The organism is Tritonibacter aquimaris (assembly GCF_009617595.1).
In the GTDB taxonomy this organism is placed as follows: domain Bacteria; phylum Pseudomonadota; class Alphaproteobacteria; order Rhodobacterales; family Rhodobacteraceae; genus Epibacterium; species Epibacterium aquimaris.
The window spans coordinates 282,906-337,922 of record NZ_WIXK01000003.1; the positions used below are offsets into that span (position 1 = coordinate 282,906).

The 55,017-nt window shown below is 58.3% G+C and carries 60 protein-coding genes and 1 tRNA gene (2 of these 61 running past the window's edge); 26 read left to right on the forward strand and 35 right to left on the reverse strand.

Features of this window, described 5'->3' with window-relative positions:
- On the reverse strand, window positions 1-641 hold the 5' portion of the coding sequence (ppk2, locus tag GG681_RS07355) for a polyphosphate kinase 2 (RefSeq protein WP_153546625.1). 277 nt of this gene lie to the left of the window's left edge; only the first 641 of its 918 coding nucleotides appear in the window; the start codon lies at window positions 639-641; its stop codon lies off the left edge, out of view.
- A 188-nt stretch (window positions 642-829) separates the two neighbouring features.
- On the reverse strand, window positions 830-1,288 hold the full coding sequence (locus GG681_RS07360) for an Lrp/AsnC family transcriptional regulator (protein WP_153546627.1): 459 nt from the start codon (window positions 1,286-1,288) through the stop codon (window positions 830-832).
- Window positions 1,289-1,438: 150 nt separating this feature from the next.
- Between GG681_RS07360 and ald the strand changes: the two genes are divergently transcribed.
- Together ald and GG681_RS07370 are read left to right on the forward strand one after the other, a co-directional pair.
- The gene (gene ald / locus GG681_RS07365) at window positions 1,439-2,554 is read left to right on the forward strand and encodes an alanine dehydrogenase (RefSeq protein ID WP_153546629.1); all 1,116 of its coding nucleotides are present in this window, start codon (window positions 1,439-1,441) and stop codon (window positions 2,552-2,554) included.
- A gap of 197 nt (window positions 2,555-2,751) precedes the next feature.
- A complete protein-coding gene (locus GG681_RS07370; RefSeq protein WP_153546631.1) occupies window positions 2,752-3,552 on the forward strand; it encodes a mechanosensitive ion channel family protein in 801 nt (266 codons plus the stop codon).
- Window positions 3,553-3,627: 75 nt separating this feature from the next.
- Here GG681_RS07370 and GG681_RS07375 read toward each other — a convergent pair whose 3' ends face one another.
- From GG681_RS07375 to GG681_RS07390, 4 genes are all read right to left on the reverse strand, one after another.
- Window positions 3,628-4,563, reverse strand: a complete 936-nt coding sequence (locus tag GG681_RS07375) for a diguanylate cyclase (RefSeq protein WP_328593303.1) — start codon at window positions 4,561-4,563, stop codon at window positions 3,628-3,630.
- Window positions 4,564-4,766: 203 nt separating this feature from the next.
- Window positions 4,767-5,315, reverse strand: coding sequence for a GNAT family N-acetyltransferase (locus tag GG681_RS07380; protein ID WP_153546633.1), 549 nt, complete (start codon window positions 5,313-5,315; stop codon window positions 4,767-4,769).
- Between the two features lie 10 nt (window positions 5,316-5,325).
- Window positions 5,326-5,769, reverse strand: a complete 444-nt coding sequence (locus GG681_RS07385) for a YtoQ family protein (RefSeq protein WP_153547030.1) — start codon at window positions 5,767-5,769, stop codon at window positions 5,326-5,328.
- Window positions 5,770-5,824: 55 nt separating this feature from the next.
- A complete protein-coding gene (locus GG681_RS07390; RefSeq protein WP_153546635.1) occupies window positions 5,825-6,463 on the reverse strand; it encodes a class I SAM-dependent methyltransferase in 639 nt (212 codons plus the stop codon).
- An 85-nt stretch (window positions 6,464-6,548) separates the two neighbouring features.
- Between GG681_RS07390 and GG681_RS07395 the strand changes: the two genes are divergently transcribed.
- A complete protein-coding gene (locus GG681_RS07395) occupies window positions 6,549-7,424 on the forward strand; it encodes a LysR family transcriptional regulator (RefSeq protein WP_153546637.1) in 876 nt (291 codons plus the stop codon).
- Between the two features lie 96 nt (window positions 7,425-7,520).
- Here the strand turns inward: GG681_RS07395 and pheT are convergent, their stop codons facing one another.
- The 5 genes from pheT to pheS all read right to left on the reverse strand — a co-directional run bounded on the left by pheT (window position 7,521) and on the right by pheS (window position 14,205).
- Window positions 7,521-9,917: a phenylalanine--tRNA ligase subunit beta gene (pheT, locus tag GG681_RS07400; protein WP_153546639.1), complete on the reverse strand. Its 2,397-nt coding sequence runs from the start codon at window positions 9,915-9,917 to the stop codon at window positions 7,521-7,523.
- Window positions 9,918-10,006: 89 nt separating this feature from the next.
- On the reverse strand, window positions 10,007-10,846 hold the full coding sequence (locus GG681_RS07405) for an alpha/beta hydrolase family esterase (protein WP_153546641.1): 840 nt from the start codon (window positions 10,844-10,846) through the stop codon (window positions 10,007-10,009).
- A gap of 108 nt (window positions 10,847-10,954) precedes the next feature.
- Window positions 10,955-12,436, reverse strand: a complete 1,482-nt coding sequence (locus tag GG681_RS07410; RefSeq protein WP_153546644.1) for an inorganic phosphate transporter — start codon at window positions 12,434-12,436, stop codon at window positions 10,955-10,957.
- 394 nt (window positions 12,437-12,830) lie between these two features.
- Window positions 12,831-13,127, reverse strand: a complete 297-nt coding sequence (locus GG681_RS07415; RefSeq protein WP_153546645.1) for a hypothetical protein — start codon at window positions 13,125-13,127, stop codon at window positions 12,831-12,833.
- 1 nt (window position 13,128) lies between these two features.
- Window positions 13,129-14,205 (reverse strand): phenylalanine--tRNA ligase subunit alpha, encoded by a 1,077-nt coding sequence (gene pheS / locus GG681_RS07420; protein WP_153546647.1) that lies wholly within the window; start codon window positions 14,203-14,205, stop codon window positions 13,129-13,131.
- Window positions 14,206-14,408: 203 nt separating this feature from the next.
- Here pheS and GG681_RS07425 point away from each other — a divergent pair, with 203 nt between their 5' ends.
- Together GG681_RS07425 and GG681_RS07430 are read left to right on the forward strand one after the other, a co-directional pair.
- On the forward strand, window positions 14,409-15,530 hold the full coding sequence (locus GG681_RS07425) for an adenylate/guanylate cyclase domain-containing protein (protein WP_153546650.1): 1,122 nt from the start codon (window positions 14,409-14,411) through the stop codon (window positions 15,528-15,530).
- A gap of 135 nt (window positions 15,531-15,665) precedes the next feature.
- Window positions 15,666-16,847, forward strand: a complete 1,182-nt coding sequence (locus GG681_RS07430) for an NnrS family protein (protein ID WP_153546652.1) — start codon at window positions 15,666-15,668, stop codon at window positions 16,845-16,847.
- A gap of 30 nt (window positions 16,848-16,877) precedes the next feature.
- Here GG681_RS07430 and GG681_RS07435 read toward each other — a convergent pair whose 3' ends face one another.
- The 3 genes from GG681_RS07435 to rpmI all read right to left on the reverse strand — a co-directional run bounded on the left by GG681_RS07435 (window position 16,878) and on the right by rpmI (window position 18,820).
- Window positions 16,878-17,948 carry a Hint domain-containing protein gene (locus GG681_RS07435; RefSeq protein ID WP_153546654.1) on the reverse strand — a complete coding sequence of 357 codons (1,071 nt, stop codon included), beginning with the start codon at window positions 17,946-17,948 and terminating at the stop codon, window positions 16,878-16,880.
- 290 nt (window positions 17,949-18,238) lie between these two features.
- The gene (gene rplT / locus GG681_RS07440; protein ID WP_153546656.1) at window positions 18,239-18,604 is read right to left on the reverse strand and encodes a 50S ribosomal protein L20; all 366 of its coding nucleotides are present in this window, start codon (window positions 18,602-18,604) and stop codon (window positions 18,239-18,241) included.
- 15 nt (window positions 18,605-18,619) lie between these two features.
- Window positions 18,620-18,820, reverse strand: a complete 201-nt coding sequence (gene rpmI / locus GG681_RS07445) for a 50S ribosomal protein L35 (RefSeq protein ID WP_153546658.1) — start codon at window positions 18,818-18,820, stop codon at window positions 18,620-18,622.
- 354 nt (window positions 18,821-19,174) lie between these two features.
- On the opposite strand from rpmI, the gene GG681_RS07450 reads away from it, so the two are divergent.
- Window positions 19,175-19,771, forward strand: a complete 597-nt coding sequence (locus GG681_RS07450; RefSeq protein WP_153546660.1) for a VPLPA-CTERM sorting domain-containing protein — start codon at window positions 19,175-19,177, stop codon at window positions 19,769-19,771.
- Between the two features lie 93 nt (window positions 19,772-19,864).
- Here GG681_RS07450 and GG681_RS07455 read toward each other — a convergent pair whose 3' ends face one another.
- Both GG681_RS07455 and pyk read right to left on the reverse strand, forming a co-directional pair.
- Complete coding sequence (locus GG681_RS07455) at window positions 19,865-20,086, reverse strand: hypothetical protein (protein ID WP_153546662.1); 222 nt, start codon at window positions 20,084-20,086, stop codon at window positions 19,865-19,867.
- A gap of 190 nt (window positions 20,087-20,276) precedes the next feature.
- On the reverse strand, window positions 20,277-21,722 hold the full coding sequence (gene pyk / locus GG681_RS07460) for a pyruvate kinase (RefSeq protein WP_153546664.1): 1,446 nt from the start codon (window positions 21,720-21,722) through the stop codon (window positions 20,277-20,279).
- Window positions 21,723-21,932: 210 nt separating this feature from the next.
- Here pyk and GG681_RS07465 point away from each other — a divergent pair, with 210 nt between their 5' ends.
- The 3 genes from GG681_RS07465 to GG681_RS07475 all read left to right on the forward strand — a co-directional run bounded on the left by GG681_RS07465 (window position 21,933) and on the right by GG681_RS07475 (window position 23,456).
- Window positions 21,933-22,685: an N-formylglutamate amidohydrolase gene (locus GG681_RS07465; protein WP_153546666.1), complete on the forward strand. Its 753-nt coding sequence runs from the start codon at window positions 21,933-21,935 to the stop codon at window positions 22,683-22,685.
- A 114-nt stretch (window positions 22,686-22,799) separates the two neighbouring features.
- Entirely contained in the window at window positions 22,800-23,039 is a 240-nt protein-coding gene (locus GG681_RS07470; protein ID WP_153546668.1) for a DUF6868 family protein, read from the forward strand.
- Between the two features lie 102 nt (window positions 23,040-23,141).
- Complete coding sequence (locus GG681_RS07475) at window positions 23,142-23,456, forward strand: DUF1244 domain-containing protein (protein WP_328593312.1); 315 nt, start codon at window positions 23,142-23,144, stop codon at window positions 23,454-23,456.
- On the opposite strand, the gene GG681_RS07480 is transcribed toward GG681_RS07475, so the two are convergent.
- Window positions 23,457-24,419, reverse strand: coding sequence for a LysR family transcriptional regulator (locus GG681_RS07480; protein ID WP_194287155.1), 963 nt, complete (start codon window positions 24,417-24,419; stop codon window positions 23,457-23,459).
- An 86-nt stretch (window positions 24,420-24,505) separates the two neighbouring features.
- Between GG681_RS07480 and GG681_RS07485 the strand changes: the two genes are divergently transcribed.
- A complete protein-coding gene (locus GG681_RS07485; RefSeq protein WP_153546674.1) occupies window positions 24,506-24,685 on the forward strand; it encodes a hypothetical protein in 180 nt (59 codons plus the stop codon).
- Between the two features lie 118 nt (window positions 24,686-24,803).
- Here GG681_RS07485 and GG681_RS07490 read toward each other — a convergent pair whose 3' ends face one another.
- The 3 genes from GG681_RS07490 to dgcN all read right to left on the reverse strand — a co-directional run bounded on the left by GG681_RS07490 (window position 24,804) and on the right by dgcN (window position 27,928).
- Complete coding sequence (locus GG681_RS07490) at window positions 24,804-25,664, reverse strand: D-amino-acid transaminase (RefSeq protein WP_153546676.1); 861 nt, start codon at window positions 25,662-25,664, stop codon at window positions 24,804-24,806.
- A gap of 171 nt (window positions 25,665-25,835) precedes the next feature.
- On the reverse strand, window positions 25,836-26,801 hold the full coding sequence (dgcA, locus tag GG681_RS07495) for an N-acetyl-D-Glu racemase DgcA (RefSeq protein WP_153546678.1): 966 nt from the start codon (window positions 26,799-26,801) through the stop codon (window positions 25,836-25,838).
- A gap of 125 nt (window positions 26,802-26,926) precedes the next feature.
- The gene (gene dgcN, locus GG681_RS07500; RefSeq protein WP_153546680.1) at window positions 26,927-27,928 is read right to left on the reverse strand and encodes an N-acetyltransferase DgcN; all 1,002 of its coding nucleotides are present in this window, start codon (window positions 27,926-27,928) and stop codon (window positions 26,927-26,929) included.
- Between the two features lie 323 nt (window positions 27,929-28,251).
- On the opposite strand from dgcN, the gene GG681_RS07505 reads away from it, so the two are divergent.
- Window positions 28,252-29,214, forward strand: coding sequence for an L-malyl-CoA/beta-methylmalyl-CoA lyase (locus GG681_RS07505; protein WP_153546682.1), 963 nt, complete (start codon window positions 28,252-28,254; stop codon window positions 29,212-29,214).
- Between the two features lie 577 nt (window positions 29,215-29,791).
- Here the strand turns inward: GG681_RS07505 and GG681_RS07510 are convergent.
- On the reverse strand, window positions 29,792-30,244 hold the full coding sequence (locus tag GG681_RS07510; protein WP_153546684.1) for an Lrp/AsnC family transcriptional regulator: 453 nt from the start codon (window positions 30,242-30,244) through the stop codon (window positions 29,792-29,794).
- Between the two features lie 72 nt (window positions 30,245-30,316).
- Here GG681_RS07510 and GG681_RS07515 point away from each other — a divergent pair, with 72 nt between their 5' ends.
- Window positions 30,317-30,910 carry a LysE family translocator gene (locus GG681_RS07515; RefSeq protein WP_153546686.1) on the forward strand — a complete coding sequence of 198 codons (594 nt, stop codon included), beginning with the start codon at window positions 30,317-30,319 and terminating at the stop codon, window positions 30,908-30,910.
- 34 nt (window positions 30,911-30,944) lie between these two features.
- Here the strand turns inward: GG681_RS07515 and GG681_RS07520 are convergent, their stop codons facing one another.
- The gene (locus tag GG681_RS07520; protein ID WP_194287156.1) at window positions 30,945-31,415 is read right to left on the reverse strand and encodes a DUF2262 domain-containing protein; all 471 of its coding nucleotides are present in this window, start codon (window positions 31,413-31,415) and stop codon (window positions 30,945-30,947) included.
- Between the two features lie 253 nt (window positions 31,416-31,668).
- Here GG681_RS07520 and GG681_RS07525 point away from each other — a divergent pair, with 253 nt between their 5' ends.
- Window positions 31,669-31,887, forward strand: a complete 219-nt coding sequence (locus GG681_RS07525) for a DUF6500 family protein (protein ID WP_153546690.1) — start codon at window positions 31,669-31,671, stop codon at window positions 31,885-31,887.
- Between the two features lie 206 nt (window positions 31,888-32,093).
- Here the strand turns inward: GG681_RS07525 and GG681_RS07530 are convergent, their stop codons facing one another.
- Window positions 32,094-32,462, reverse strand: coding sequence for an ArsR/SmtB family transcription factor (locus tag GG681_RS07530; protein ID WP_214645135.1), 369 nt, complete (start codon window positions 32,460-32,462; stop codon window positions 32,094-32,096).
- A 104-nt stretch (window positions 32,463-32,566) separates the two neighbouring features.
- On the opposite strand from GG681_RS07530, the gene GG681_RS07535 reads away from it, so the two are divergent.
- Window positions 32,567-33,091 (forward strand): DUF6428 family protein, encoded by a 525-nt coding sequence (locus tag GG681_RS07535; RefSeq protein WP_153546692.1) that lies wholly within the window; start codon window positions 32,567-32,569, stop codon window positions 33,089-33,091.
- A gap of 60 nt (window positions 33,092-33,151) precedes the next feature.
- Here the strand turns inward: GG681_RS07535 and GG681_RS07540 are convergent, their stop codons facing one another.
- On the reverse strand, window positions 33,152-34,063 hold the full coding sequence (locus GG681_RS07540) for an AraC family transcriptional regulator (RefSeq protein WP_153546694.1): 912 nt from the start codon (window positions 34,061-34,063) through the stop codon (window positions 33,152-33,154).
- Between the two features lie 432 nt (window positions 34,064-34,495).
- On the opposite strand from GG681_RS07540, the gene GG681_RS07545 reads away from it, so the two are divergent.
- Entirely contained in the window at window positions 34,496-35,458 is a 963-nt protein-coding gene (locus tag GG681_RS07545; RefSeq protein WP_153546696.1) for an acetyl-CoA carboxylase carboxyltransferase subunit alpha, read from the forward strand.
- Between the two features lie 130 nt (window positions 35,459-35,588).
- Here GG681_RS07545 and GG681_RS07550 read toward each other — a convergent pair whose 3' ends face one another.
- The gene (locus GG681_RS07550; RefSeq protein WP_214645136.1) at window positions 35,589-36,413 is read right to left on the reverse strand and encodes a sulfotransferase; all 825 of its coding nucleotides are present in this window, start codon (window positions 36,411-36,413) and stop codon (window positions 35,589-35,591) included.
- Window positions 36,414-36,487: 74 nt separating this feature from the next.
- A complete protein-coding gene (locus tag GG681_RS07555) occupies window positions 36,488-37,462 on the reverse strand; it encodes a VPLPA-CTERM sorting domain-containing protein (protein WP_153546701.1) in 975 nt (324 codons plus the stop codon).
- Between the two features lie 250 nt (window positions 37,463-37,712).
- On the opposite strand from GG681_RS07555, the gene GG681_RS07560 reads away from it, so the two are divergent.
- Together GG681_RS07560 and GG681_RS07565 are read left to right on the forward strand one after the other, a co-directional pair.
- Complete coding sequence (locus GG681_RS07560) at window positions 37,713-38,315, forward strand: rhodanese-like domain-containing protein (RefSeq protein WP_153546703.1); 603 nt, start codon at window positions 37,713-37,715, stop codon at window positions 38,313-38,315.
- 226 nt (window positions 38,316-38,541) lie between these two features.
- Window positions 38,542-40,197, forward strand: coding sequence for a sulfatase-like hydrolase/transferase (locus GG681_RS07565; protein ID WP_153546705.1), 1,656 nt, complete (start codon window positions 38,542-38,544; stop codon window positions 40,195-40,197).
- Here the strand turns inward: GG681_RS07565 and GG681_RS07570 are convergent.
- Both GG681_RS07570 and GG681_RS07575 read right to left on the reverse strand, forming a co-directional pair.
- Window positions 40,175-40,948, reverse strand: a complete 774-nt coding sequence (locus GG681_RS07570; protein WP_153546708.1) for an SDR family NAD(P)-dependent oxidoreductase — start codon at window positions 40,946-40,948, stop codon at window positions 40,175-40,177. The two genes, GG681_RS07565 and GG681_RS07570, sit on opposite strands and share 23 nt — an antisense overlap.
- Before the next feature lie 72 nt (window positions 40,949-41,020).
- Window positions 41,021-41,674, reverse strand: a complete 654-nt coding sequence (locus GG681_RS07575; RefSeq protein ID WP_153546710.1) for a GntR family transcriptional regulator — start codon at window positions 41,672-41,674, stop codon at window positions 41,021-41,023.
- 130 nt (window positions 41,675-41,804) lie between these two features.
- Between GG681_RS07575 and GG681_RS07580 the strand changes: the two genes are divergently transcribed.
- Window positions 41,805-42,437 carry a glutathione S-transferase gene (locus GG681_RS07580; protein WP_153546712.1) on the forward strand — a complete coding sequence of 211 codons (633 nt, stop codon included), beginning with the start codon at window positions 41,805-41,807 and terminating at the stop codon, window positions 42,435-42,437.
- 13 nt (window positions 42,438-42,450) lie between these two features.
- On the opposite strand, the gene GG681_RS07585 is transcribed toward GG681_RS07580, so the two are convergent.
- Entirely contained in the window at window positions 42,451-43,134 is a 684-nt protein-coding gene (locus tag GG681_RS07585; RefSeq protein ID WP_153546715.1) for a M48 family metallopeptidase, read from the reverse strand.
- A gap of 113 nt (window positions 43,135-43,247) precedes the next feature.
- Here GG681_RS07585 and GG681_RS07590 point away from each other — a divergent pair, with 113 nt between their 5' ends.
- Together GG681_RS07590 and GG681_RS07595 are read left to right on the forward strand one after the other, a co-directional pair.
- On the forward strand, window positions 43,248-43,574 hold the full coding sequence (locus tag GG681_RS07590) for a TIGR02300 family protein (RefSeq protein ID WP_153546718.1): 327 nt from the start codon (window positions 43,248-43,250) through the stop codon (window positions 43,572-43,574).
- A gap of 232 nt (window positions 43,575-43,806) precedes the next feature.
- A tRNA-Ala gene (locus GG681_RS07595) sits at window positions 43,807-43,882 on the forward strand.
- A gap of 307 nt (window positions 43,883-44,189) precedes the next feature.
- Here GG681_RS07595 and GG681_RS07600 read toward each other — a convergent pair.
- From GG681_RS07600 to GG681_RS07610, 3 genes are read right to left on the reverse strand one after another with little or no spacing between them, the layout of a single operon-like run.
- A complete protein-coding gene (locus GG681_RS07600) occupies window positions 44,190-45,278 on the reverse strand; it encodes a saccharopine dehydrogenase family protein (protein WP_153546720.1) in 1,089 nt (362 codons plus the stop codon).
- A complete protein-coding gene (locus tag GG681_RS07605) occupies window positions 45,275-45,976 on the reverse strand; it encodes a DUF4166 domain-containing protein (RefSeq protein WP_153546722.1) in 702 nt (233 codons plus the stop codon). Before GG681_RS07605 ends, GG681_RS07600 begins: the two co-directional genes overlap by 4 nt.
- Window positions 45,977-46,017: 41 nt before the next feature.
- Window positions 46,018-46,581, reverse strand: coding sequence for a GbsR/MarR family transcriptional regulator (locus tag GG681_RS07610; protein WP_153546723.1), 564 nt, complete (start codon window positions 46,579-46,581; stop codon window positions 46,018-46,020).
- Between the two features lie 847 nt (window positions 46,582-47,428).
- Between GG681_RS07610 and GG681_RS07615 the strand changes: the two genes are divergently transcribed.
- From GG681_RS07615 to GG681_RS07640, 6 genes are all read left to right on the forward strand, one after another.
- On the forward strand, window positions 47,429-47,785 hold the full coding sequence (locus tag GG681_RS07615) for a hypothetical protein (RefSeq protein ID WP_153546725.1): 357 nt from the start codon (window positions 47,429-47,431) through the stop codon (window positions 47,783-47,785).
- Between the two features lie 41 nt (window positions 47,786-47,826).
- Window positions 47,827-49,371 (forward strand): ABC transporter substrate-binding protein, encoded by a 1,545-nt coding sequence (locus GG681_RS07620; RefSeq protein WP_153546727.1) that lies wholly within the window; start codon window positions 47,827-47,829, stop codon window positions 49,369-49,371.
- A gap of 60 nt (window positions 49,372-49,431) precedes the next feature.
- Window positions 49,432-50,370 (forward strand): ABC transporter permease, encoded by a 939-nt coding sequence (locus GG681_RS07625; RefSeq protein WP_153546729.1) that lies wholly within the window; start codon window positions 49,432-49,434, stop codon window positions 50,368-50,370.
- 100 nt (window positions 50,371-50,470) lie between these two features.
- Window positions 50,471-51,244 carry an ABC transporter permease gene (locus GG681_RS07630; RefSeq protein ID WP_194287157.1) on the forward strand — a complete coding sequence of 258 codons (774 nt, stop codon included), beginning with the start codon at window positions 50,471-50,473 and terminating at the stop codon, window positions 51,242-51,244.
- The gene (locus GG681_RS07635) at window positions 51,238-52,005 is read left to right on the forward strand and encodes an ATP-binding cassette domain-containing protein (protein ID WP_153546733.1); all 768 of its coding nucleotides are present in this window, start codon (window positions 51,238-51,240) and stop codon (window positions 52,003-52,005) included. Before GG681_RS07630 ends, GG681_RS07635 begins: the two co-directional genes overlap by 7 nt.
- Window positions 51,999-52,721, forward strand: coding sequence for an ABC transporter ATP-binding protein (locus tag GG681_RS07640; RefSeq protein WP_153546734.1), 723 nt, complete (start codon window positions 51,999-52,001; stop codon window positions 52,719-52,721). The genes GG681_RS07635 and GG681_RS07640 overlap by 7 nt, the downstream gene beginning before the upstream one ends.
- Window positions 52,722-53,015: 294 nt before the next feature.
- Here GG681_RS07640 and GG681_RS07645 read toward each other — a convergent pair whose 3' ends face one another.
- From GG681_RS07645 to ectA, 3 genes are all read right to left on the reverse strand, one after another.
- Entirely contained in the window at window positions 53,016-53,420 is a 405-nt protein-coding gene (locus tag GG681_RS07645) for an ectoine synthase (RefSeq protein ID WP_153546736.1), read from the reverse strand.
- Window positions 53,421-53,424: 4 nt separating this feature from the next.
- Entirely contained in the window at window positions 53,425-54,711 is a 1,287-nt protein-coding gene (ectB, locus tag GG681_RS07650) for a diaminobutyrate--2-oxoglutarate transaminase (RefSeq protein ID WP_153546738.1), read from the reverse strand.
- Between the two features lie 66 nt (window positions 54,712-54,777).
- Window positions 54,778-55,017, reverse strand: partial view of a diaminobutyrate acetyltransferase gene (ectA, locus tag GG681_RS07655; protein ID WP_153546740.1) — the 3' end only. Its footprint extends 291 nt past the window's final position; the window shows 240 of its 531 coding nt (coding positions 292-531); its start codon lies off the right edge, out of view; it ends in the stop codon at window positions 54,778-54,780.

Below are 55,017 nucleotides of genomic sequence, written 5' to 3' on the forward strand. Positions count from 1 at the left end.
AGTTTCCACTGTTTCATCGGGTCGTGGATCCGCATCAGGAATCGCAGCTGCTGCTCTTCATCGGTGATCGAGAACCAGTATTTCAACACAATGATACCCGAACGGGTCAGCATCCGTTCAAATTCGGGAACATCCTGAAAAAACTGCTCAACCTGATCGTCTGAGGCAAACCCCATCACCCGTTCCACACCGGCGCGGTTGTACCACGAACGGTCAAACAGCACGATTTCACCCGCCGCTGGCAGATGCGGCACGTAGCGCTGGAAATACCATTGGCTCTGCTCGCGGCGGCTTGGTGCTGGCAGGGCCACAACACGGGCAACCCGCGGATTAAGCCGCTGGGTGATGCGCTTGATCACGCCCCCTTTGCCCGCACTGTCGCGGCCTTCAAACAGGATGCAGACCTTGGCGCCGGTATGGGTCACCCAATCCTGCACTTTGATCAGCTCAGCCTGCAGCCGCAGCAGGTTCTGGAAATAGACCTTGCGATCCAACATCTCAGGGTGCTGCGCCTTATAGACCTTGCGCAGCTCCATCGACAGCATCGGCTCGGCGAACTCGATTTCAAAATCCTCATCCAGCGTGTCCTGAAGCTCCGCTTCAAGCCAATCCATGGTGTTGTCATCGATATCGCCGGTCATGGGGATCTCCTTCATAGAATTCATGAACCACATGAGGCCTAACGGCCGCGTATGATCCTTTCATGTCAATTGAGCGCAAAACCACCGCAATCTTACGGTTCTGGTTGGACCATAGAATTAATCATCTTGCGCCCAAAACCACAAGTTGTATGACCCGGTTTTTTTCAGGGCAAAGTATCGCAGCCTGCTTAAACCGGCAGCGCGGTTGTCTTAAAAACAGTACGCAGCGCAAAAGAGCTCTGCATCTGAGCCACCCCCGGCAGGCGCGCCAGGTGCTGGCGGTGAATACGGGCAAAATCCTCGGTGTTTTCTGCCACCACCTTTAGGATGTAATCCGCGGTGCCCGCCATCAGGTGACACTCCAAAACATCCGGGATCAAGGCCACCGCCCGCTCAAAGGCGTCCAGCACCTCATCCGCCTGCCCCGATAGGGTGATCTCTACAAATACCGTGGTCGGCACCTGCATCTTGCGCGCATCCAGCAGGGCAACATAGCCGCGAATAAAGCCTTCGCTTTCCAAACGTTGCACCCGGCGGTGGCAGGCCGAGGGCGACAGGTTCACCGCCTCAGACAGATCCGCGTTTGAGATTCGACCCTGCTCCTGCAAAACCTTCAGAATCCGGCGATCTGTTTCATCGATAACCATAGTGCGGTGATACCTCCTGCTTTTTGGCACTTTATTCGAATAATCTTCGAAAGGCTAAAAATAAATCTGATCAAAAAAGCAGCACATTTTGTCGCAGCCACGCGACCATTGAGAGGTTGGGATAGAAAATGAGCCTCTAGGAGAGCCAAAATGAAAATCGGATGCCCTACCGAAATCAAACCACAGGAATTCCGGGTTGGGATGACCCCGGATGCCGCCCGCGAAGCCGTTAACCACGGCCATGAGGTGCTGATCCAGCAAGGCGCAGGCCTTGGTGCTGGCTTCACCGATGCGGATTATATTGCCGCGGGTGCCGCCATTATCGACACCGCCGCAGAGATCTTTGCCACAGCAGAGATGATCGTAAAGGTGAAAGAGCCCCAAGCGGTTGAACGCAAGATGCTGCGCGAAGGCCAGCTCTTGTTCACCTACCTGCACCTCGCCCCCGATCCCGATCAGACCCATGATCTGCTCAATTCCGGTTGTACCGCGATCGCCTATGAAACCGTGACCGATGCCAATGGCGGCCTGCCGCTTCTGGCACCGATGTCCGAAGTTGCGGGCCGTCTGGCACCGCAGGTGGGCGCCTGGACCCTGCAAAAGGCCAATGGCGGCCGCGGTGTTCTGATGGGCGGCGTGCCCGGCGTGGCTCCGGCCAAGGTTGTGGTCATCGGCGGTGGTGTTGTTGGCACCCACGCGGCAAAAATCGCCGCTGGCATGGGCGCGGATGTCACCGTGCTGGATCGCTCGCTGACCCGTCTGAAATATCTCGATGACGTCTTTGGTGGCACCTTCAAGAACCGCTATTCCACCGCCGGTGCCACCGCAGAGCTGGTGCGCGAGGCCGATATGGTGATTGGTGCGGTGCTCATTCCGGGTGCGGCTGCACCGAAACTGGTATCGCGCGCGGACCTCTCTGAAATGAAACCGGGTGCGGCGCTGGTGGATGTGGCCATCGATCAGGGCGGCTGCTTTGAAACGTCGCGCGCCACCACCCATGCCGAGCCGATCTACGAGGTCGACGGCATCATGCATTACTGCGTGGCCAATATGCCGGGCGCGGTTGCGCGCACATCTACCCAGGCTCTGGGCAATGCAACCCTACCCTTCCTGCTCAACCTGGCCAACAAAGGCTGGAAACGCGCCTGCGCCGATGATGCGCACCTGCTGAACGGGCTCAATGTGCACTCCGGCAAACTCACCTACGCCGCCGTTGGCGAAGCGCTGGGTCTTGATGTGGTGAACCCGGTCGACGCGCTGAAATAACAACGCGGATCCACCCGTATACATGCAACATGTGTCACCCTCAGGGGTGGCACACCCCCAACGCAGTCGCGAACACCATGCCCGCTCAGGCCCCCAACTGAGGCGCAGCGCGCATATATTCCCCCCTCAATTCTATTGCCAGCCCCTCAAATATCCGTGAGATATGCATCATGCGTTTCAACAAGGGGACTGCGGAAATGGACCAGATTATTGAACAAGCCGGGGCCTATTGGCCGCTGGTTGTAAGTGGAGCCAAAGCGCTGGTGGTGCTGGTTCTGGGTTGGATCATTGCAGGCTGGATTGCCGCTGTGGTGCGCAAACGGATCAATGCCAGCAAACATATCGACCCCACCCTTGGCAATTTTGCCGCAAGCGTTGTGCGCTGGGTGCTGCTCGCTGTGGTGGCGATTGCGGTTCTGGGCATCTTTGGCATTCAGGCCACCAGCCTTGTTGCCATGCTGGGTGCGGCAACTTTGGCCATTGGTCTGGCGCTTCAGGGCACGCTCAGCGATATTGCTGCGGGCTTCATGCTAATCCTGTTCCGCCCCTATAAAATCGGCCAGGTGGTTGATATCGGCGGCACCACCGGCACCGTCAAAGATCTGAACCTCTTTGTGACCGAGCTCGCCACCCCGGACAATGTACAGATCATTGTTCCCAATGGTCAGGCCTGGGGCTCTGTCATCACCAATTTCTCCCACCATGAAACCCGCCGTGTTGATCTGGTGTTTGGCATTGATTACGGCGACAGCGCCGATGCCGCCAAAGAGATCATCCTGCAACAGATCGCCGCTGACCCGCGCGCGCTGAAAGACCCGGAACCCTGGGTGCGCGTTACCAATCTTGGCGACAGCTCGGTCGATCTGACCACCCGCGTCTGGTGTGATGCGGCAGATTACTGGGAGCTGAAATTCGCCCTGACCCAAGGGGTAAAAGAAGCCTTTGACGCCAAAGGCATCTCTATTCCTTACCCGCACAGCGTCGAAATCAAGAAATAAGCGTAAAAGAGCTGCTCTTTTGCAAAAGGCCCCTGTTTTCAGGGGCCTTTTTTATGGGGCAAATGCCCAGAATATCTAGTCTGCTGATGCAGGCTCGGTTTTTGCCTTGGGTTGCACCCTCATCCCACCTTCTGCCATCACCTGGTTCCGGCCGGAATTTTTGGCAACATACAGCAGCTCATCTGCACGTTTGAGCAAGGCAGCTGCGGCGCTGGCTTGTTCACTAATCTCTGTAAGCCCGATGCTCACCGTGAGGCGAATTCTATTTGCATCAGCTAGAATTTCGCTTGATTGGATCGTCGAACGCAGCCGTTCACAAGCAGCATATGCGCCGATCAAATCGGTGTCGGGAAACACCAGCGCAAATTCCTCACCACCCAGTCGTCCAACCAGATCAATTGTGCGAAATTCCCGTATCAGCATTCTTGAAAGCTGTTGCAGCGTCTTGTCGCCGGCATCGTGGCCGTATGTGTCATTGATACGTTTGAAATGATCAACATCAAGCATCGCAACCGACATGGGCAGCCCGTGTCGCTGCGCTCTGTCAAATTGCGTTTCCAATGTTTTCAGAAACGGTCTTCGATTTGAAACCTGGGTGAGCGGATCCGTATTTGCCTCGATCTGAAGCAGCTCATACGCTTTGGTCAGTTCGCGTATGCTCAAAATGCCAACAAGCTTCCCCGCGTCGAGCACGGGCATGTGTCGGATCGCGTTTTCATTCATGAGGTGCAGCAGATAGGTGACTTCGTCGTCTGGGCTGCACGAAATAACGGAACGGGTCATCACGTCCGAAACCAAAGCCTCTGCGGCTTTTGGATCGCAACTTGCCACAACAGGAAGAAGATCCCGTTCAGAGACAATCCCAACCATTGTGTTGGCTTCGTCGGTCACAACCAATGCGCCAAGTCTCAGCTTCAGCAAAACCTGTGCCGCTTGCCGTAGCGTCGATTCAGGGCGAATCCCCTCAACCTTGGTTGATGCCTTAGCTTTTAATAATTGAGCTACTCTCACTCTAAATACTCCATTCCCGTCCACCTTTATTGTGTGCGCGATAAATGAACAGAGGTTAAAAGCTGCTTGAGAAATGCATATTTGGTCGTGAAAGTTTAACTCAATCCTCGACACTTCATGCCGCGCGCAGCTGCCTTCTCCGGGCGGCTGCGGTCATCTGTGTCGCTGGGGACGTGTCGGCAAAACCCTGCTTTGCCAATATGTTAATGCTGCGCGCCCGCCTGCCCGCCACGCTGCCAGACCCGGTTGGGATGGTCGCGATAGCTGACCTGCCCCACATGCTGATAGCCAAGCCTTGCCGCCAAACGCTCCGAGGCGTCATTGCCCGCCGCAATCAGGGCCACCGTGCTGGCAAAGCCTTTTTGATCCCCCCAGCGCAACGCCAGCTGCATCGCTTCTTGTGCGATCCCCTGCCCCTGCGCCTTTGGGTCGATCACCCAGCCTGCCTCAATCACGTCTTCGCCCAGAACCTCGCTCAGCGCAGGCTCACACAGCCGGGGCTGCACCGAAAATCCCACCATACCCAGATAGCGGCCATCGCGGGCTGTGACCGCCCAATAGCCAAACCCCATCGCGGCCCAATGGCCGATGTGAAATATCAGCTTGGCCCAGGCGGTTTCCGGCGTATCCGGCACGCCAGAGATGTATTTCACCACCTCAGGCGCAGACCAGATCCGCAACAGATCACCGTAATCCTGCGGCGTATGTGCGCGCAGGATCAGCCGCTCACTGCTGAGCTCGGGAACAGTCATTACAGTGCTGTCATTTGGGCAATGTGCCCTCAACCACATAGGTCAGGATCTCAACCACCTGCGCCGGTGTTTCTGCCACTGCCAGGGCCGCCGCATGTACTTCTTTCAGCGCGTGCTGATGTTCCGGCGGGCTCAGCACGATGATCGACTTACCCAAAGCCGCCGCATAGCCCGCATCAAAGGCCGCGTTCCACTGTTTGTATTTGTCGCCAAAGCGCACCACCACCACATCGGCCTCTTCAATCCCTTTGCGGGTGCGGATCGCGTTGAGCTTGGCACCTTTGTGGTCATGCCAGAACTTGCTGTCCTCGCCGCCCAGAATGGCAACACCACAATCATCGCTGGCGTCATGATCCGTGACCGGGGCGTTGAAATGAATTCCCAGCGCCTCGGCACCTTCGATGATCTGGTCACGCCAGTCTGTGTGAATTTCACCGGAGAGATAAACGCTCATCATTGGGGCAGATCCTTTTGTTTAGCTTACTCCACCCCTACCCCAGCCTCAGGTCTCAATCCACCAACGATCGCTTGCGCGCCACAATAAAACGGCTGGGCGGATCCGCGGGGAAATTGCCGGTTTCCACGATATCAAACCCGGCCCGTGCCACCGCCGCATCCATCTCAGCCACGCTGTAAGATCGCACCACCGAAGGCGCTTTGCCGACCAGTCTCAGCAGCGGTAGCGCCAAAAGCATCAGCCGCCATTTCCACGCTTTCATGTCACTCATGCAGGGGGTTTTGGAAATGAACAGCCCATCCTCCGCCACCCGCTGCGATGCGGCCTCAAGCGCGGCCTCCAGATCCGGCAACAGATGAAACAGGTTCATCGCCATCACCACATCAAACGGGCCATCTGGCGCATGCTCCACCGCACCAACCGCCACGGTGACATTATCGAGCCCCTTGGCGCGTTCTTTGGCGATTTCCAGCATTTCCGACGACAGGTCGCTGGCGCAGATCGATTTCACCAGCCCCGCCAGCTTCACCGCCGTAGATCCCGTACCCGCACCCAGCTCCAGCACCCGGTGGCTTGGCTCCAGATAGGCGCGCACCCGGCTAAGCGTCTGCTCATAGGCGGCCTCGTCGCGAATGGGCGCCGCCGCATAGCGTTTCGCCAGTTTGTTCCAGAAAACCTGATCGTTTGACATCTTATCACTCCTGCTCGCCCCACCTTATCCAGCGCGCGTGCACGGCCCAATTGCTTAAATTCGCAGGCTCCATATACAAAGATGTATGAGCGACTGGACCCATATCCGTGCCTTTCTGGCCACCGCCGAAAGCGGCTCGCTGTCTGCGGCCGCACGCAAACTGCAACTGACGCAGCCCACCGTATCCCGCCAGGTGGCCGCCCTCGAAGATGAGCTGGGCGTGATGCTGTTTGAACGCCTCGGGCGTGCGCTGCATCTGACAGACGCGGGGCGCGAGATGCTGGTACATGCGCGCCAGATGGGGGCTGCGGCGGATGCTTTTGCCCTCACCGCCACCAGCCAGGCGCAGGATATCGAAGGCCTTGTGCGCATAACCGCCTCCGATATTTTCTCGGTCTATCTGCTGCCACGCGCGCTGCATATTCTGGCGGAACGCGCGCCGCGCCTGCGCATAGAAGTCATCGCTGACAATGGGTTACGCGATTTGATGCGCCGCGAGGCCGATATCGCCATCCGCCACGTGGAACCCACCCAGCCCGATCTGGTCGCCCGCCGCATCCAGCAGGCGCGCGCCTATCTTTATGCGTCTGAGCGCTACATCCAAAACCACGGCGCACCCCAAAGCCTGCAGGATTGCAGCACCCATAGTTTTATCGGCTTTGGCGATATTGACCGCATGATGGCATTTCTGCACCCGATCGGAATTGAACTCAGCCCTGAGAATTTTCACTTTGGCTCCAACAGCGGCCTGGTGGGCTGGGAGATGGTGCGTCAGGGCTTTGGCATTGCGGTGATGGCCTCTGAGGCGGGTGACCACACCCCCGGCATGGTCCGCCTGCTGCCCGAGATGGAGGTGATCGAATTCCCGGTCTGGCTCACCACCCACCGCGAGCTGCACACCAGCCGCAAAATCCGTCTGGTGTTTGATGTACTGGCCGAGGTTTTGGGGCGCAAAGAGTAAAGGACACGCACTCCGCACGAGTTGGGGAACTTCGTTGCCCAAACAAAAACGCGCCCCAATCTGGAGCGCGTTTCTCAGTTTCCATCAAGACCTGGCTTAGCCGCGAAGCTCACCGCCGGTGGCTTTGGTCACCTTGGCAATGATCTTGGCGCTGACGGCCTCGATGTCTTTTTCTTTCAGCGTCTTATCTGTTGGCTGCAGGCGCACGGTGATCGCAAGGGATTTCTTGCCCTCACCCAGGCTGCCGCCAATGAATTCATCAAACACGCGCACATCCGTAATCAGCGCCTTATCGGCACCTGCGGCGGCATTAACCAGCGTCAGCGCTTCAACCTCGGCGTCGACCACAAAGGCAAAGTCACGCTCAACCGCCTGCAGATCGCTGATCTCAAGCGCGCCACGGTTGGCACCGGATTTGCGCGGCATCGGGATCTCGTCTGGCCAGATGGTAAAGCCCACAACCGGACCTTTTACACCCATCTCATTCAGCACTTTGGGGTGCAGCTCCCCAAAGACACCCAGCACCTTTTTCGGCCCCAGGCAGATCTTGCCGTGACGGCCCGGATGCCACCAGCCCTGCGCGCCGCGCAGGATCTGAACTTTGGCAGGTGCGCCGATCGCGGCCAGCACCGCCTCAATATCGGCTTTGGCGTCAAACACATCTACATCGCGCGAAGCGCCATGCACGTCTTTGGGGCCAGATTTACCAACCAGAATGCCGGAAATCAGCGTGTGCTGCTCACCGGGTTCGCCGCCGTGAAACGCGGGGCCAACTTCAAACAGCGCCAGATCATTGTAGCCACGCGCCTGATTGCGTGCTGCCGCCTGCAACAGCCCCGGCAACAGTGCCGGACGCAGATGCGACATTTCCGATGAAATCGGGTTCGCCAGTTTGGTGGCCAGATCACCGCCGCCAAACAGCGTTGCCGATGCTTCATCAATGAAAGTGTAGCTGACAACTTCATTATAGCCGAGCGCAGCCGAGGTGCGGCGCGCCATCTGCAAACGGCGCTGCGCCGGGGTCATAACCGGCTTGGGAATGCCATCGTTCAGACGCTTCAGCGGCTTGCCTACCAGCTTGGTCAGCGATGCAATCCGCGCCACTTCCTCCACCAGATCGGCCTCACCCTGCACATCGGGGCGCCAGCTTGGCACATGGGCGTTGTTGCCTTCCAGACGGAAGCCCAGACGGGTCAGGGTCTGGCGTTGCTCGCTTTCGGGGATCTCCATCCCCACCAGCGACTGCACCCGCTCAGGCTTTAGGGTGTAAGAGCGCGCGTGATTTGGCACTTTACCGGCAATCACCACCTCAGAGGCTTCACCGCCGCACAGATCCAGGATCATCTGGGTTGCCCGCTCCAGCCCTTCCACGGTGAATTCAGGATCCACGCCGCGTTCAAACCGGTAGCGCGCGTCAGAGTTGATCTTCAGCGCGCGGCCTGTGGTTGCAATCTGGATGTGATCCCAAAACGCGCTTTCCAGAAACACGTCAACGGTCTCCTCGGAACAGCCAGTTTCTTCGCCGCCCATGATGCCACCGATGCTCTCAACACCGTTGTCGTCGGAAACCACGATCTGACCGGGTGCAAAGGTGTATTCCTTCCCATCCAGCGCCACCAGCGTTTCGCCACCCTGGGTGCGATGCACCCTGAGATCACCGTTCACCTTGGCCACATCAAACACGTGCAGCGGGCGGTTCTGATCAAAGGTGAAGAAATTGGTGATGTCCACCAATGTGGAAATCGGGCGCAGACCAATCGCGTTCAGCTGATCCTGTAGCCACTGGGGGCTTGGGCCGTTTTTCACCCCACGAATGACACGGCCTGCAAACACTGGCGCACCATCCAGGGTATCTTCATCAATGGTCACATTGATCGGGCATGGGAACTGGCCCGCAACCGGGGTGTAATCTGTGGTTTTGAGCGTCCCCAAGCCACGCGCCGCCAGATCGCGGGCAATACCATAAACACCCAATGCATCAGGACGGTTCGGCGTGATCGCGATTTCAATCACCGGATCAACCTTGGCCGGATCATTGGCCGCGAGCCAGTCCACCAGCTTGTCGCCCACGTCGCCGCTTTCCAGCTCGGCAATACCGTCGTGATCTTCGCCCAGCTGCAATTCGCGCCAAGACGCCATCATGCCGTGGCTTTCCACGCCGCGGATCTTGCCCACCGACAGGGTGAAATCCAGACCGGGCACATAATCGCCCGGCTTACACAGCACCACGGTGATGCCCGCACGCGCATTGGGCGCGCCACAGACGATCTGCTTTTCACCTTCATCGGTGGTGACTTTGCAGACGCGCAGACGGTCCGCATCCGGGTGCTGCTCGGCCGCTTCGATCTTGGCCAGAGTAAAGGCTTTCAATGCCTCAGCCGGGTTCACCACCTCTTCGACCTCAAGGCCGAGGTCAGTCAGTGTGTCACAAATCTCTTCCACTGTTGCGGTGGTGTCGAGATGTTCTTTCAGCCAGGACAGCGTGAATTTCATCGGTCAAGGATCCCTTGGCAAGCCATGCGTGTTCCTGCAGGCAATGGCAAAGAATGGCTCAAGGTGCAAGCCTTGGTCGCGCTCAAGGCTCAAGGATACGACGGGGTGAGGCCCAAAAGCTCATCCAGCTGCCGCCCAATCCAGCCATGCGGGACAAAATGGCCACCGGGATGGCGATCCAGAACCACCGCGCCTTGCGCACAGTCCCAGCCCTCGCGGCTGAAGGTCAAAAAGGAGCGCACCTGCCAGCGACCACCATCTGCCCCCGCACCGCAGTTCAGCTTCGCGCGCCAAAGCGCCATCGCCTCCCCCGCGCCAAACGGGCTATAGGGCGCGCGCATCACCGTGTCATTGGTGCCATGCACATGGCGCGCCTCACGCGGGGCCTCAGCGCAATTTTCATCCGGCGGGATCGCACCGGCAATCGCCAAAAGCGCCGCCACATGGTTGCCGCTCTCACAGACATAGCGCCAGGCCATCGCCGCCCCATAAGAATAGCCCGACACATAGATGTGATCCGCATCCACCGGATAACGCGCCGCCACATCCTGCAGCACCTGATTGGTGAAATTCACATCTTCCAGATCACCGCCCCAGAAATCCCAGGTATTGCGCCGCCCATTGGGCGTCACCAAGAGCACCCCGCGCCGCTGGGTTGATGCGCCGATGCGGTCGCTTTTCTGCGCATGTACCCCGTTGCGGCCCCAGCCATGAAAATGCACGAGCACCGGCAAAGGCGTGCGCCCATCCCAGCCCTCTGGCTCCATCACATGATAGGAGCGCGCACCAAGCGCACAGGGCTGACCCAGATGGCAGCTGCTATGGGCTGCGTTCTGCGGTGTCTTATGCGGCGTCTGCTGCCAGGGCCCCATCGCGGGGGCCGCACTGGCCGCTGTCATCAAAAGAAGCGAAGCAATCAGATGTTTCATAGCGACACCCTAGAAAGCCCCGCGCTGAAGGTCACTTCACATCTTCATCACAACAAAAAGCGCCGCCCCCAGCCGGGAGCGGCGCGTTAAAAGTCAGAACCAATCAGATCAGGCGATTGTGGTGATCAGCCAGAACAGGCCCGCCGACAAGATCCCCGCCGCAGGCACGGTAATCACCCAGGCCGCAATAATGGTCAGGAAATGTGAGCGACGCACCAGCTTACGACGGCTGCGCTCATCTCCGTTTTGCGCCAGATCCGCAGGCACTTCGATCTTGGCCTTTTTCATCCGGCGGCTTGCATCCCACTCGCGGAAGAAACCAACCCCAAAGATCGAACCAATCGCAATATGGGTCGAGCTCACCGGCAGGCCCAGCCAGCTTGCCACAATCACCGTGATCGCCGCCGACAGTGCCACACAATAGGCGCGCATCGGATTAAGCTTGGTAATCTGGCTGCCCACCATACGAATGAGCTTGGGCCCAAACAGGAACAGACCAAAGGAAATCCCCAGCGCCCCAATCACCATCACCCACAGCGGGATGGAAACAGCCGCGGTGAAATCGCCGGATTTTGACGCCTGCACAATCGCCGCCAGCGGACCCACCGCATTGGCCACATCATTGGCCCCATGGGCAAAGGACAACAGCGCCGCAGACACCACCAGCGGAATGCCGAACAGCACTTTCAGCGATTTATTGCGGTTCTCCAGCCCCTCGGATTGGCGACGAATAACCGGGATCATCACCAGCCAGATCACCAGCGCCGCAGCGCCGCCAATACCCAGCGCGCTGATAATGTCGATCTTGATGACCTTCTTCAGACCCTTCAGCGCCAGATAGGTGGCAAAGGCTCCGCCCATGATACCCACCAGCACAGGCACCCAACGGCGCGCCGCCGCGATTTTGTCAGCCTGATAGATGATGCGCGATTTGATAAACCATAGGAAAGCCGCCGCAATCACCCCGCCAAGCACCGGTGAAATCACCCAGCTTGCCGCGATTTTTGCCATTGTCGGCCAGTTCACCGCGGCAAAACCCGCCGCCGCAATACCCGCGCCCATCACGCCGCCCACAACCGAATGGGTGGTGGAAACCGGCGCGCCAATCCAGGTGGCAAGGTTCACCCACAAGGCCGCCGACAACAGCGCCGCCATCATCGCCCAGATGAATGTGGTTGAGGTCTGCATGCTTTCAGGCGCGATAATGCCCTTGGCGATGGTAGAGACAACGTCTCCCCCCGCCAAAAGCGCGCCCGCGCTTTCAAACACCGCGGCAATTGCAATCGCGCCACCCATTGTCAGCGCATTTGCCCCCACCGCAGGGCCCATATTGTTGGCCACGTCATTTGCACCGATGTTGAGCGCCATATAGGCGCCAAACCCGGCCGCGATAATCACGATAAAGGTGTTGGATGACTGGCCAAACAGCAGCGCCGCTGCCAGACAGGTCAGCAGGATAAAGACAAACGCCAGCCCCGGCCCCACCAGCGGGCGGCCAACGTAAGCAGTTGCCATTTCCAGATTGGAGATCCGTCCCAGATCGCGGTCCAGCGTCTCAAGATGTCGGGTATCAAGATCATTATTGGGCATTTCGGCTCCCATGGTCATGTTTCGGGAGCCGATAGCAGGAAGTTTTTCCCTCCACAACGCGCCTGAGGCGGAGAAAGGGTGATTCTTTTACAAAACCGTTACAATATTCACTGATCCACGCGTCGCGGTTTCTGTGGCGAAAGCTCTCTCAACGCCGGGCTGTGAGATCTGCGCTGAGATCGCCAGTTTCACATGGTGAAGACCGCACAAAGGCGAGCGCAAGACAATGTTCAACTCCAACCCAAGGCACGTGCCCGCCCGACTGGGCGCAACGCGTTTTTCATGCAGGATTTACGGAACTCAAGGGCAGCGCCCGAGCCTGGGTGGGTGCGAAGCGCCCTCCCGGGGGGAGGGTCGGGCGCTGCCCGGCCTATCGGCCCGGGCAAACCACCACCTACTTGCGAAACCCCTTCAGCATCTTCTGCGTCTTACGCAGTTGACTTGCTGCAGAATGTTTCTGTTCATTCACCCGTTTAAAATGGCGGTGAGCCACGAAACCAAACACCCATATAGCTGGTGCAAGTATTAAAAACACCAAGGCTGCCAGCCAGCCCGGTGCAACCTCGATTGCTAAAATAATAAAGACCACCGCGATCATTTCGATCGCAATGGCCTGCCACCTTTTCAGCCGCAGCACCTGCGCGTCACACCAGTCGATATAACGCGCAAGATAGTAGCCACAGGAAAACATTTTACCGGCTCAAACCACCGTGCAGCGTTGGCAGGTCCAGACATTGGAACCCGTAGTGACGCAGCCAGCGCAGGTCGCTGTCGAAAAACGCGCGCAGATCCGGGACGCCGTATTTCAGCATTGCCAGACGGTCGATGCCAATGCCAAAGGCAAAGCCCTGATAGATCTCGGGATCAATGCCACCGGCGGCAATCACCTTGGGGTGCACCATGCCAGAGCCCAGAACCTCAAGCCAGTCGTCGCCCTCGCCCACTTTCACGGTGCCGTCTTGCCAGGAGCAGCGGATGTCCACTTCGGCAGATGGCTCGGTGAAGGGGAAGTGGCTCGCGCGGAAGCGCAGCTCAACATCATCCACCTCGAAAAACGCCTTCACAAACTCTTCCAGCACCCATTTCAGGTTCGCCATCGAGATGTCTTTATCCAGCGCGAGGCCTTCGACCTGATGGAACATCGGCGTGTGGGTCTGGTCGTAATCAGCGCGATACACACCACCGGGGCAGATAATGCGCAACGGCGCGCCCAGTTTCTCCATCGAGCGGATCTGCACCGGCGAGGTATGCGTGCGCAACACATGCGGCGGACGATTATCGCCCTCGGCGCGGCTCATGTAGAATGTGTCCATCTCGGCGCGGGCCGGGTGGTGGCCGGGGATATTCAGCGCATCAAAGTTGTACCAGTCGGTGTCAATGCGCGGCCCTTCCTGCACGGAAAACCCCAGCTCGGCAAAGATCGCGGTGATCTCTTCGCTCACCTGGCTGATCGGGTGCAATGTGCCCGCGCGGCGCTGCGGCCGTGTCGGCAGGGTCACATCCAGCCACTCGGACCGCAGACGCTCATCCAATGCTGCATCCGCCAGACCGGCCTTTTTGGCGGCCAGGGCTGAGTTGATCTCATCCTTCAGGGCATTCAGCGCCGGGCCCGCCACCTGGCGTTCCTCGGGCGTCATCTTGCCCAATTCGCGCATTTTCAGCGCCACTTCACCTTTTTTACCTACAGCGGCGAGGCGAATGGCCTCCAGCGCGGCCTCGTCGGCAGCCTCTGCAATCTGAGAAAGATATTTTGCCTTAAGATCGTCCATGACGGTCCCCCGAATTCTGCTTAGGCCCTGCTACCACAGGCGTCGGCAAACGCAAGGGGGCTGACACCACGAGCCCGCATCATCCGTTGCAGCAAAACATGCGTTTTGGCGCAAAACATGCTATGTTGTTCTTGCATGCAGCGCTGCCGCAGCCCATCTTGTGCGCGAAAGCTGCAGGTAAATTCTCCCGCAGGAGAGGAATGATGAGCACCCCGGTTAAACGCAAGCTGACCACCATACTTGCCGCGGATGCGGAGCGTTTCAGCACCGCAATGGAAGCGGATGAAATGGGCACCTATAGCGCGCTGAAATCGGCGCGCTCTGTGTTTTTCAAACTGATCGAACATCACGGTGGCCGCATCGCCAATACCGCCGGTGACGGGCTGATTGCCGATTTCCCCTCAGTCGTGGAAGCCGCCCATTGCGCCATCGCGGTACAGCAAGAGCTGGCAGATGATGACATCAGCCTGCGTTTTCGCATTGGCATCCATCTGGGCGATGTGATCTGCGACGGCGAAGATCTTCTGGGCGAAGGCGTCAATCTGGCGGCGCGGCTGCAATCATTGGCCGAACCCGGTGGCATTTTGATTTCGCGTCAGGTCTATGACCAGATCCGCAACAAGCTTTCGCTGGGGTTTGAATACCTTGGCGAGCAACAGGCCAAAAACCTCCCCGAAGAAATTTCCGTCTACCGCATCACCACCTCGGGCGCGGTGGATGCGGCCTTTGCCAAACTTGCCCCCCGCGTGGATGCGCCCCGCCCGCAGCCAGAGACGCAGACCCGATCACGGGCCAACGCACAGTTCCCCCCACAACGGGGCAGATCCGAACAGATCTGGTCGGATGATTTTGACAGCCACAGGCCAGCCGATGGACCTGAACGGATGCGGGCCAGCGATACAGCCGATGGACCTGAACGGATGCGGGCCAGCGATACAGCCGATGATACTCCCAGCGACACCCCCGGTGATGCCCCCCGCGATCTGCGCAGTCGCATCAGCTCCCTGCCCCCACATATCTGGCTGCGCTACGGCGTTGGCGGCGCGGTGGCGTTCAACCTGATCTCCTTTGGTGATTTTGGCCTGGCCTGGCTGATCCTGGTCTTTGGCCTGGTCTACGGGCTGCGCAACCCCGTGCGTGCCATGGGGTTTCACAGCTATAAATCGATTCCCGCCCGCGCCTGGGTGCTGATGCTGTTTCTCATCTGCGTCAACCTGATGAGCTTCACTGGCCCCTGGTCGATCTTCCCGGTCGGCGCAATCGCTCTGGCGCATCTGATGCGCGCACCCCGCAGCGATGACGGCGCACCATCCAAATCACATTAAAACCGCCCCTCCAGCTGGGGCCACCCCATGAAAAAGCCGCAGTAAGATAGAAATTACCTGCAAAAATGTCTCATTGTGCCCCGCACTCAGAGGCATAGTCTGGTCGCAACAACCACGCGTCCGGAGGGCCAATTCATGCCTGTCTCCCACCCGATCCCATTTCTCTCCGCCGGGTTTCGCCCGATGTTTCTGGGTGCCGCAATCTGGGGTGCCGTCTCGATGGCGCTGTGGATCCTTTACTGGACCGGGCTCACAGGCTGGTCCCCCAGCTGGGACGCGCTCGACTGGCATGTGCATGAACTCTTGTTTGGCTATGGTGCGGCGGTGCTCTGTGGGTTTTTGCTGACGGCGATCCCCAACTGGACCGGGCGCGCACCGGTGTCCGGCCTGCCCTTGCTGATGCTGTTTACGCTCTGGCTTATGGGGCGCGCCGCCATCACTTGGGGCGCGGCTCAGCCATTGCACACCGCGATGGCGCTTGCCTTCCCGCTGCTTTTTACCCTGGTGGCCACCCATGAGGTGATCAAAGGCGGCAATCGGCGCAACCTGCCGATCATTGTGCTGTGTGCGCTTTATACGCTGGGCAATCTCCTGTTCATTCTGGGCGCAAACGAAACCAGCCTGATACAATCCAATACGCTGCTGAACAGCTCGGGCCTGGGCGCGCGCATTGGCCTTGGCGTCATGATCTTGCTGATCAGCCTCATCGGAGGCCGCATTGTGCCGATGTTCACCCGCAACTGGTTGAAACAGCATCACATCCCCGGCGCACCCCCGGCCGAGTTTGCCCGCCCGGATGCGGCAATCCTGCTGCTCAGCGCCACGGCGCTGATGCTGTGGTGCGCGCAGCCCGAACAGGCGCTGACCGGCATTGCACTGATCCTTACGGGTTGCGCCCATATCTGGCGGCTCAGCCGCTGGCAGGGGCAGCGCACCCTGCGCGAGCCGCTGCTCAGCGGGCTGCATTTTGGCTATGGCTTTGTGCCGCTGGGATTTCTGCTACTGGGAGGCGCCAACCTCACCGATGCGATTGATCCGCTGGCCGGGCTGCACGCTTGGACCGCGGGCGCGATTGGCACCATGACCCTCACTGTGATGAGCCGCGCAAGCCTGGGCCATTCCGGCAGACCGCTGAAATCCAACCGCTTGGAACAGGTGTTCTTGATGGCAATGGTCATTGCTGGTCTGTTGCGGGTGATCTCGGCGCTGGGGGTTGCCCCGGTTCCAATGCTGCACAGCTCTGCCTGCCTGTGGATGCTGGCCTTTGCCCTGTTTGCGCTGCGCTTTGCACCGATGATGTTCAGCCCGCGCCGCTAGGCCACCTGTCACGCTAGCCCACCTGCCAAACTAGGCCCGCAACACCGCCGCAACCCGCGCAGGCATCACCGGCCGCGCGGTCTGCCCATAGGCCAATGGATCGCGGCGCAACTGCGGAAACAGCGCATAAATCTCATCTGAGGTGTCCCAGGCTTTCAGCCCTTCACCCCCGGGCAGGAAGCTTTCAGACACCAGCCCCTGGGTGTTCAGCAGCTCATGCTGATCAAACAACAGATGCACATAGGTCACCAGATCACACGGTGCCCGGCTGACGCCCTCATGCCCCAACAGATCCTTGGCCGCCACCAGCATCTCATCGCAGCCAAAATACAGCTCGGCCTGCCAACCCCGCACGAGCACCCGGTGCTGCGGTGACACGCAGATATCGTCCTCTGCGCCGAAATAGCCCTTGGCAATGCGTACCGGTGCAAATTTTGGGGCAAACTCTGCGCACGCGCGCACCGTGGTCTGGCCCGCCCAACGCAACACCTCAACCGCGCCGCTTGCCGTGATCACGCGGTCGCCCGCCCGCAGCTGCTCCACCGGGCGCGCGCCCGTGGGGGTTTGAACCAGGGTGCCTGCGGTGAAACAGGCCACACCGGTATCACCCGCCCCGATCGTATCATAGCTCAGCTCATCCGGGTCTGGCTGGTTGAACTGCAGCGTGGTGGTGGTTGAATTTGGCCCCACCAGCACCGGGATATTTTCCGACACCGCCCCCGCCGCAAGACCATCCAGCGCTACAATATTTCGAGTGCCACCGCCAATGTCATAGAAATCTTCGACCTCGTCCGTGTCGGTGTTCACCAACGCATAGGCCTCATAGTTATTGGAGCCACGCCCATCGGGATCGGTCAGCAGAATGTCAAAATCATCGGCCGAGATCACATAGATCATCTCACCGGTTTCAGGGTCCAGATTGCTGCGCACATCCGGGTGGTCCAACTGGATCTCCAGCCCCACCCGACCATCAGCGTTATAAAATGAAACGGTGAAATCTTCCGGATCATCCTGCGGCAACAGCGCCACCTCAAGGAACTCAGAGACCCCAGATGACGCCGCATAGGCATTTGAATAGTGCAATTCACTGATACGCGACAAAAGCTGAGCCTCCCCTATACGTTGGCTCAGCTTTGATCACCCAATCGGTACAAATTAAGGAAAAATTAAGATTTATGAACGCATCGGCAAGATATCGTTAATTTTGCTACCTTAACCCATACTTTCGCGCAGGCGCACAGCCGCCAAGGCTGTGGTTTAATCAAGTTGAGGGGGCGGTCATCGATCTAACCCTCACGATTCGCATTCCCAACATGAAGAAAGCCCGCCAGAGCGATCTGACGGGCTTTCTTCTATCTTTTATAACGGCTTAAGCAGCCATTTAGAACGGCTTAGGCAGCCAGTGCGGCCTGCGCTTGCTTGACGATTGCGCCAAACGCTTCGGGCTCATGCACGGCGAGATCGGCCAGAACCTTACGGTCCACTTCGATGCCTGCCAGGGTCAGACCGTTGATGAAGCGCGAATATGTCAGCGCCTCGTCGTGACTGCGGACGGCTGCGTTGATACGCTGGATCCACAGTGCGCGGAAGTTCCGCTTCCGGTTCTTACGGTCGCGAGTTGCATACTGGTTCGCTTTATCAACTGCCTGACGCGCGACCTTAAAGGTATTCTTGCGACGGCCGTAATAACCTTTTGCAGCCTTTACGACTTTCTTATGACGGGCGTGAGTGACGGTACCACCTTTAACACGGGACATATCTCAGATCTCCTCTTAGCGGTCGTAGGGCATATAGCCCTTGACGATCTTTGCGTCAGGTTTGGACAGGGTGGTGGTGCCACGCGCGTCACGGATAAACTTGGTTGTGCGCTTGATCATGCCGTGGCGTTTGCCAGCCTGACCAGCTTTCACTTTACCGCTTGCGGTAACTTTGAAGCGCTTTTTGGCGCTCGATTTCGTCTTCATTTTGGGCATTTCCGTCTCCTTCAATGCGGGTTCGCAAAACACACGACTCGGCATGCCACTTAGCCGGACGCGCGATGGAGCGGCCATTTAGACAGTCTTGCCTTCGAACACAAGCCCCCGATTGCCCCTTGCCCCACATTACAACACAATTCCCGCTCTGCCCGCCGTAAAGCCAGCACCAAAGCTCCACACGCGTGGTAACATTTCGTTAATACATATTGAAAAACGCATCTGACAACCCGTAAATAGGGCCACTACCGGAAGAATCGTTTTTAAAGAGTGACCCGCCCGAAGATCTTGTACGCGGCTGTTACCCCGACCAATCGCTCCTTTATTTTAATGATATGACACCGGGATTTTCTGATGAAACAAGTACTTCTCGCCACCACATTTATTGTTGCCTCCGCCGCTGCGGCCTCGGCTGCAACCTTCCAATTTTTCACCGATGCTGCGTCATTTGAAGCTGCTGCTGCCGACGTGCGCGCCTTTAACCTAACCGATCCTAGCACCCCGCTCACCATCACTGGTGATGATGTTGATCTCACCGGCGGTATTTTGTTTGACGTGATCGACCAGGACGACGCTGCCGACACGGTGTTTTCCTTTGATATCCCGCTGATTGGTTTTGGCGCGGATCTGGATCTCAGACCGGTGGGCGCAGGCTCCGGCATTGCGGTTTCGATCACCATCAACGGTCAGACCATCACCCTGCCCGAAGAGATCTCTCCCTTTGCCGATGGCGGCTTCCTTGGCTTTATCACTGACACCGCTTTCACCGAGCTGTCCTTCAGCGAAGGCTCCCGCGCCAGCCGCCCGGCCGAAACCTATCTGCTGGCCAACCCGGTTGGGGCAGTTGAATCCAATTCAAACGTCGCACCGGTCCCGCTGCCCGCGGGCCTGCCCCTGATGCTTGCCGGTCTCGGCGCATTTGGCCTGCTGCGCCGTCGCAAAAAAGCCTAAACCGCTCAAACCAGTACGTTCAGATCAGAGCGTTCAAATAAAAAGAGGGGTGCCAACGCGCCCCTCTTTCAACATCTGGCCTCAAAATAGGGCTCAGACAAAACTGCCAATCACCCCCAGCACCACATCGGGGATTTCCTCCAATGAATAGCCGCCGGGTTTTTGCATCACCGCATAGGCCACCAGCCCCGCCGCCGCCAAAAGCGTCAGCCCCCCGCTGCGTGGTGCACGTGAATCACTGATCGCCGACAATAAGGCGGGCACCGACAACAGCCCCAGCGCCAATCCCACAACCAGACATAAATCCGGGTCCATACCAAAGCTCCTCACAAAACAATCAGGCACGCGCGGCCCAAAGTTGGGGCCAATTTACCAAGATTCATCTCATGCGGGCAACAAACCGTAAAACTTCTGGGCGCTGCTATCTCTTGATCGCAACACCCATAAAAAACGCCCCCCGAAAGGGAGGCGCTCATCGTTGGTTCAAGCTGTTGAAAGCCCGCGTTTATTCGGGATCCATTGCGTAGATCTGACGCTCATCGCACGGCGCGACACGCAGAATGTTTGTGGTGCCCGAGACGTTGAACGGCACACCCGCGGTGACAACGATCTGGTCGCCCTCATTGGCAAAACCACCCGCACGCGCCGCACGTACCGCACCCACAACCGCACCTTTAAAACGCTCAACTTCCTGCGCCTGAATGCAATTGCAGCCCCAGCTCAGCGCCAGACGACGGGCGGTATCCAGTACCGGTGTCATCGCCAGAATTGGCACCGACGGACGTTCGCGCGCGGTCAGCAGCGCGGTGGTGCCGCTTTGGGTGAAACAGGCAATCGCCTGAATATCGGTCTTTTCCGCAATCTCACGCGCCGCCGCCACAATACCATCAGCAACCGTGGTGCCCTGCGATTTGCGCGAGGCTGCAATAATGTCGCGATAGGTGGGATCTGCTTCGACCTCTTTGGCGACACGGTCCATCGTGGTCACAGCTTCGATCGGATACTGACCCGCCGCCGATTCCGCGCTCAGCATGATGGCGTCAGAGCCCTCATAGATCGCGGTTGCCACGTCTGATACTTCAGCGCGGGTTGGCATCGGGCTTTCGATCATGCTTTCCAGCATCTGGGTGGCAACAATCACCGGCTTGGCAGCATTGCGGCATTTGCGCACCAGACGTTTCTGAATGGGCGGCACCGCCGACACCGGCAGTTCAACCCCCAGATCGCCCCGCGCCACCATGATCCCATCAGAGGCATCAAGGATTTCGGCGAAATTATCCACCGCCGCAGGCTTTTCGATCTTCGCCAGAATAGCCGCGCGACCATCCGCAAGGCCCTTGGCTTCAAACACGTCTTTGGCCCGCTGCACAAACGACAGCGCCAGCCAGTCCACGCCCAACGCGCAGACAAATTCCAGATCCGCCCGGTCTTTTTCCGACAGCGCCGCCAGCGGCAGCACCACATCCGGCACGTTCACACCTTTGCGGTTGGAAATCATGCCGCCGGTGACAACCACACAATTGGCATAGTCTTCGCCGCATTCTTCCACCTTGAGGCGGATCTTGCCGTCATTGACCAGCAGCGTGGCATCCACTTCCAGCGCCTGGAAAATCTCTGGGTGCGGCAGGTTCACGCGGGTGACATCACCGGGGGTGTCATCCAGATCCAGACGGAATTTTGCACCTTCCACCAGCTCTTCTGCGTCATTGGCAAAGGTGCCCACCCGCAGTTTCGGCCCCTGCAGATCCGCAAGGATCGCAATCGGGCTGTCGAGATCTTCCTCAATCTTGCGGATGATCTTGTGACGCTCGGCAATCTCTTCGTGGCTGCCGTGCGACATGTTCAAACGAAACACATCGGCGCCCGCTTCGTGCAGGGCGCGGATGGTGTCATAATCATTGGATGCGGGGCCAAGGGTGGCCACGATTTTCACGTTACGCTGTCGTCGCATCGACATCTCTCTCCTTCGTGTTCCGGGCCTTTTCGGCCTCAGCCCGCCCCAAATGGTGAAGCAAGCAGCAATCTGGGGCGCTATCACGTGCCCGAGCGGCTGACGATCCAGCTGAAAAATGTTATCGCAAACATTTCCCGCGCCCTTATCGCCTAATTCCCATTCTCTGGCAACTCCCGTAAAGCTCGACCACCAAAGGATGACAGGCCCATGACATATACCCCTTTTTTTACCCATGGCACTATTGATGACGGCGCGGCGCGCTCACGCTGGCTGGTGACATGTGATCACGCCACCAATTTTGTGCCCGATTTCATCAACGGCGGAGATCTTGGCCTCCCCGCAGAAGATATGGCGCGCCACATTGCTTATGATCCCGGTGCCTATGGGGTGTCGCGCTACCTCGGCGAGTTGCTGAATGCCCCGGTGGTAGCATCAAATTTTTCACGACTGGTTATCGATCCCAACCGCGGCACCGATGATCCGACACTTTTGATGAAACTTTATGATGGCACCATCATCCCGGCCAACCGCCACGCGGATGACGCCGAGCTCACCCGCCGTCTTGAAGCCTGCTACCTGCCCTATCACAACACGGTGGCCGAGATTGCCGCCCAGCGCAAAGACACCGTGATTGTCTCGGTGCATTCTTTCACGCCGCAATTGCGCGGCCGTCCCAAACGACCCTGGGAAATTGGCATTCTTTACCCCAAACACGAGCGCCTCTCCCCGATTGTGATCGATCTGCTGCGCCAGCAGGGCGATCTCACCGTGGGGGATAATCAACCCTACAGCGGCTATTACCCCGGTGATTCCATTGACAAACACGCCACCAAACATGACCGCCCCAACACATTGATTGAATTGCGCAATGATCTGATCGCCGATGAAGCCGGGCAACGCGCCTGGGCCAAACGGCTGGCAGATCTGCTGCCACAGGCGCTCGCACAGGTTCCATCATAGGCTCCGTCATAGGCACTGTCACAGGCTCACTCACAGCCCTACCCCCTTTGCGCCGCGCGGTGCCGCCCCCATATATAAAGGGTGGAACGCGCACCTTCAGGAGAGGAGAGTGGTATGTCTGTTGAAACCCTGTCTGCCTTTTTTGGCTGGCTCAGCCTGCTGCATATTGGGCTGTTCACCCTCTCGGTACTGCTGATTCTGGGCTTTCGTGAAACCACGACCCAGCTGCATGCGCGCCTGTTTGATCTGCCCGCAGATCAGATCCGCACAGAGATCTACCGCTGGCTGGGGAACTACAAACTGCTGATCTTTGTCACCGCGCTTGGGCCCTGGCTTGCGCTGCAACTGATCTGACACTTGCGTGCGCAGGCGCGGCACTTCATTGTCGCAGCCACCACCACCTGCTAAGTTATGCGCCAGCCATCAGAATTGTGAGAGAGCCACATGAGCACAGACATCGATCCGCAGACCGAAATTGAACTGCAAGCCGCCGCCTTCCGTCGTCTGCAACAGCATCTGATGCAGGATCGCACCGATGTGCAAAACATCGACATGATGAATCTCGCGGGCTTTTGCCGCAACTGTCTCAGCCGCTGGTATCAAGAAGCCGCCAATGAACGCGGCATTGATCTGGATAAAAACACCGCGCGTGAGATTTTTTACGGCATGACCATGGATGACTGGAAAGCCAACTACCAAAATGACGCCAGCGAAGCCCAAAAGGCAGCCTTTGATGTGGCCTTCAAGGAAAACGTGTCAGACAAATCCTGATCACGCCTCTTCCTTAAGCGCGCCCAGGCTGCTGTTGATGGTGGTTTCACCATCCAGTGAGCGGGTGGCAAAAGCATCAATAATCAGCTGACGCATCCAGCTGTTGCGCGCGGAATGCTGCTGGCGCATGTGCCAGACCAGATCAAAACAGATGTCGGGCATGGGAAAGGGCAGCTTGCACTGGGCCAGATCCGACATCACCCCATGCGACAACATGCTGGGCAGCGTTGCAATCATATCGGTGCCTCTGATCGCCTCAGCCAGCATCCAGACATTGGGCACCCCCATACAGACCTCGCGGCTGATGGAATATTCTTCCAGCCGCTGCTCCACCGCGCTTTTGGTCACCCCGCCAAAATCCAGCACCACATGGCGGGCACGGCCATATTCCGCAACCGTCTGCACAGCGCCGCGCACATTGGAATCATAAAACACCGCAGATTTATCAAGATAGAGCGGCACCGTGCGCAGCGATTGCGCATAGGCGTTGAGCCGCGGCACAATCGCCAGATCCACATCCAGCCCCTGCATCACATCCGCCAGATTGCCGCGCGATCCCAATTCGCGAAACTGGATTTGGCGCTGGGGCACCTGCTCCCATAACACCGATTGAATCCGCCGCGCCGCAACTGCCATCGCGCCGCCGTTCATTGCAATCACACAGGGGCGCATATCCTGCACCGGGTCGTAATCATCGCCCTCGCCCAGCGCCTCAATCGCGGTCAGAATTTCACGCACCTGCGGCGCCAGACGCAATGCCGCCAGGGTCGGGCTGATGCCACGGCCCGATTTCTGAAACAATTCAACCCCAAGGACCCCGCGCAACCGCTCTAGCGTATGGCTGACGCTTGACTGGCTCACCCCCAGTGTCAGCGCCGCCTGACTGACCGATGTCTGCTCAAACACCGTTAGAAATACCCGCAGAGACTGACCACTGATCTGCGATACATCTATTTTTGTCATATGTTTATCCTCAACGCAGATTGATCTTATGCGCATGATCAAATGATAGTGAATTTTACCACATGGTAAAAGGTGAACAACGTTCGATGCCGTATAATAAAATCTACAATGGCACCCCGGCGCGACACCCAGATGGAGATTGTATTTCGCAAGAGGTATCAGACCTGAAACCGCTTGTGGATCATGCAATCGAACGGGCGCGGAACTGGGACTTTGAGGCTGCAAAAGCCGCACTTAAACAGGCGCAACGCCAGCTCAACGACTAAAAATTTAGTCAACTTTCAAAGTAATTTTCAGCTTTGAAGACACGACCAACACCACTCACAAACAAAAAAGGCCGCCCTCAGGGCGGCCTTTGCCAATTTTACGCCAGGTTGGCCAGATTTAGATGGCGGCGTTCAGGCTTTCTTCCAGATAGATTTCACGCAGGCGTTTTGCGATCGGGCCCGGCGTACCATCACCCAGCGCCACCCCATCGATTTCAACAACCGGCATCACAAAGGCCGAAGCCGAGGTGGTAAAGGCTTCATCGGCACCCTGGGCTTCTTCGATGGTGAACAGGCGCTCTTCGATTTTCATCTGCGCTTCTTTTGCCATCCGCAGCACGGCCTTGCGGGTGATGCCATGCAGGATATCGTTTGACAGCGGCCGGGTTACGATCACGCCATCCTTGATGAAATAGGCGTTGTTGGATGTGCCCTCGGTCACATAGCCATCTTCCACCATCCAGGCATCATCCGCACCGGCTTTTTTCGCCATCATCTTGCCCATGGACGGATACAGCAGCTGCACGGTTTTAATGTCGCGACGACCCCAGCGGATGTCTTCAACCGAGATGATCTTGGCGCCTTTTTTGGCAGCAGGGCTGTCGGCAAGGCCGGGTTTATTCTGGGTAAACAGCACCAGCGACGGCGGGGTATCCTCGGCAGGGAACACAAAATCACGATCCCCGTCAGACCCACGAGTGACCTGCAGATAGATCAGACCTTCTTCGATCCCGTTCAGCTCCACCAGTTTGCGGTGGATTTCCAACAGCTCATCCTTGGAGCAGGGCGACGCCATCTCAAGCTCATTCAGCGACCGTTCCAGACGCACCGCGTGACCTTCAAAATCGATCAGCTTGCCATCAAGAACAGATGTCACCTCATAGACCGCATCCGCAAACAGGAAACCACGGTCAAAGATCGAGACCTTGGCTTCGGTCTCAGGCAGGTATTCGCCATTTACATATACGGTACGGGTCATGGACCAACTCCTGTTGAATTTCTTGCTTTGTCGGGCGCTTGGTCGCCCAGGTCAAGCAGGCAGGTCAAGCGCGATGGCAAAAGGGGTACAAAATTCATGCACACCCAAGCGGCGGGCCTCTCTGCGGCCATGAATAGGCAATCAGCTGCTCTGCACCGCGGCACGCTGAAATCAGCCCCAAAGGTCGCGCGCAGGCGGGTGCACGCCTTTTTCGTCAAACAGCAACGGCGTTTCGCGATCCTCCGCCAAAAGCAGCGGCCCATCCAGATCGGTAACCATCGCGCCCTGCGCCACCAAAGTAGCCGGTGCCATCGCCAGTGACGATCCCACCATACAGCCCACCATCACCTGATACCCTTCGGCCAGTGCCGCCGCGCGCAGTTTTAATGCTTCGGTCAACCCGCCGGTTTTATCCAGTTTGATGTTCACCACATCATATTTGCCCTTCAGCTTGGACAGGCTCTGGCAATCATGGGCGCTTTCATCGGCACAAACCGGCACCGGCCGCTCCATCCCCAACAGCGCATCATCATCGCCTGCGGGCAAAGGCTGCTCCACCAGCGCCACGCCAAGACGCACCAGATGCGGCGCAAGATCAGCGTAAACTTCGGCTGACCAGCCTTCATTGGCATCAACAATAATGGTGCTGTCTGGCGCGCCCGCGCGCACCGCTTCAAGGCGGGCCATATCATCAGGCGTGCCCAATTTGATCTTCAGAAGCGGGCGAAAGGCGTTTTTGGCCGCCTGCACCTGCATCTCGGCGGGTTCTGCCAAAGACAGCGTATAGGCGGTGATTTCAGGGCCGGGCTGTGGCAGGCCCGCCAAATCCCAGGCGCGTTTTCCCGCCTGTTTGCACTCCAGATCCCACAGCGCACAGTCCACGGCATTGCGCGCAGCCCCAGCAGGCAATAGCTCCTGCAACGCCATGCGATCAAACCGCTCTGGCAGCGCTTCGATCTCGCGGGTCACGCTTTCAAGGGTTTCATCATAGCGCGCATAGGGCACACATTCGCCCCAGCCCACATGGCCATCTTGCGCCACAGAAACCGTCAGAACCTTGGCCTCGGTGCGCGATCCGCGTGAAATGGTAAAGACCTGCGCCAGTTTAAACACATCTGCGGTGACGTTGAGATTCATAAGTGGTCCTGCCGTTTTGCATGGTCGCCAAGGGCAGAGCGCCGCCCCCAGCTTCACCTTTTTATAAATACTCCCGCCGGAGGCATCCACCATCACAGCAAACGCCCCCGATCGGGAGAAGTTCGTCAGACCGCAGCCAGCGCATCCACCAGACGATCCGCCCCATGGCGGAACGGATCCACCGCGGGCAGGCCCATCTCTGCTTCGAGCTTGGCGAGATAGGCATTGGCCTCCTCTTCGCTCAGATGCTGGGTGTTCACTGAAATACCAACCACCTGACAGGCGGGATTGGATTTCTGCGCCAAGGGCAGCGCAGTGTCGCGCAGCTGTTGCAATGTGGGCAGGTCAAAACCCGGCAGGCCGCGCATATGGTCACGGGTGGGTTCATGGCACAGGATCAGCGCATCGGGCTGGCCGCCGTGCACCAGCGCCATTGTGACGCCAGAGTAGGAAATGTGAAACAGCGAGCCCTGCCCCTCGATCAGATCCCAGTGATCATCGTCATTGTCGGGGGTCAGATATTCCACCGCACCGGCCATGAAATCCGCAATCACCGCATCCAGCGGCACGCCCTGGCCGGTGATCAGAATGCCGGTCTGGCCAGTGGCGCGGAAGGTGGATTTCATTCCGCGTTCCTGCATCACCGCATCCATCGCCAGCGCGGTGTACATTTTACCGACGGAGCAATCGGTGCCCACCGCCAGACAACGTTTGCCGGTTCGGTTTTTACCATTGGCAATGGGATAGGCCACGGTGGGGATGCGCACATCATGCAGGGTGCAGCCATGGGTCTGCGCCGCGGCGACCAGCTCATTTTCGTCGCGCAACAGGTTGTGCAGACCCGAGGCAATATCAAACCCCATCTCCAGCGCCTGAACCAAGAGCGCTTTCCATTCGGCTGAAATCACCCCACCGCGGTTGGCCACCCCAATCACCAGCGTCTTGGCACCCGCGTCTTTGGCCTCCTGGAGGCTCAGCTCTTTCAGGCCCAGATCAGCCCCACAGCCCGGCAGGGAAATCTGCCCCACCGCGTGATCGGGACGCCAGTCGCGGATTCCAATGGCCACTTTGGCTGCCAGCATGTCGGGCGCGTCGCCCAGAAACAGGAGATAAGGGGTCTCAATCATGTCAGAGCGCTCCGTTGCAAAAATCAGTGTTACGGCAATGTATCGAGTTTTTCGCAACAAGAGCTCCCGGCATTGTATTGTTTTCTATGGGACACTCGGCAGCTTCTTCGAAGAAATGGGCATTTTTTCGAAGATTAATGCAGCAATTGCGTATTTAACGCAGAAGTCTCCACTCAATTGATGATTAAAAACTGTGCAATTTGTAAACAATGCTGCATGTGCAAAATGATCATTGCGCGCAAGGGCGAAACTATATACCAATCACATAGATAAATACGACATATCGTTACCTTTACGATGCCATCACCCTAAGGAGCCCCGAGATGAGCTTTCGCATTCAGCCCACTGCCCCGGCCCGCCCGAACCGCTGCCAATTGTTTGGTCCCGGGTCCAACACCAAACTTTTCCCTAAGATGGCGGCCTCTGCGGCGGATGTGATCAACCTCGACCTCGAAGATTCGGTTGCCCCCTCTGACAAAGACAGCGCGCGCGCCAATATTATTGAGGCGCTCAACACTGTTGATTGGGGCAATAAATACATGAGCGTGCGGATCAACGGGCTGGATACGCCCTATTGGTACCGCGATGTGGTGGATCTGCTGGAGCAGGCCGGTGATCGTCTGGATCAGATCATGATCCCCAAAGTGGGCTGCGCTGCGGATGTCTATGCGGTGGATGCGCTGGTGACGGCGATTGAGACTGCAAAGGGGCGCACAAAACCCGTGTCGTTTGAAGTGATCATCGAATCTGCGGCGGGCATTGCCCATGTGGAAGAGATCGCCGCCTCAAGCCCGCGCCTGCAAGCCATGAGCCTGGGGGCTGCGGATTTTGCCGCCTCTATGGGGATGCAGACCACCGGTATTGGTGGCACCCAGGAAAACTATTACATGCTGCGCGAAGGCCAAAAGCATTGGTCCGATCCCTGGCACTGGGCCCAGGCCGCGATTGTTGCTGCCTGCCGCACCCATGGGGTTTTGCCGGTTGATGGGCCGTTTGGTGATTTCTCTGACGATGAAGGCTATATCGCCCAGGCGAAACGCTCTGCCACCCTTGGGATGGTCGGGAAATGGGCGATCCACCCGAAACAGATCGCATTGGCCAATCAGGTGTTCACCCCTTCCGATGAGGCGGTTGCTGAGGCGCGCGAGATCCTTGCAGCGATGGAAGAAGCCAAAGCATCAGGTGCAGGTGCCACCGTATACAAAGGCCGTCTGGTGGATATTGCTTCGATCAAACAGGCCGAGGTCATCGTGGCTCAATCCGAGCTGATCGCACAAAGCAGCTGAGACTGATCCGGGGACTGCAGCCTCCCAGCTCTTTTCCTCACTACGTTTTGGCGTATTGAAATCCCCGGCCCCAAGGGGCCCGGCGCAGCCGGGCCCCGGGTGTCGCGCGCAGCGCGGCACAAATCCTTACCTGCTGTCGCGCGTAGCGCGGCACAAACCCTTACCTGCTGACGCGCGTAGCGCGGCACAAAACCTCCCCCAAAACATGCGTTTTATCCGCCACATGTCTGATGTGACCGTCTGGGAGCTCCTGCCCCGATCCGGGAACTGAGCTGCGTTCCCACTTGAATGTTTATGTTGTCTGCTGGCCTGACCGCATTCGCTGGACGCAGTCATTATAAGGTGGCGGCGCCGCCGAACGGATGGCGGGTGGGAGCCCACAGATCCCACAGAACAGATATCTTTTCTCCCCCCACAACGGGGGGCCAACTCCAGGTGGATTGAATTGCCACATTCAATCCGGTGATCGATCCCGCACAGGCTAACAAAGGCGATTTAACAGACCCTCAGCGGGGCGCGCGCGCCCTGCGCAACACTCGGTTAAGCCGTTGAAATAAAACACATCAACCGTTGCATCCTATGTGCGCAGATCCTTGGGCGTGCCCATGACCACATAGGAGGTGATCGAGGTGACATAGGGCGCGGTGCCCAAAACATCGGTGTGGAATTTTTTGTAGCTCGGCAGATCGGCGCATTCGACTCGCACCAGATATTCGATGGTGCCGGTGATATTGTGGCATTCCACCACTTCGGGGGCCACCTCCATCGCGCGTTCAAAGGCTTGCTGCGCGTCTTTGTTATGCACCCCAAGCCCAACGCCGATATAGCTGACAAACCCCGCGCCAAGCTTGCTGCGATCCAGCACCGCACGGTAGCCGCTGATGACGCCCGCGCGCTCCAGCTCTTGCACCCGGCGCAGACAGGCCGAGGGCGACAGCCCCACCCGCTCTGCCAGCTCAAGGTTAGAGATCCGCCCATCGCGGGACAGGACCTGCAATATCTGTTGGTTTATGCGATCAATCTTCGTCATTTGTTGCAATATTTGACGCATTTTGCAGTAAAACACAATTTCATTTGGTGAAGCCTCGCTCAATATTGCGCAATGACTTATGAAATATTCCTCGCCCTTGCGGGTTTTGCGCTCAGCACTGTGATCTCTCCCGGACCCAACAATCTGATGTTGATGGCCTCGGGGGCCAATTTTGGCTTTCGCCGCACCATTCCACATATGCTGGGGGTTGGGCTTGGCTTTCCGCTGATGCTAGTGCCTGTAGGGCTTGGGGTGATGCAGCTGTTTGAGCTGTTTCCGGTGCTGACCCAGGTGATGACCGTGGTCTCGGTTGCTTATATGCTGTGGCTGGCGTGGAAGGTGGCCAATGCCTCTGCCCCCGGTGAAGGCAGCGCCCGGTCCACTCCGATGACATTTCTGCAGGCGGCGGCGTTTCAATGGGTCAACCCCAAGGCCTGGACCATGGCGCTGGGGGCGGTGACGCTTTATGCCACCGATCGCACCCTGGCGGCGGTGCTGTGGGTTGCGGGGACCTATGTGTTGATGGGCTGTATTTCCACCACCACCTGGACGGTGCTGGGCCAGCAATTGCGCCGCATCCTGACCAACCCCACCCGACTGCGCCTGTTCAACTGGTCGATGGCGGCGATGCTGCTGGGATCATTGCTGGCGGTGTTTTGGGTGTAAGCACGGCGTGGCAGAAACCGCATGGGCGGGTGCATTAGCCAATAAGTTCCACATGGGTTCTGGTGAGGCCAAGCCCGTCAAACGCGGTTACGCAGATCTGATGGCCCGCAAACAGATCTGCGTCCGCGTAGTAAAATTCAAGCGTCTCGCCCGCCAGGCTGATGGTGTGCAGGCTGAGCTTTGCCTCAAACTGCTGCGCCGTGAGCACCGGGTTTGACACATCATGCAGGCTGCCGTCCGCCTGTTGTTCGCTGTAGCAACGCCAGGTTTCATTGTAGCTCTGCAGCAAGCCATCAGAGGCCGTGGCCAGCATCCGCATCTGCACGTCTTCGATGGACTGGAGAAGCTCACGCGCAATGTTCAGAACCTCTGTCATTTCACCCCCATCCGGATCAATGCGCAGCGCGACCGGCAGATCCTGATGGGTAAAGGAGGTTTGCAAAACAGCATCGTTCTGAGGGTCGGGGCTGAGCCTTGCCAATATTTGATCAGCTGTCGCGGTCACATCAAATTCCGTTTTGTTTTTTGCTGCAAACAGCCGTTTCAAAAGGTGCCACGGGGCACAAATCCACCCGTGTTTGTAGGCAGGTTAAAAGTGGCAAACCCCGCAGGTCAACAGCTGGAGAGCCCCGTTAAGAAAGCTTCATTTATGATGGTTTTACATTTTGATGGCCCGCGACCACCCCATATTGCAGATCGCAAATGTTCCCTTTATGTTCTAATTCGCTGGATCAAAAACACACAGGTATCAATTCACCATGCGGCAGTCTCTCAGAGCCAAAGCAATCGACATCTGCAACAAAAAGATCACCCAGAAAGGTGAGAGTGTCGGCCTGTCATTTTATGCGTTTTTTGCGAATAAAAATGACGATCCCGCGCTTCTCATGGAGGCTGCTGAATGGTGGATCAAGACGCATGAATTGGATCATTTCGAAAAAGCCTTAAAGATCAGAGACATGATCCGTTCGGGCGTTTGAAGCACCAAGGTTGACCAGCCCGCCCGTTTGCTATCCGTGAGTACATTTTGGGACATGGAACAGAGCGACCGCAGCTTTGCGCATCCGGTGTGGTGAGGTTAATCATTTAAGGTAAAGCATATTGGCGGCGACTTTGGCGCGGGGCAGCGTGTCTCGCAGGCAGTTTTTTCCGCCGACAGATCTGGGGGTTACCCGAGTGGCCCGCCTTATGAACATCCTGATGCAGAGGGGCAGCAGCGTTTAAGATCGGTGCTCCCATTGCAGCAGTCTTCCATCAAAAAAGTAATCAGCGCACCCAGGGTGGCAAAATTGACGCGGTAATTCAGGCTGCGCGATTGCCGCTCTCGCACAACAAAGCCGGCATCTGACAGCGCTGCCAAATGAAACGACGCCCGCGACGGCGAGGCCGCAATGGTTTTGGCAATTTCGCCTGCATTCAGACCTGCGGGACCAGCCTCAACCAATGCCCGAATGACGCGCAGCCGGTCGGAGTTGGACAGAACCCCAAACAGCGCTGCCGCCCCCTCTTCTTTCATCACCCCGTCTTCCATAGCCGCCCTTTCAGAGTTTTTCATATCCAACCTCGCCCACATTTCAACAATACTTGAAATCAAAGCCGTGACCCCCATATTATTTCAAGAATCATTGAAATAAAAGAACTCAGATAAGGACAGTCGAGATGAACACGCTACTGGAGTTGATGACGCAACTGCAGCGCCATGATCCCAACGCCCCGCTGGTTTTTGCCACCGCAGCGGGGGAAATTGCCGCGGGCTATCACGTCACCGAATTGCGGCACTACCATGCAAAGGGTATTGATTGCGGCGGACGGATTGATACCTGGCAGGAGGCCCGACTGCAGCTGCTTGATGGCGCGGGTGAGACCCATATGCGCCTCGCCAAATTCCTAGACATCTTGGAAAAAAGCATCACTGCGCTGCCGGAACTGAAACATGCGGCGCTGCAGGTCGAGTTTGGCCACAACAACGCAGAACTGCGGTTGATGTCGCTTGAGGCTCTCACATTGCAGCGGGGGCGGGTTGTATTGCAGCTGGGGGAAACGCGCGCGCTTTGTAAACCGGCACAGCAGAAAAATGCGGCACGGGACAATAGCTGCTGTCGTGATGCGGAAGCGTTTGCGCGGGTCAGCTCCTGTTGCGTACCAAACGGCGCGCGCAGGCCAACAGCGCAATGTTGCGCCTGAACAGCCGTAAACCTGAGACAGCGCGCCGAAAGGCCCCGCCAAGCAGGGCCTTTCAGTGTTTTAGCCCAGCTTGCGATCTGCCAGCGGGATACAGATCCGGGTCAGCAGGTCTTCGGGGGCGGTTTCAGAGGGGGAGTTCACATAGAGCTCGTAGGGGGGCGCGTCGCGCAGCTCTTCGCCTGATTGGGCGAGCCATGTGCTGTAGAAGAATTTATAGGCCGCATGCAGCCCCGCATAAGGCCCTTTGAACAGTAGAACCGCCGTGCGCCCCCCTGTGAGATGATCCAGCTGGAGCGGGGCCTCGACCGGCTGTTCTTGTTTCAGCACCAACGCGGCGGCGCTTCTGAGATCATCTGCGGCGACAGTGTCGGGATCATCGTAATAGACGCCCAGCATGCCCTCGATATTGGACCAGAGGTCACGGGTGCTGGCCAGCAGGTTGAGCTGTTCAAACACCGGTGCAATTTTGAGATAATCCCCCTGATGCGGCATCAGCGCCAGGGTGCGGTTGGGTTCGTTTTCAATGGTAATGTCATACATGAGGTTCTCTCCTGAGTTGGGCTGAGAGAGCGCGGCGCGCAGGTAGATCTGTGCGCGCGCCACTGCCATCTTGCGAAACTGGCTGGGGGGCCTGCCAAAACTGGCGCGAAAGGCGCGCGAAAAGGCAGGCACCGTGGCATATCCCGCGTGATGGGCGATGATCTCCATCGTCTGATCGCCCCGTGCCAGCGCCACAGCCGCCTGATTAAGACGAATGCGGCGGGTGGCCTGTATTGCGGTTTCCCCGGTTAGCCCGTGAAACACCCGGTGGAAGTGAAACCGCGACAGCGCCGCCACATCGGCCAGATGATCCAGCGACAGCTGATCGGGGTCGGCCTGGTGGATATAGTCGATGACCCGAGCGATGCGGCGTTCATAGGGGCTGATCCCTTGACCTTGCTGTGGCAGGGAGGGGGGACGGTGATGCGGCATCGCATGGGATCCTTTGGGGTGGGTTGCTCTCTCAAGACTTGCATGCCACGGGCGCGATTACCAAATCTTGCTGAGTTGGCGGGCATTGAGCGCGCGCTTTTATTCTGCGCGCAGCGCGTGGGCGTTGCCCCTGTGCATCTGACTGCCCCTCACGGTTTCAGCCCTTGCATCCAGCATCAGGCGGGGCGCTCCCGCATCCCCCAATTGCCCTGGCCTACGGCCAGCACCATCGGTGGATTTTGGGCGTGGCACGGAGCCTTGGCTCCGTGCCACGCCCAACCGCACAGGCGGTGTCCCGCAGGGAGACAGCCTGTGTGGGCGGGAGCACCCCGCTCACAAACACCCAAAGATGCCAACCACGCCCACTGCAATGGTTGCAATTGCCGCATCTCAAGGCCATATACCGACGCAAACCTGTGTAATGAGGCCTCTATGACCAACTATCTCGATTTCGAAAAACCCCTGGCCGAGATCGAAGGCAAAGCGGAAGAGCTGCGCGCATTGGCACGTGCCAACGACGAGATGGATGTCTCGGAAGAGGCGGCGGCGCTGGATGCCAAAGCGGAACAGCTGCTCAAAGATCTCTATGCGGATCTGACGCCCTGGCGCAAATGCCAGGTGGCGCGCCACGCAGAGCGCCCCCATTGCAAAGACTATATCGAAGAGCTTTTCACCGAATACACCCCGCTGGCAGGCGATCGCAATTTTGCCGATGACCTGGCCGTTATGGGCGGGCTTGCGCGGTTCAACGACCAGCCGGTTGTGGTGATCGGCCATGAAAAAGGCTCTGACACCAAGGGTCGCATCACCCATAACTTTGGCATGGCGCGCCCGGAGGGCTACCGCAAGGCGATCCGCCTGATGGAAATGGCCAGCCGTTTTGGCCTGCCGGTGATCACCCTGGTGGACACGGCCGGCGCCTATCCCGGCAAAGGCGCAGAAGAGCGCGGCCAATCCGAGGCGATTGCCCGTTCCACCGAGATGTGTCTGAAGATCGGCGTGCCGCTGATTTCCGTGATCATTGGTGAAGGTGGCTCTGGCGGGGCTGTGGCTTTTGCCACCGCCAACCGTGTCGCCATGCTGGAACATTCGATCTATTCGGTGATCAGCCCCGAGGGCTGCGCCTCGATCCTGTGGAAAGATGCCGAGAAAATGCGCGAGGCCGCCGAAGCGCTGCGCCTGACCGCGCAGGATCTGCGCGAGCTTGAGGTGATCGACCGCATTATCGACGAGCCCATGGGCGGTGCCCATCGTGATCGCGCCGCGACGCTTAATTCCGTGCGTGGTGCCATTTCCGAGATGCTGGAAGATCTGGGCAAACTGGATGCGGAGGCGCTGGTCAAGGACCGCCGCGCCAAATTCATCGCCATCGGCTCTAAGGGGCTGGCGGCGTAAACGACTGGAAAAGATGCGAAAAACCGGCCCGCTGTGGCCGGTTTTTTTATGGGTGGTTGGTTTTCAAGTGCCCCGGTTTTTCATGCGCGGGGCGGATTAGATGGCCCCGCCCATGCCCGCGCAAGTTCAATCAGGCTGTAATCAGTTCTGATATCTGGAATTCCGCCTCTTCCCAAAACGCGGCCTCTTCAAAGCGGGCGAACAGATCTGGCGGCAGGATTGTTTTGCGCGGGATATGTACAACCCGATCACCAACATCATGCAGACCGGGGGTGCCGAGGCGGCGGTCAAATTCCATCATATCATAGCTGGGCGGGATATTTGTGGGATCATGGCCCTCAAAATAGGGCTCATCGATGAAATCATAGATCTGTTCCAATACGGCGCGCGTGTCGCGCACAAGGCTTTCATAGCGCACCAGCATGATCCGGCTTTTGTGTTTGGAGTAGATCCCCTCTCTGAGCGCGTTCAACGCATAGCCCATCATGCCCTTGGGCCCCGCCAGAGCCTCTGATCGCGAATAGATCGTCCCACCGGGCTCAAACGAAAAAATACCCGAAAGTTCAAAAGGATGTTTTTGGGTGATGGTTTCAATACTGTCGATAATCCAGGCCGGGTTGCGCACGCAGCAGATCATGCGGAAAGCAGGATAAAGTTCACTGAGCACGGCCATTTTGGTGGTCCAGCCCCGGCTGGTGTCAAAGACGACATCGCCCGGTGCAACATCCTTGTAGTAGACATCAAAGACACCGCGCACCAGAGCTTTGCGGATGTCGTCATCAATGAACACCGCATCTTCGTGACGCATAGAGGTTTCGCGCAGCACCGCATTCACCAGATGGCTGACCGGGCTTGTCATCCCCGCGTGCATCCGGGGGTTTTGGCGCAATAATGAGGACAGCAGCGTCGATCCTGAGCGCGGCAGCCCCGAAATAAAATGCATCTTGGCGTTCACAAAACAGTCTTTCTGAAGAGGTCACTGGAAACGAACCAGGGGCCAGATGGCCCCCGGTGTTTTGGCTGGGGTGATCAGCTTTTCTTTTTGCGCCGACGGGCCACAAAGCCCATGCCTGCGATGGTTGATCCCAGCAAAGCTGCAGAGGCTGGCAGCGGCACCGGTGCGGGTTGCGATAGAAGATCCAGCGTCAGATAGGCCCCGCCCACGCGCGCCTGCCCCACAACAGAGGAGGTATTCAGGAAGGCGGAGGAGAAATAGGAGCTGCCGCCTTGGCCACCGTATGGCCCGTAATATCCTTGTTGCGCATAAGAATAGCCGTTGCTACGCGTGACAATATAGCTACCTGCTTCCCCAGAATTGCCGCCAGAGCTACCAGCTCCACCACCCCCAACTTCGTCGGCTCCAGAATAAGAAAAACCGCCACCGCCACCAAATCCACCGGAGAAGGAGCCACCTCTCCAATCCGGACCGGAATAACCTCCGTAAGCGCCATTCCCATCACCGAGCCAACCGGCTCCACCACCTCCGAAAGTATAATCAAAATACTCAGGTCCATCTTCGCCGATGTAGACAGACCGACCTGTGGAGCTCGCCCCACCAGAACCTAATCTCCCACCTTCTGCTCCGTATGCATCATATCCCGGAGCCGAAGTGTAGAAATATCCACTTCCTGAAGTACCGCCACCACCGCCCGCTATCGCGAGGTGCGCACCGCTGGAAAAATAGCTCAATCCGCCACCACCGCTGCCAACATAGCCAGAGACACCGTCTCCTCCAACGAGCACCCGGAACAGATCTCCGGCCAGCAAGTCGATTTCGCCCAATAACAGAGCCCCAAACCCTCCTCGTACATCTTCTTCTAAGAACGAGGCCCCCGCGACACCCCCATCTGCGCCGCGCAGGCGCAGCTCGTAGGTGCCGGAGGTTTCAATCGCGCCGCTTTCAACCTGTCCGGTAAACCCAAAGGTGAAGGTGGCCGCGCCTGCGGTGTTGGCACAGATAATGGCCGCGGCGGAAACGCCGCTGAGTAACAATTTCCGGATCATATCTCTCTGTCCTAAAACTATCGGGAAGGATTGGTCTTCAGCACTTCGAAATTAAGTGCAGTTTAACAGATTCAATTTTCAGAATGTCGCAAAATCAACGGCAAATAAGCGGGTCAGATTTCCGGGATATATTCGGCAGCAGCGTGACTTCGTCACAGAAAACGCCTTGCAGATTTCGATAGATGAAATCGGAAACGCATCCCGCTGGGCGACGTGAAGGGCTGGGCGACGTAAAGGAAGGGCAAGAACAATGAGCAATGTGTCACGCAGAGGATTTATTGGCGCAAGTATGGCCGGGCTGGCGCTTGCGTCTTCGGCCAAGGCGGGGGTGATCACCTCGGATATTGACGCAGGCGCGCTGCGGCCGTCAAAGACCACGCCTTTGGGCCTGTATCTGTCGCCAACTGCCGCCCATAAGGCAATGCAGCAGGATCCTGAGATCCTGTTTGTGGATGTGCGTGACCCGATTGAGATCACCTTTGTGGGCCATCCCGAGGGGCTGGACCGGATTGTACCCTTGATGGTGGCGACCCATCGGGTAGATCCGCGCAGTGGCCAGTACCGGATGGCGCAGAACCCCAATGTGGTGGCTGAATTTGAAGCTTTGCTGCGGGAAAAAGGCAAAAGCAAAGCCGATCCGCTGTTTGTCACCTGCCGTTCCGGCAGCCGCTCGGCCCATGCGGTGCGGGTGCTGATCCAGGCGGGGTTCACCAATGTGTGGAACCTCACCGAAGGGTTTGAAGGCGACACGAACGATCAGGGCGCGCGGGCATTGAACGGCTGGCGCAATGCGGGCCTGCCCTGGGGGTATCAGCTGGCACCGGGCGTGGCCTGGCAGCGTCCGGCCGGGTAACAATACGGGACCCGCCCCAATTGGGCGCAAATACCACGGGCAGATTATGCGTTTCGGGCACCAGATACGGGGGCTTTGGCGCATGTTCTGCCCACACCGGGCCGTCGGCTGTGTTGCGTGCGGGCGTCCGCAGTAGGGTCTGTCCGCCTTGATGCGACTGCGTAACTGACGCGCTTCCCCTGCCCTGAAGGCGGTGCTACACATTTCCCATAAGGGAGTGTCTGGTATGAATATTTTATACATCATGTTTGATCAGCTGCGGTTCGACTACCTGAGCTGCGCCGGGCATCCGCATCTGCACACCCCACATATTGACGGGCTGGCCGCAAAAGGCGTGCGCTTTAGCCGGGCCTATGTACAATCGCCCACCTGCGGCTCATCAAGGATGTCGAGCTATACCGGGCGCTACCCGTCAAGCCACGGGGTGCAGTTCAATGGCTACCCTCTGAAAGTGGGCGAATGGACCATGGGGGACCATCTGCGCCGCGCTGGCATGAGCTGCCATCTGATTGGCAAAACCCATATGGTTGCGGATGCCGAGGGCATGACCCGGCTGGGGCTGGCGGCGGACAGTGTGATTGGGGTGCGCCAGAGCGAATGTGGTTTTGACCCTTATGTGCGTGATGACGGGCTCTGGGGCGAAGGGCCTGCGGGGTTTTATGACCAGAAACGCAGCCCCTATAATGAATACCTGAAACAGCGCGGCTATCCCGGTGACAACCCATGGAATGATTTTGCCAATGCGGGCGTAGAAAACGGCGATATTGCTTCGGGCTGGTTCATGGTCAACGCCGACAAGCCCGCCAATATTGCCGAAGAAGACAGCGAGACCCCCTGGCTGACCACCCAGGCGATTGCCTTTATGGAGGAGCAGCGCGGCAAGGGGCCGTGGTGCGCGCATCTGAGCTATATCAAGCCCCATTGGCCCTATATCGTGCCCGCGCCCTATCACGACATGTATGGCGCGGATGACATCCTGCCGGTGGTGCGCAGTGCCGCCGAGCGTGACGATGCCCATCCGGTGTTTGCGGGCATGATGAACAATATCATTGGCAAAAGCTTCAGCCGCGATGAAGTGCGCGAAAAGGTCATTCCCGCCTATATGGGGCTGATCAAACAGGCCGATGATCAGATGGGACGCTTGTTTGCCTATCTTGAGGCCAGTGGTCGGATGGAGGACACTATGGTGGTGATCACCTCAGACCATGGCGATTATCTGGGTGATCACTGGCTGGGGGAAAAGAACCTGTTTCATGAGCCCTCGATCAAAGTGCCGCTGATTGTTTATGATCCGCGCACTTCGGCCGATGCAACGCGGGGCACAACCTGTGACGCGCTGGTGGAAAGTCTTGATCTGTTGCCAACGTTTTTGCAGTTCGCCGGTGGCGCGCCTGCGCCGCATATCCTTGAAGGGCGTGATCTGAGCCCGTGGATTGCAGGTGAAACCCCGGATTGGCGCGATTTTGCGGTGGCGGAGTTTGACTATTCCACCATGCCCCTGTGCGAGAAACTGGGCCTGAGCCCGCGCGATGCACGCCTGTTTATGGTGACGGATCAGCGCTGGAAATTCATGCACGCAGAAGGTGGCCTGCCGCCGATGTTGTTTGATCTGGAAAACGACCCGGATGAGCTGGTGGATCTGGGCCGCAGCGCCGACCATGAAGCGGTGATTGCGCTGATGTATGAACGGCTGCGCATCTGGGGCACCCGCATGTCGCAACGCACCACGGTGAGCGATGAACAGATCGCCGCGAAACGCGGCAAATCAGATCAAAAAGGCATCCTGTTGGGGGTCTATGAACCCCATGAGGTTGACCCGGAGCTGACAGAGAAAATCCGCGGCCCCGTGCCCAAGCGCCCTACCAAGGCGAGCCCGCATTGATTTCAAAATCCGACATCGTCAGCGCGCGGGCCGCGTCGCTGGCGAGATAGGCTGCGAGTTCGGCCACTTCTTCGGGCTGCACCAGTTGGTTTTGCGGATTGGATTTGGCGTAGTCTGCGCGCACCGCCTCCACGCTTTGACCGCTGGAGGCGACATCTGCATCGATGAATTTGCGCAGCATTTCGGTTTCAACCCAGGTGGGGCTGATCGACACGCAGGTGATACCATGCGCCGCCCCTTCGAGGCTGACACAGCGCCCCAGCCCCAATAGCCCCGCCTTGGACGCGCAATAAGCGGCATTTCCGGCCATGCCGGTATGGGCTGCCATTGACGCCAGATTGATGATGCGACCCCAGCCTGCGGCTTTCATATTGGGCATCACCGCGCGGATCATGCGGAAACTGCCGCTGAGATTGATGTCGATCTGATCTTGCCAGACATCATCGGGGTGGTTGATGATTTCAGCCTCATCATAAACGCCTGCGGTATTGACCAAGATATCAACGCCGCCCCGCTCTGCCACCACATTGGCCACAAATTCATCGATGCTTGGCGTGGATTGCACATCAAGCGGCAGCGCCGTGATGTGATCTGCATCTGCGCCAAGTTTTTCGGCGACAAAGCCCGCGTCTGAGGCGCGCCGTGCGCCGACAAACACTGCGGTGCCATCGCGCACCAGCCTGCGTGCGATCGCAAGCCCCATGCCGGAAAGCCCGCCCGTTACAATTGCGGTTCTGGAGGTCGCTGACATGAGAGTGGCCCTTATTGAGAGTGTTTGGAGAGGTCTGACCGGTGGGAAACCGCGCCAGTATATGTTTGCGCCCTAGCCCGCCAGAAGGCGCAGCCCGCGGGTGACATCTGAACGTACCGCAAGGCGCAGGCTGGGTTCATCCCCGGCTTTGAGCGCGGCAATGATCAAACGATGTTCTGTTGGCGGCTCGGTCCGGCGCAGACGCCCATAAAGCGCGCGCATGGTGGGGCCAAGCTGCAGCCAGACGGTTTCCGCCATCGCCAGCATCGCAGGCGCCTGTGCGCGCAAGTAAAGCGTGCGGTGAAATTCCAGATTGGTGCGGATATAGCCGACAGCATCACGTTTGGCGATCACCTCGGCCACGTTGGAATTGATCGATTGCAGACGTTCGATCAGCGCCATATGGGCACGCGGCAACGCGCGCGAGGCCAGTTCCACCTCAATCAGGGCGCGCAGGGCGGCAAGCTCTTCGATGCGTTCATTGCTGAGCTCGGGCGTAGAGACCCGGCCCGAGGACGACAGAAACAGCGCCCCTTCGGCCACCAGACGGCGCACAGATTCGCGCGCAGGCGTCATGGAGACATCAAACTCGCGGCCAATCCCGCGCAGGGTCAGCGCCGCGCCGGGCGCAATTTCGCCATGCATGATCCGCGTGCGCAGGGCGCGATAAACGCGGTCATGGGCGGCGGTGGTTGCATCGGGGCTGGTACGGGCAGTCAGGCTCATGGGGTGTCATGTGATCACAAAATCCGCGACCGTCAACCAACAATTGCCCTGCACGCCGGTATTGAGCAGTGATTGCCAGCTGTTTTCTGCCGCGTTAGGTCAAAGAGACGCCACTTCATCGGAGCCGATCATGCCAACAGCTGTTCTTTATTCCTTTCGCCGCTGCCCCTATGCGATGCGGGCCCGTCTGGGATTAAAAGCGGCCGGGCAGACGGTGGAACTGCGCGAAGTGGTGTTGCGTGACAAACCCGCGCCTTTTCTGGCGGCCTCCCCCTCGGGCACGGTGCCATGCCTTGTGACGTCGGATCTTGTTGCGCCTGGGCAGGTGATTGATGAAAGCTTTGACATCATGGAGTGGGCGCTGGCGCAATCGGACCCAGAGGGCTGGTTGAAGATGCCAGAGGCGGGCTATGATTGGATCAAACGCTGTGATGGGCCGTTTAAACATGCGCTGGACCGCACCAAATACGCCACCCGCTACCCGGATGAGGACCCTGAGGCGCATAGGCAAGAGGCCAATGCGTATCTCAGCGCGTTGAATGCGCAGATTGATGACTGGATCTTTGATCAGCCCACATTGGCGGATTTTGCCATTCTGCCTTTTGTGCGTCAGTTCGCCTTTATCGACAAAGCGCGCTTTGATGCAGAAGACTGGCCTGCGTTGCAGGGCTGGCTTGGGCGGTTTCTTACATCAAACCGGTTTGCGGATGTGATGAAGAAATACCCGCAATGGCACGAGGGCGATGCGCCGACGCTGTTTTGATCCAGCGCCGCCGTCAGTCAAACCGGTAGCGATGCAAGGCGCTGCCGTTCTGGTGCAGCCACTGGCGCGCGGGTTCATAATTGCCAAAAAGCTGCGTCACCTGATCCCAGAACGCCTGCGAATGGTTCATCTCGGCCAGATGCGCCACCTCATGGGCGGCCACATAGCGCAGCACATCCGGCGGCGCAAAGATCAGCCGCCAGGAATACATCAACGCCCCATCAGATGAGCAGGATCCCCAGCGCGACCTTGTATCGCGCAGCGTAATGCGGCTGTAATCCCGCCCAAGCTTGCGCGCGTAGTGATCTGAGGCCTCCACCAGACGATCGCGCGCCAATTCGCGCAGGTAGCGCTGCAATGTGCGCCCTGGTGCCGCCTGCGGTACTGCAACCTGATCCACATCCAACACCACCCGGCGCCCGGATGCGGCCACCACCTGACGCGGGGTGCCATCAATCGGCAGTTCAACCCCAAACCCCACCACAATCTGATCGGGCTGGCGCGCCAGATGGCTGCGGATCCAGTCTTCTTTTTCGGCGGCAAACTCCAGCGCGGCGTCCTGTTTCAACCGCTCTGGCAGGGTGAGAGTGACCCGCCCGTCCAGCGCAGACACCCTGAGCGAAATGCGCCGCGCCCGCGCCGAACGGCGCAGCGTCAGCGGAATCGGCGGATCGCCTGGCAGGTGATGGTCAGCCATTTGGGTTTCCTTGCACGGCTTGCTTGATCGCAAAGGCTTTGACAGTCTAAACCGCATATGGCAAGGCACCTGAATCGTCGATACGACTCACAGCATAATCAAGGGGACATCACATGCCCAAGGAAGAATGGGGCGTTAAGCGCGTCTGCCCGACCACCGGCAAGCGTTTTTACGACCTGAACAAAAACCCGATCGTAAGCCCTTACACAGGCGAGATCGTTGAGCTGGCCACTGGCAAGTCGCGCATGATCGAAGCAGATGCCGCGGATGCGTCTAATCCAAAGGCCAAGGAAAACATGGATACCGATGACGTCGTTCTGGATGATGACGATGACACAGTAGATGTGGATCTGGGTGATGACGTGCTCGACGAGGATGACGAGGACAATGTGTCTCTCGATGATCTGACCGACATGTCCGCGCCGGACGACGATTCCTAAGCTTCACCGCAACCGTGGTGTGCATGAGAGGAGGCTTTGGGCCTCCTCTTTGTGTTTGTGACGCCTTGCTACGGTTGAAAATTCCCACGACGGCGAACAACATCTGACAGGCAACGCCCCGCAGCGGCAGAGAAACCTCAAAAATCACAAACAAGCTGCATTTTCCACTTGCAGCGCTGCGCCTGCTCCCGTAAATCACCTCTCACACCACGCGGGCGCAACGCTTGCGGATGGGGCCTTAGCTCAGTTGGGAGAGCGCTTGCATGGCATGCAAGAGGTCAGGGGTTCGACTCCCCTAGGCTCCACCAAATCCTCCTGAAAATTGTCAGATAGTTTTGACTGCCTCGTCACAGATTTCACCTCTGGCTGCGCGACATGCGTCGCCCCCACGGCGATCTCAGTCAGCTTCCTGAAGTCCACGCTTTGCACTCGACCGGGCGGGAATTGGACTTTTGCTGCAGGCGCAGTATTTTCAAAAGAGATTTGATAAATTTGTCAATCTGTTGGAATATGCGATTGGATCTCGCTCTCGATACTTCGTTCGCGCCTATGGGCTCATCAGCTTCCTGCTCACGATTGCCCGATCGGGAATGCGCCCTTCAGCAATGAAATGCCTCATAGATCAAACGCATCGACCCTTTCGGTGCGGATTTCCAGATCCTGCATTGCCCGCTCCACCACGGCGCGCGGCAGCTCGGCCAGGCAAGGTCGTGCACCCGGCCTCAGCTGGCTCTGTTCACGCAAAAGCGCGCGACACATGACGCCAGGCACAAAGGGGCCGTGCCCTTTTTCTGCGATCAATGTCCATTTGCGGCTGAGACCACGCCCCTGCGCCTTCCCTGAGACCAAAACCTGCATACCGCCGCGATCGCTGCCGAACGGATAAAGCGCTTTTGACAGAAAATAGAGCGCTGAATAGGCGATCTCTGGCAGCTCAAATCGTTGATATTGCCTGAGTTTGGCCAGAACATGTAAGGCCCAATTCATCACCGGCAGTTCGAGCCCCGCGCGAAACATCACAGTGTTTGCACCGGTCCGCGCGGGCAGCAATGCGATATCGGGCACATCAACGCTATATCCTGCGCGCTGCACACCCGACTCCAGCTCGTAATGTTTACGCTCTGTCCATCCCTTGATCGTGCGCCAGTGTCCACCCCGCCAGACCTGATAAGGCCGCCCTACCCCACTGAGGATGCTTTTGATTACAGACATGCCACGTGGTGCCCGGTTGCCGGGCAAGATTGCAATGTCGATCAGGTCAATCTGATCGAGCCCCTGCGCCAAGTCTTCGACAATACATGACGAAAGGCCCGGCACGCTGGATGCGCCGGAGAGCACAAAAACACTGGCCGCAAGCGCAGCATCGTTTAACACGCTGATCCCTTGCGTGAACTCTGCACTGTCGGACAGGTCGAGATAGTTCCAGCCATGCGCCACACAAAGCCGCGCCAGCCGGTAAGGATCAGCGCCATAGCTTTGATACGGCCCGGCCGCGTCGATCACCACATCTGGATTAATCTCGGCCAGACCTGCTGGATCGTCGCGAAGATCAAATGCCAATGTCTCAGCGCCGATTTCCTGTGCCAGAGCGCGGCCTTTTTCAGGGCGTCGCCCCGCCAGCCAAAGCTGATGCCCATCCCGCGCCAGCATGCGCGCGGTCAAGGATCCAAAAACGCCGTAACCTCCGATGATGACCACTTTCATGACAGCACGCTCCCGACAATTTCTGCATCGTGGAACACTGCGTCCTGCCGGATCAGCTCACCAAAGATTGGATGCGCCAGCTCCAAGGTGAACCGAAACTGCCCCTCGCCCAGCTCTTCGTGGCCAACAACCAGCGCCCCCGGACAGGCCCAGTGCGGCAGCGGCAGGCGGCGGCCCAGGAGCTTCAGAAAATACCGGCTGCTGACAAAATAAAGACCGTTTGCAGTGCTTTTGAGATCAAGAGCAATGCCAATGCCAAAACCGATGTATTCTTCCAACCCGGTGGGCCCAGCAAAGCGTTTGGAGCTGCCCACCATCTGCGGAAATCCTGCGGCGCGGCCGTATTGGCGGATCCAGAACTGCCCGCCGGTCGCGGCGTCTTCGGTCACGGTGACCACAGCAGAGCGCCCCACAGAAGTACGGTCAAACGGCAGCGGCGCCCCAATAAGACGCAAGGTCAAAGCCAGCGCCCGCCCCATTGGGTTCATCCGCATCTCAGTCACGCGACCTTGATATGCAAGGCTTGCATCACCCAAAAGTCGCTTGCTGAACCTATGTTGAATGGCTTTAGGCAAACGGGCCCAGGCTTTGGCCCCCAGCAGATCCCGAAAGCGGTTATCGCGCCCCCGGGCGCCATCGCTATACGCGCTGAGTGGGCGGTTTTGGGCCGGGCGAGAGTTTTCCTTATTTGCGTGCATTCTGTTTTTTCCGTCATGAGAGAAATTGGAAGGCAAATTTTTTAGCCGCTCTTTTTACCTCCACCAAAGTTGAGCAACGACACAACCTTGGTGCCCATTTTCATCAGTTTAACCAGCTTTGACCGCGGAACCGTGAGCATATCGCAAAACCATGTGTCAGCGGTTGCCAGGAAGGTTTGCATTTCTTGCATCCGCTCCAACGCCACGGGATCCAGGCCGCTTTCCTGTTTGGCTTGTTCAACGCAGGCACGTAGGGCCTGAGTTGCGGGGTCGATCTCACGCTCTTTGCGCCCCTGGGCGATGCGGATCCCCATCTCCCAAACATCAACTTCGGCCTCATAGTGTTCACGCCGATCTCCAGGAACCGGCACACGGCGAATGAGGCGCCAGCTCACCAGTTCTTTGATCGAGTTGGACACATTTGAGCGTGCAATGCCGAGCGATTCCGCGATCTGCTCTGCATTCAAAGGCGCAGAGCTGAGATACAGCAGCGCGTGAATCTGCGCGACTGAACGGTTTACGCCCCATTGATTGCCCATATCCCCCCAGTACAGGATGAACTGGCTGGCAGCGGTTGATTTTGTTATGTCGATAGTTTCTGTCATGACAGAAATATCAGACAAGACCAAAAATAAATCAAGACCCAAACAGACCTAGCTACAAATAAATGGATGTACAGACGCTTTGCCGATACCCGCATAGCCGCCGAAGTCGTAGTGCTTTCTTGCCCGCCAGCACCAATCGGCCCTCGATAAAAGCGGTCATTGGCGCAATCGCAGCGAAAGATCGCTTTATCCGCTTACCAGATATTTCCACGGCCATTTTCGAACGACCGCTGTGGCTGGGCCAAACACATAAAGTCACTCATCAATCGAAACCCGCATACTTAGGAGGTGGTACCAGCATTTGTCGCAATCCGAGAAGCAGGCTTATGTGACCAATCAGGTAGATTTCGGTCTTCAACAGATTTTCGCTACGCTGCATTTGAAGAATAGATTTCGACGCAGAAGGCAAATCTATGCGCCATCATTCTGGCAATTCATTGATTTAATTTATAAAAACGTCAATTGTCGGTGATGCGCGCCGAGAGATTGCGAAAGCCTTCAACATTTTCCGCAATACAAGCTGTCAATAAGCGTTGCTGCAGAACTCTGATTTCGGAAGCTTCACATCAGCAATCCATACGCTTTCATGGCTTGCACGCACAGCCCCCACACACCGCTATCGCGTGCCACAGGCAGGTCTCCCGCCCCCGACCGCCGAAAGGATCTGCGCCAGCAGTAGGCGACGATAGACAGGGGTGAGATTGGGTAAGACAGGGTAAGACGGGGGGCTTTCATGCGGCCGGGTTTATTGATCGAGACTTGCGACACAATGCCCATAGTGTCACGGAAGAAAGGCCGCTAGGCTTTGCGCCAGTCTTTACGGCAGGGTTTGGTTTTTGGGGGAACGATGAACGGGAGGGGTGCCCTGCGGCTATTATTGGCCCTGACCATGCTCGTCAGCGTGTTCCTGCGTCCGCCGGGCACCATGCTGGTGCTTGATGGCGACACCATCACATATGAACTGTGCACCGGTGGCGAGACCATGTCTGTCACGGTGGCACTTGACGGGGACACTCAGGAAACGCTCGATCTGAGCTGTGACTTCTTCGCAGCACAGATTGCTGCCCTGCCGCTTCTCGCCCCTGATGTGACCCCAATTGATGCCGCGGCAACCCAACTTGCCCAAACCTTTGCGCCATCGACGCCCACCGCCCAGATCGGCTGGCTGTCCTATTCATCCCGCGCCCCACCCTTTGTGAGCTGACTTCGACTGAACCCGAAATCAACTTACTCAGGACGACTAGAATGATCCTTTTCACACAGGCCGCGCGGTTTGCCGCGGCTGCCACGCTTGCCTTGTCACTGGCAACTGCCCCGGCTCAGGCCGAAACTTCGCTGACCGTCGCCGTCAAACGCGACCGGTATTCGGTGGCCGAAGACAAGTTCACCTTCACCACCCGTCGCCCGGCGGCGCAGATCGTCGAGACCGCCGTGCAGCCAGATAAAAACTTCCTGCCCAGCCCGTTGTTGTTTGAAGACTGGGACTACGCGGACGGCAAATACACTGTGACACTGCGCGAAGGCGTGACCTTTTCCGATGGCACCGCGTTCAACGCCGACAGCGCCATCGCCTCTCTAAAACTTTATGATCAGGGCAAGTCCGACTTCCTGCAGATCGACCAAGAGAGTTTTGAAAAGCTCGGCGACTACAGCATTAGCTTTGCCTCTGAGAAGGGGTCGGCACTGGTGATCGAGAACATGACCCACCGGGGCACATCGCTGTTTGGCCCATCGGCCGACCGCGCGGACAATCCGGTCGGCACCGGCCCTTACCTGCTAGACAGCTATGACCCCAAAAGCCAGATCACCGTGGTGCGCAACCCTGACTACTGGGGCGATGCGCCCAGCGTTGATCGGCTGACCTTCAGGTTCATCAACGACGACAACGCCCGCTTGCTGGCGCTGCAAAACGGCGAGATTGACGTGATCGGAGAGGTCACACCACAGATGATGCTGTCGATGCCGCAGGATGGCTCGGTTGTGCTGCATGAAAGCCGCCCGATCCGCTATGTTGCACTGCTTGCCAACCTCAATGGCGCGGCACCGTTCGATATAATTCAGGACTATAAGGTCCGCGAGGCGCTGGCCTGGTCGATCGACCGCGAGACCATCGCCAAGATCCTATTTGACGGGCGCGGCGTACCTGCCAAAGGCATCTTGCCCGGCTGGATGTTCAATCTTGGCGAAGACCACACCGATGGTTTCGGGTTTAACCCCGCAAAGGCAGCGGCCCTGTTTGACGAGGCCGGTTGGACCATGGGCGCGGATGGTGTGCGTGAGAAAGACGGGCGCAAACTGTCGCTGCGTCTGGTTGCAGCCTATCCCAACGTAGCGACGGTCAAACCGATGCCAGAAATGCTGGATCAGATGTTTGCCGACGTGGGTGTCGAAATCGACCTGATCGAGGTGGATGACAGCGGTGTCTATGGCTCGACCTACCTCGATACCGGCGCGGCGGATCTGTATATGGAGTTCGCATCCAACAATAACACCGATCCGACCTACCTGCTGTACAACCTATTCACTTCGGTTACGGCTTGGGGCGGCTACAAGTTCACCGCGCCGGGGTCGCATGTCGACAAAATGTTGCTGGATGCCCGTGAGGCACAGACCCGTGAAGAGGTGGTGGATCTTGTGCGCCAGGCGCATCGGGCCATCGTACAGGACGACCTTGCCGCCATCCCGGTCTTGATGGTGCCAAACTTCACCCTGTCGCGTCCCGGCATCACGGTGCCAATGTCGGAATATGCCGACTGGATCAACTACGGCAACGTACAATTCACCAAGTAATCTGCGGAACACAAACGGCGAAGCCCTATCCCGGGGCGTCACCTGTTCGGAGCACAGCAGATGTTGCGTTACATCCTGATCCGGCTCGCCATGGCGCTGCCCACCCTGCTGGGAATGTCCTTTGTTGCCTTCGTGATCGTCGCGCTGGCACCGGGGGATCCTGTGCTTATGGAGTTGCGCGCCCTTGGCATCGTGCCCGAACCCAAAGACGTCGCTGCGCTGCAAGCTGAGTTCGGGCTCGATAAGCCGCTGCTCCAGCGCTATATCGAATGGCTTTGGCGCGCGTTACGCCTGGAATTTGGCACCTCAGTCGCCACGGGTCGCCCGGTGATGACAGAAATCGCCCTGCATCTGCCCGCGACACTGGCGTTGGCGATCAGCGCCCTGTTTGGAGCGGTGTTGATTTCCCTGACACTTGGCGTGCTCGCGGCCACATCCAGCAAGGCCGCGGGCGTCGGATTGCGGGGCATCACCATCGTATTTGTCTCGGCGCCCTCGTTCTGGCTGGCGCTGGTTTTGATTTACGTCTTCGTATTACGCCTGGGATGGGCGCGACTGGTAGGCGACGGATCACTTGCCGACCTTGTATTGCCAGCCATAACGCTCAGCCTTGCTGCTGGGGCGGCGCTGGGGCGGATGGTCTTTGAGCGCATCCGCGCCGAGACGAGCGAAGACTATGTGCGGCTTGCGATTGCCAAAGGCGTGCATCCCGTGCGCATCCTTCTCGGCCATATCGCGCCGCGGGTGATCGGCCCGCTTGCAACCGCCTGGGCCAATGCCTTTGGCGGATTGCTGGGCGGGGCGGTGATTGTTGAAAGCATTTTTGGCTGGCCGGGGCTTGGGCAGTTGATTTTGCAGGCCATCGCACAGCGCGATTTCCCGGTCATTCAGGCCTATCTGATGTTCATGGGGCTGATCTTTTTCGCCACCAGCTTGCTGGCAGACCTCGCGGTGATCCTGTCAGACCCGCAATTGCGCCGGAGGCTATCCGATGGGTGAACGGACCCTGCGAATCCCCGCCCTGCGGCTGATCCCGCGTCGCACCAAGCCCGCGCCAAGCAAGCATCCGATCGGCCTCCTGCTCGGGACTATTCTGCTGATGGGCTTTGGCGTGCTAGCCCTGTCACCGCTATTACTTGAGCTGCCACCTCCGGACAAAATGGACCTGATGGCGCGCCTGGCGAGCCCGTCGCTGGCGCACCCGCTGGGCACTGACCACCTTGGCCGCGACCTGCTGGCCCGGCTCATCGGTGCGGTGCCGGTGACGCTGGGGGCGGCGCTGGCGACCATGGCTGCCATCCTTGCGATTTCGCTGCCCTGGGGTACGGTCGCGGCCCTTGCCGGAGGGCGCACCGACATGGTGCTGATGCGGCTGGCGGATATCATCATGGCCTTTCCTATGTTGGTGCTGGCACTGGCGATCATTGGTTTTATGGGTGCCTCGCTCGAAGCTTCGATCCTTGGTGTCGCCGCAGCCTGGTGGCCGTCAAACGCGCGACTGGTGCGTGCGCTTGTGCTCTCGGCCAGCCAGCGCGATTTCGTGCGTGCAGCCAGCCTTTGCGGCGCGTCGCGGCTGCGCGTGGTGTTGCGCCATATCCTGCCGCAGGTCGTGCCGCCGCTTGCCGTGATCACCTCGCTGGAAACCGCTTCCGTCCTGTTAGCGCTGTCATCGCTGAGCTTTCTGGGGATTGGCGCTCAGCCTCCGACGCCCGAATGGGGCGCGATGCTGAACGAAGCGCGCCCGTTCTTTGTCCAGGCGCCACATCTGCTGATCGCGCCGGGGCTAGCAGTCACGCTTGTGGTGCTGGCCTTTAACCTCATCGGCGAGGGCTTGCGCTCGCTCCTCGACAATAGGGAGCCGTACCGATGGTGAACGCCTTGGAAGTCAGTGACCTTACCGTCTGTGTCCCCGGTGCCCCGCCGCTGCTCAACGCGCTCAGCTTCACGGTTGCACCGGGCGAACGTGTCGGCCTGATTGGCGCTAGTGGCTGTGGAAAATCGCTTACTGCTGCTGCCCTCACCGGCCTACTGCGCCCACCGCTTTGTGTCTCTGGCAAAACACTCCTGATCCGTGGTCATGACGCGCTTACCGCCACACCAGCCGCATGGCGCAGCCTTCGTGGGCGCGAGATATTTCAGGTCTTCCAGAGCTCCAGCACAGCGCTGACGCCCACCCGTCGGATCCGCGCCCAGCTTGCCGAGGCTGCACGGGTCGCCGGGGTTTCAGCTCTACCCGCAATCGCCCAAGCCCTGGAGGCGGTCGCGCTTGACCCACAGGTCGCCGAGGTTTTCCCCTACCAGCTTTCTGGTGGTATGAAGCAACGGGTGCTGATCGCCATGGCCTTGATCCTGCGCCCCCGGATATTGATCGCCGATGAGCCCACCACCGGGCTCGATGTACTGACCGAACGCGAAATCCTGCGGGCCATGAACACGATGGCCGACGAATCCGGAACGGCAGTTCTGTTCATCAGCCACGACCTGCGCGCGGTTGCAAATGTTGCCCGTCGCACTTTGGTGATGGAACACGGGAAGCTGGTCGAAGACGCCCCTATCGCGGAGCTGGCGCATTCACCGGCGAACGCAGCCCGGCGCCTGGCGGAGGCAGCCTGCGCGTTGCAATCCACATGTTGACGGTGCAGGATCTGACCAAACGCTTTCAAGGGCGCGATATCCTGCGCCGAATTGACCTAAACATCGCGCCCGGAGAAGTTGTTGGGCTGATTGGCCATAGCGGTGCAGGCAAGTCGACATTGGCACGCTGCCTTGTCGGGCTGGAACATGCCGATGCGGGGACAATCATGCTCAGCGGCAGGCCGGTGGTGCCGGGGCGCGGCCGGGCGCGACAACAGATCCAGTATCTTTGGCAGGATCCGACCCAGTCGCTCAGCCCCTACCTCACAGCCCGGGGCGCGGTAATGGAGCCGCTGACCGGCTTCGCGATTGATGCAGCTGATGGCCGTCACGCCCGTGCTACCGCTCTGCTCGACGCGCTTGGCCTGCCGCATGCGCTGCACAGCCGCCACCCGCATTCCCTGTCGGGTGGGCAATGCCAACGCGTAGCCCTTGCGCGCGCTCTTGCCGCCGATCCGCAGGTTCTAATTCTTGATGAACCGCTGTCATCGCTTGACCTAGCAACTCAGGTCAACACCGTAAAATTGCTTAGACAAATCCACGCCGAAAAGGCCATCTCCACGCTGATCGTCAGCCACGACCTTGCCCCATTGCGCCAGCTTGTCAGCCGTGTTCTGGTGTTGGACAAGGCGCAAATTATCGAAGATATTCCGATGACCGGGTTCACCGAACACGCCACCCACCCTTTGTCACGAGCCTATGCTGAAACACTGTGAGCAGCATTGATCCGTTGCGCGGCGGGAAACCATCATTGTGCCTGGGCACATTTTTTGCCCCAGATAGGATTCCCGGCAATACTGGCTGAGCATTAAATAGATCAAACCGGGTAGAGGAACGTGGAAACTCCACTCCCTCAATGCCTTACCGGGTCGCCATCACACGCCCGCCGCTGACCACCCTATGCTGCACACAGAGATGGCACACAGCTTTTCGCGTCTCAGCGAGCGTCATCATTGTCACGACGACCGTTCGCATCGCATTTTCGGGCGATGGTTCGATCAGAGATGCCCTCAGGCTTCGGCCAGCTCACCTGCAGCCGCATAAGAGCCGTCTTCGCGGTGCACTTCGGTCCCGGTTACAGGCGGGTTAAAGCAGCATGCCATGATCAGCTCTTCGTCCGCGCGCAGGATGTGGCGGTCATGCTTGTCGAGCGCATACATCACGCCGGGGCGAATATGGTGGGTTTCACCGGTTGCAGTATCGGTGATAGATCCTGTGCCCTGCATACAATAGACGCTCTCGAAGTGGTTTTTGTATTCGAACGTGTGTTCCGATCCCGCCTCAAGGAAGGTGATGTGGAAGGAGAACCCCATCCCATCCTCTGCCAGCAGCATACGCACGCTGCTCCATTGCGCATCAGACACAACCCGGTTGCGCTCTGTCTCGATGATCTCGTTGAAATCGCGTACAATCATAGCCTTACTCCGCGGCAAATTTATGTGTGTTAAGCGTCGCCTGGCTTGCCTCGATCAAAATCTGCAGCCCCGCGACCAGCATCTCGTCCGGCGTGGTCAAAGGTGCGAGCACCTTAACGACTTCATCCTCAGGACCGGAGGTTTCGATGATCAGGCCGTTCTGAAACGCGCGCGCGCAGATTTCACCTGCCAAATCACCACTTCCAACACAGACACCGCGCATCATGCCACGCCCCTTGAGGTGCGCGCCGGGGATCATATCAGCAATGGTTTGCAGACCGTCCTCGACCAATTGCGCCCGGCGGGCGATGTCTTGCTGGAACGTGTCGTCGGCCCAGAATTTCTCCAGCGCAGCAGCGGCTGTGACAAAGGCGTGGTTGTTCCCGCGGAAGGTGCCATTGTGTTCGGCCGGGCCCATCACGTCATGCTCAGGCTTAACCAGAACCAGACCCATCGGCAGGCCAAAGCCCGAAATGGATTTGGCCAATGTGACGATATCGGGGGAAATGCCCATATCTTCAAACGAAAAGAACGGGCCAGTACGGCCACAACCCGCCTGCACATCATCGATGATCAAAAGCGCGCCGGCCTTCTTGGCCAGCTCTGCAATGCGGCTCAACCAGGAACGGCTTGCTACATTCAGGCCGCCTTCGCCCTGCACGGTTTCAAGGATAATTGCGGCCGGGGCATCCAATCCACTGGATCGGTCATTGAGCATGGCTTCCAGAAGATCTGCGGTATCGCCACCCCCTGCGACATAGCCATCATAAGGCATGCGCGTCACCCCGTTCAGCGCCGTGCCAGCCCCACCGCGATGGTAGCTGTTGCCGGTGGCCGCAAGGGCCCCCTGCGTGACGCCATGAAACCCATTGGTGAAGGCAATGATATTGGTGCGGCCCGTGGACTTGCGGGCAATTTTCATCGCCGCTTCAACCGCATTCGCGCCCGTAGGCCCGGTGAACATCAGCTTGTGCGCCATATTGCGCGGGGCCAGAATGTGCTTTTCGAACGAGGCTATGAATTGCGCCTTGACGTCTGTGTGCAGATCGAGCCCATGCGCAACACCGTCGGCCTGGATGTGATCGATCAAGGCAGCCTTAAGATCCGGATCGTTGTGGCCATAATTCAGCGAAGAACAACCCGCGAGAAAATCGATATAACGGCCCCCATCGTGGGAGGTCAGCTCAGAGCCGCTTGCCGAGGTGAATACGGTATCAAACCCCCGGCAATAGCTGCGGGCTTCAGATTCGCGACGCTTGAAAATGGCAACATCTGTGGGGTTCGTAGACATACGACCTCGCTTGGCTTTGGTAAAATTTGGAAAAATCGGGTTTGGCAGAACTGGCAGATGCATGTTTTAGGCCGCAAGCTCGGCTTGTGGCGCCACGGGAATTGTGACCAGATGCTCGGTCTTGTGGCGGTCCTGAAAGTGAAGGGCCTGCGTGTAATGCGCTTTGACCTCGATTTCCGCCCCTTTTAGACGCGCGAATTTGCGAAACAGAGCCCATGAGGCTTCGTTGTCGGCGGTGATCGTGGTCTGCACCCGCGTGACATCCTTGCACTGCGGACGGTTGAGAATGTTTTGAAGCATCAATGC

Excerpts from the sequence above, each read along its gene's own strand:
- GG681_RS07360 (WP_153546627.1), bottom strand. The coding sequence starts at position 1,288 with ATGGTTATCGATGAAACAGATCGCCGGATTCTGAAGGTTTTGCAGGAG.
- ald (WP_153546629.1), top strand. The coding sequence starts at position 1,439 with ATGAAAATCGGATGCCCTACCGAAATCAAACCACAGGAATTCCGGGTT.
- GG681_RS07370 (WP_153546631.1), top strand. The coding sequence starts at position 2,752 with ATGGACCAGATTATTGAACAAGCCGGGGCCTATTGGCCGCTGGTTGTA.
- GG681_RS07380 (WP_153546633.1), bottom strand. The coding sequence starts at position 5,315 with ATGACTGTTCCCGAGCTCAGCAGTGAGCGGCTGATCCTGCGCGCACAT.
- GG681_RS07385 (WP_153547030.1), bottom strand. The coding sequence starts at position 5,769 with ATGAGCGTTTATCTCTCCGGTGAAATTCACACAGACTGGCGTGACCAG.
- GG681_RS07390 (WP_153546635.1), bottom strand. The coding sequence starts at position 6,463 with ATGTCAAACGATCAGGTTTTCTGGAACAAACTGGCGAAACGCTATGCG.
- GG681_RS07395 (WP_153546637.1), top strand. The coding sequence starts at position 6,549 with ATGAGCGACTGGACCCATATCCGTGCCTTTCTGGCCACCGCCGAAAGC.
- pheT (WP_153546639.1), bottom strand. The coding sequence starts at position 9,917 with ATGAAATTCACGCTGTCCTGGCTGAAAGAACATCTCGACACCACCGCA.
- GG681_RS07405 (WP_153546641.1), bottom strand. The coding sequence starts at position 10,846 with ATGAAACATCTGATTGCTTCGCTTCTTTTGATGACAGCGGCCAGTGCG.
- GG681_RS07410 (WP_153546644.1), bottom strand. The coding sequence starts at position 12,436 with ATGCCCAATAATGATCTTGATACCCGACATCTTGAGACGCTGGACCGC.
- GG681_RS07415 (WP_153546645.1), bottom strand. The coding sequence starts at position 13,127 with ATGTTTTCCTGTGGCTACTATCTTGCGCGTTATATCGACTGGTGTGAC.
- pheS (WP_153546647.1), bottom strand. The coding sequence starts at position 14,205 with ATGGACGATCTTAAGGCAAAATATCTTTCTCAGATTGCAGAGGCTGCC.
- GG681_RS07425 (WP_153546650.1), top strand. The coding sequence starts at position 14,409 with ATGAGCACCCCGGTTAAACGCAAGCTGACCACCATACTTGCCGCGGAT.
- GG681_RS07430 (WP_153546652.1), top strand. The coding sequence starts at position 15,666 with ATGCCTGTCTCCCACCCGATCCCATTTCTCTCCGCCGGGTTTCGCCCG.
- rplT (WP_153546656.1), bottom strand. The coding sequence starts at position 18,604 with ATGTCCCGTGTTAAAGGTGGTACCGTCACTCACGCCCGTCATAAGAAA.
- rpmI (WP_153546658.1), bottom strand. The coding sequence starts at position 18,820 with ATGCCCAAAATGAAGACGAAATCGAGCGCCAAAAAGCGCTTCAAAGTT.
- GG681_RS07450 (WP_153546660.1), top strand. The coding sequence starts at position 19,175 with ATGAAACAAGTACTTCTCGCCACCACATTTATTGTTGCCTCCGCCGCT.
- GG681_RS07455 (WP_153546662.1), bottom strand. The coding sequence starts at position 20,086 with ATGGACCCGGATTTATGTCTGGTTGTGGGATTGGCGCTGGGGCTGTTG.
- pyk (WP_153546664.1), bottom strand. The coding sequence starts at position 21,722 with ATGCGACGACAGCGTAACGTGAAAATCGTGGCCACCCTTGGCCCCGCA.
- GG681_RS07465 (WP_153546666.1), top strand. The coding sequence starts at position 21,933 with ATGACATATACCCCTTTTTTTACCCATGGCACTATTGATGACGGCGCG.
- GG681_RS07470 (WP_153546668.1), top strand. The coding sequence starts at position 22,800 with ATGTCTGTTGAAACCCTGTCTGCCTTTTTTGGCTGGCTCAGCCTGCTG.
- GG681_RS07480 (WP_194287155.1), bottom strand. The coding sequence starts at position 24,419 with ATGACAAAAATAGATGTATCGCAGATCAGTGGTCAGTCTCTGCGGGTA.
- GG681_RS07485 (WP_153546674.1), top strand. The coding sequence starts at position 24,506 with ATGCCGTATAATAAAATCTACAATGGCACCCCGGCGCGACACCCAGAT.
- GG681_RS07490 (WP_153546676.1), bottom strand. The coding sequence starts at position 25,664 with ATGACCCGTACCGTATATGTAAATGGCGAATACCTGCCTGAGACCGAA.
- dgcA (WP_153546678.1), bottom strand. The coding sequence starts at position 26,801 with ATGAATCTCAACGTCACCGCAGATGTGTTTAAACTGGCGCAGGTCTTT.
- dgcN (WP_153546680.1), bottom strand. The coding sequence starts at position 27,928 with ATGATTGAGACCCCTTATCTCCTGTTTCTGGGCGACGCGCCCGACATG.
- GG681_RS07505 (WP_153546682.1), top strand. The coding sequence starts at position 28,252 with ATGAGCTTTCGCATTCAGCCCACTGCCCCGGCCCGCCCGAACCGCTGC.
- GG681_RS07510 (WP_153546684.1), bottom strand. The coding sequence starts at position 30,244 with ATGACGAAGATTGATCGCATAAACCAACAGATATTGCAGGTCCTGTCC.
- GG681_RS07515 (WP_153546686.1), top strand. The coding sequence starts at position 30,317 with ATGACTTATGAAATATTCCTCGCCCTTGCGGGTTTTGCGCTCAGCACT.
- GG681_RS07525 (WP_153546690.1), top strand. The coding sequence starts at position 31,669 with ATGCGGCAGTCTCTCAGAGCCAAAGCAATCGACATCTGCAACAAAAAG.
- GG681_RS07530 (WP_214645135.1), bottom strand. The coding sequence starts at position 32,462 with ATGAAAAACTCTGAAAGGGCGGCTATGGAAGACGGGGTGATGAAAGAA.
- GG681_RS07535 (WP_153546692.1), top strand. The coding sequence starts at position 32,567 with ATGAACACGCTACTGGAGTTGATGACGCAACTGCAGCGCCATGATCCC.
- GG681_RS07540 (WP_153546694.1), bottom strand. The coding sequence starts at position 34,063 with ATGCCGCATCACCGTCCCCCCTCCCTGCCACAGCAAGGTCAAGGGATC.
- GG681_RS07545 (WP_153546696.1), top strand. The coding sequence starts at position 34,496 with ATGACCAACTATCTCGATTTCGAAAAACCCCTGGCCGAGATCGAAGGC.
- GG681_RS07555 (WP_153546701.1), bottom strand. The coding sequence starts at position 37,462 with ATGATCCGGAAATTGTTACTCAGCGGCGTTTCCGCCGCGGCCATTATC.
- GG681_RS07560 (WP_153546703.1), top strand. The coding sequence starts at position 37,713 with ATGAGCAATGTGTCACGCAGAGGATTTATTGGCGCAAGTATGGCCGGG.
- GG681_RS07565 (WP_153546705.1), top strand. The coding sequence starts at position 38,542 with ATGAATATTTTATACATCATGTTTGATCAGCTGCGGTTCGACTACCTG.
- GG681_RS07570 (WP_153546708.1), bottom strand. The coding sequence starts at position 40,948 with ATGTCAGCGACCTCCAGAACCGCAATTGTAACGGGCGGGCTTTCCGGC.
- GG681_RS07575 (WP_153546710.1), bottom strand. The coding sequence starts at position 41,674 with ATGAGCCTGACTGCCCGTACCAGCCCCGATGCAACCACCGCCGCCCAT.
- GG681_RS07580 (WP_153546712.1), top strand. The coding sequence starts at position 41,805 with ATGCCAACAGCTGTTCTTTATTCCTTTCGCCGCTGCCCCTATGCGATG.
- GG681_RS07585 (WP_153546715.1), bottom strand. The coding sequence starts at position 43,134 with ATGGCTGACCATCACCTGCCAGGCGATCCGCCGATTCCGCTGACGCTG.
- GG681_RS07590 (WP_153546718.1), top strand. The coding sequence starts at position 43,248 with ATGCCCAAGGAAGAATGGGGCGTTAAGCGCGTCTGCCCGACCACCGGC.
- GG681_RS07600 (WP_153546720.1), bottom strand. The coding sequence starts at position 45,278 with ATGAAAGTGGTCATCATCGGAGGTTACGGCGTTTTTGGATCCTTGACC.
- GG681_RS07605 (WP_153546722.1), bottom strand. The coding sequence starts at position 45,976 with ATGCACGCAAATAAGGAAAACTCTCGCCCGGCCCAAAACCGCCCACTC.
- GG681_RS07610 (WP_153546723.1), bottom strand. The coding sequence starts at position 46,581 with ATGACAGAAACTATCGACATAACAAAATCAACCGCTGCCAGCCAGTTC.
- GG681_RS07615 (WP_153546725.1), top strand. The coding sequence starts at position 47,429 with ATGAACGGGAGGGGTGCCCTGCGGCTATTATTGGCCCTGACCATGCTC.
- GG681_RS07620 (WP_153546727.1), top strand. The coding sequence starts at position 47,827 with ATGATCCTTTTCACACAGGCCGCGCGGTTTGCCGCGGCTGCCACGCTT.
- GG681_RS07625 (WP_153546729.1), top strand. The coding sequence starts at position 49,432 with ATGTTGCGTTACATCCTGATCCGGCTCGCCATGGCGCTGCCCACCCTG.
- GG681_RS07630 (WP_194287157.1), top strand. The coding sequence starts at position 50,471 with ATGGGCTTTGGCGTGCTAGCCCTGTCACCGCTATTACTTGAGCTGCCA.
- GG681_RS07635 (WP_153546733.1), top strand. The coding sequence starts at position 51,238 with ATGGTGAACGCCTTGGAAGTCAGTGACCTTACCGTCTGTGTCCCCGGT.
- GG681_RS07640 (WP_153546734.1), top strand. The coding sequence starts at position 51,999 with ATGTTGACGGTGCAGGATCTGACCAAACGCTTTCAAGGGCGCGATATC.
- GG681_RS07645 (WP_153546736.1), bottom strand. The coding sequence starts at position 53,420 with ATGATTGTACGCGATTTCAACGAGATCATCGAGACAGAGCGCAACCGG.
- ectB (WP_153546738.1), bottom strand. The coding sequence starts at position 54,711 with ATGTCTACGAACCCCACAGATGTTGCCATTTTCAAGCGTCGCGAATCT.